Source organism: Paenibacillus sp. Marseille-Q9583 (assembly GCF_976954365.1).
Window position 1 is genome coordinate 1 of sequence record NZ_CDRJTB010000019.1, and the last position, 57,671, is coordinate 57,671.

Annotated in this window: 48 protein-coding genes and 1 other annotated feature (1 of these 49 running past the window's edge); of the genes, 29 read left to right on the forward strand and 19 right to left on the reverse strand. The window is 44.8% G+C overall.

Annotated elements, in window-relative coordinates; genetic code table 11:
- The coding region (locus ACWNM1_RS11335) for a carbohydrate binding domain-containing protein (RefSeq protein ID WP_449601007.1) at positions 1-3,597 on the forward strand (3,597 nt) is incomplete at its 5' end.
- A 63-nt stretch (positions 3,598-3,660) separates the two neighbouring features.
- On the opposite strand, the gene ACWNM1_RS11340 is transcribed toward ACWNM1_RS11335, so the two are convergent.
- A complete protein-coding gene (locus tag ACWNM1_RS11340) occupies positions 3,661-4,221 on the reverse strand; it encodes a GbsR/MarR family transcriptional regulator (RefSeq protein WP_042191677.1) in 561 nt (186 codons plus the stop codon).
- Positions 4,222-4,480: 259 nt separating this feature from the next.
- On the opposite strand from ACWNM1_RS11340, the gene ACWNM1_RS11345 reads away from it, so the two are divergent.
- From ACWNM1_RS11345 to ACWNM1_RS11380, 8 genes are all read left to right on the forward strand, one after another.
- Positions 4,481-5,677: a quaternary amine ABC transporter ATP-binding protein gene (locus ACWNM1_RS11345; protein ID WP_042191675.1), complete on the forward strand. Its 1,197-nt coding sequence runs from the start codon at positions 4,481-4,483 to the stop codon at positions 5,675-5,677.
- Positions 5,677-6,510 carry an ABC transporter permease gene (locus tag ACWNM1_RS11350; protein ID WP_042191673.1) on the forward strand — a complete coding sequence of 278 codons (834 nt, stop codon included), beginning with the start codon at positions 5,677-5,679 and terminating at the stop codon, positions 6,508-6,510. The genes ACWNM1_RS11345 and ACWNM1_RS11350 overlap by 1 nt, the downstream gene beginning before the upstream one ends.
- A 15-nt stretch (positions 6,511-6,525) precedes the next feature.
- Positions 6,526-7,395 carry a glycine betaine ABC transporter substrate-binding protein gene (locus ACWNM1_RS11355; RefSeq protein WP_449601008.1) on the forward strand — a complete coding sequence of 290 codons (870 nt, stop codon included), beginning with the start codon at positions 6,526-6,528 and terminating at the stop codon, positions 7,393-7,395.
- Between the two features lie 264 nt (positions 7,396-7,659).
- Entirely contained in the window at positions 7,660-8,271 is a 612-nt protein-coding gene (locus ACWNM1_RS11360; RefSeq protein WP_449601009.1) for a TVP38/TMEM64 family protein, read from the forward strand.
- A 145-nt stretch (positions 8,272-8,416) separates the two neighbouring features.
- Entirely contained in the window at positions 8,417-9,499 is a 1,083-nt protein-coding gene (gene yunB / locus ACWNM1_RS11365) for a sporulation protein YunB (protein WP_371915736.1), read from the forward strand.
- Between the two features lie 69 nt (positions 9,500-9,568).
- Positions 9,569-11,023, forward strand: coding sequence for a hypothetical protein (locus ACWNM1_RS11370; protein WP_449601010.1), 1,455 nt, complete (start codon positions 9,569-9,571; stop codon positions 11,021-11,023).
- Positions 11,020-12,222, forward strand: coding sequence for a hypothetical protein (locus ACWNM1_RS11375; protein WP_449601011.1), 1,203 nt, complete (start codon positions 11,020-11,022; stop codon positions 12,220-12,222). The genes ACWNM1_RS11370 and ACWNM1_RS11375 overlap by 4 nt, the downstream gene beginning before the upstream one ends.
- Complete coding sequence (locus ACWNM1_RS11380) at positions 12,219-12,950, forward strand: glycosyltransferase (RefSeq protein WP_341051760.1); 732 nt, start codon at positions 12,219-12,221, stop codon at positions 12,948-12,950. The genes ACWNM1_RS11375 and ACWNM1_RS11380 overlap by 4 nt, the downstream gene beginning before the upstream one ends.
- A 25-nt stretch (positions 12,951-12,975) precedes the next feature.
- On the opposite strand, the gene ACWNM1_RS11385 is transcribed toward ACWNM1_RS11380, so the two are convergent.
- The 4 genes from ACWNM1_RS11385 to ACWNM1_RS11400 form a co-directional block, all read right to left on the reverse strand.
- Positions 12,976-14,925: a glycosyltransferase gene (locus ACWNM1_RS11385; protein ID WP_449601012.1), complete on the reverse strand. Its 1,950-nt coding sequence runs from the start codon at positions 14,923-14,925 to the stop codon at positions 12,976-12,978.
- Between the two features lie 14 nt (positions 14,926-14,939).
- On the reverse strand, positions 14,940-16,361 hold the full coding sequence (locus ACWNM1_RS11390; RefSeq protein ID WP_449601013.1) for a tetratricopeptide repeat-containing glycosyltransferase family 2 protein: 1,422 nt from the start codon (positions 16,359-16,361) through the stop codon (positions 14,940-14,942).
- Positions 16,358-18,400, reverse strand: a complete 2,043-nt coding sequence (locus ACWNM1_RS11395; RefSeq protein ID WP_449601014.1) for a glycosyltransferase — start codon at positions 18,398-18,400, stop codon at positions 16,358-16,360. The genes ACWNM1_RS11390 and ACWNM1_RS11395 overlap by 4 nt, the downstream gene beginning before the upstream one ends.
- 153 nt (positions 18,401-18,553) lie before the next feature.
- Complete coding sequence (locus ACWNM1_RS11400) at positions 18,554-20,374, reverse strand: DUF6385 domain-containing protein (RefSeq protein WP_449601015.1); 1,821 nt, start codon at positions 20,372-20,374, stop codon at positions 18,554-18,556.
- A 588-nt stretch (positions 20,375-20,962) separates the two neighbouring features.
- On the opposite strand from ACWNM1_RS11400, the gene ACWNM1_RS11405 reads away from it, so the two are divergent.
- From ACWNM1_RS11405 to ACWNM1_RS11420, 4 genes are all read left to right on the forward strand, one after another.
- Positions 20,963-21,499, forward strand: coding sequence for a hypothetical protein (locus ACWNM1_RS11405; RefSeq protein ID WP_449601016.1), 537 nt, complete (start codon positions 20,963-20,965; stop codon positions 21,497-21,499).
- 17 nt (positions 21,500-21,516) lie between these two features.
- Positions 21,517-22,098 carry a hypothetical protein gene (locus ACWNM1_RS11410; protein ID WP_449601017.1) on the forward strand — a complete coding sequence of 194 codons (582 nt, stop codon included), beginning with the start codon at positions 21,517-21,519 and terminating at the stop codon, positions 22,096-22,098.
- Between the two features lie 151 nt (positions 22,099-22,249).
- Entirely contained in the window at positions 22,250-22,915 is a 666-nt protein-coding gene (locus ACWNM1_RS11415; RefSeq protein WP_449601018.1) for an alpha/beta hydrolase, read from the forward strand.
- Between the two features lie 261 nt (positions 22,916-23,176).
- Positions 23,177-26,146 carry a carbohydrate binding domain-containing protein gene (locus ACWNM1_RS11420; RefSeq protein WP_449601019.1) on the forward strand — a complete coding sequence of 990 codons (2,970 nt, stop codon included), beginning with the start codon at positions 23,177-23,179 and terminating at the stop codon, positions 26,144-26,146.
- Between the two features lie 130 nt (positions 26,147-26,276).
- On the opposite strand, the gene ACWNM1_RS11425 is transcribed toward ACWNM1_RS11420, so the two are convergent.
- A complete protein-coding gene (locus ACWNM1_RS11425) occupies positions 26,277-27,308 on the reverse strand; it encodes a LacI family DNA-binding transcriptional regulator (protein WP_449601020.1) in 1,032 nt (343 codons plus the stop codon).
- A gap of 121 nt (positions 27,309-27,429) precedes the next feature.
- Here ACWNM1_RS11425 and ACWNM1_RS11430 point away from each other — a divergent pair, with 121 nt between their 5' ends.
- A complete protein-coding gene (locus tag ACWNM1_RS11430; RefSeq protein WP_449601021.1) occupies positions 27,430-29,130 on the forward strand; it encodes an alpha amylase N-terminal ig-like domain-containing protein in 1,701 nt (566 codons plus the stop codon).
- A 45-nt stretch (positions 29,131-29,175) separates the two neighbouring features.
- Here ACWNM1_RS11430 and ACWNM1_RS11435 read toward each other — a convergent pair whose 3' ends face one another.
- The gene (locus ACWNM1_RS11435) at positions 29,176-30,234 is read right to left on the reverse strand and encodes a M23 family metallopeptidase (RefSeq protein ID WP_449601062.1); all 1,059 of its coding nucleotides are present in this window, start codon (positions 30,232-30,234) and stop codon (positions 29,176-29,178) included.
- A gap of 294 nt (positions 30,235-30,528) precedes the next feature.
- Between ACWNM1_RS11435 and lipA the strand changes: the two genes are divergently transcribed.
- Together lipA and ACWNM1_RS11445 are read left to right on the forward strand one after the other, a co-directional pair.
- Complete coding sequence (lipA, locus tag ACWNM1_RS11440; RefSeq protein ID WP_341051783.1) at positions 30,529-31,434, forward strand: lipoyl synthase; 906 nt, start codon at positions 30,529-30,531, stop codon at positions 31,432-31,434.
- A 332-nt stretch (positions 31,435-31,766) separates the two neighbouring features.
- Positions 31,767-32,384, forward strand: coding sequence for a YutD family protein (locus ACWNM1_RS11445; protein WP_449601022.1), 618 nt, complete (start codon positions 31,767-31,769; stop codon positions 32,382-32,384).
- Positions 32,385-32,610: 226 nt separating this feature from the next.
- Here ACWNM1_RS11445 and ACWNM1_RS11450 read toward each other — a convergent pair whose 3' ends face one another.
- The 4 genes from ACWNM1_RS11450 to ylbJ form a co-directional block, all read right to left on the reverse strand.
- Positions 32,611-34,050: a S41 family peptidase gene (locus ACWNM1_RS11450; protein ID WP_449601023.1), complete on the reverse strand. Its 1,440-nt coding sequence runs from the start codon at positions 34,048-34,050 to the stop codon at positions 32,611-32,613.
- 20 nt (positions 34,051-34,070) lie between these two features.
- Entirely contained in the window at positions 34,071-35,255 is a 1,185-nt protein-coding gene (locus ACWNM1_RS11455) for a copper amine oxidase N-terminal domain-containing protein (protein ID WP_449601024.1), read from the reverse strand.
- Positions 35,256-35,412: 157 nt separating this feature from the next.
- Positions 35,413-36,216, reverse strand: coding sequence for an NAD kinase (locus ACWNM1_RS11460; RefSeq protein WP_042191633.1), 804 nt, complete (start codon positions 36,214-36,216; stop codon positions 35,413-35,415).
- Positions 36,217-36,292: 76 nt separating this feature from the next.
- On the reverse strand, positions 36,293-37,555 hold the full coding sequence (ylbJ, locus tag ACWNM1_RS11465; protein WP_449601025.1) for a sporulation integral membrane protein YlbJ: 1,263 nt from the start codon (positions 37,553-37,555) through the stop codon (positions 36,293-36,295).
- A gap of 412 nt (positions 37,556-37,967) precedes the next feature.
- On the opposite strand from ylbJ, the gene ACWNM1_RS11470 reads away from it, so the two are divergent.
- On the forward strand, positions 37,968-38,351 hold the full coding sequence (locus ACWNM1_RS11470; protein WP_042191628.1) for a globin domain-containing protein: 384 nt from the start codon (positions 37,968-37,970) through the stop codon (positions 38,349-38,351).
- Positions 38,352-38,387: 36 nt separating this feature from the next.
- The gene (locus ACWNM1_RS11475; RefSeq protein WP_449601026.1) at positions 38,388-39,098 is read left to right on the forward strand and encodes a DUF2225 domain-containing protein; all 711 of its coding nucleotides are present in this window, start codon (positions 38,388-38,390) and stop codon (positions 39,096-39,098) included.
- Between the two features lie 92 nt (positions 39,099-39,190).
- Here the strand turns inward: ACWNM1_RS11475 and ACWNM1_RS11480 are convergent, their stop codons facing one another.
- The gene (locus ACWNM1_RS11480) at positions 39,191-39,421 is read right to left on the reverse strand and encodes a hypothetical protein (RefSeq protein ID WP_042130921.1); all 231 of its coding nucleotides are present in this window, start codon (positions 39,419-39,421) and stop codon (positions 39,191-39,193) included.
- Positions 39,418-39,609 (reverse strand): YycC family protein, encoded by a 192-nt coding sequence (locus ACWNM1_RS11485; RefSeq protein ID WP_042130920.1) that lies wholly within the window; start codon positions 39,607-39,609, stop codon positions 39,418-39,420. Before ACWNM1_RS11485 ends, ACWNM1_RS11480 begins: the two co-directional genes overlap by 4 nt.
- A gap of 119 nt (positions 39,610-39,728) precedes the next feature.
- On the opposite strand from ACWNM1_RS11485, the gene ACWNM1_RS11490 reads away from it, so the two are divergent.
- Both ACWNM1_RS11490 and ACWNM1_RS11495 read left to right on the forward strand, forming a co-directional pair.
- Positions 39,729-41,528 (forward strand): M3 family oligoendopeptidase, encoded by a 1,800-nt coding sequence (locus ACWNM1_RS11490; RefSeq protein ID WP_449601027.1) that lies wholly within the window; start codon positions 39,729-39,731, stop codon positions 41,526-41,528.
- A gap of 426 nt (positions 41,529-41,954) precedes the next feature.
- Entirely contained in the window at positions 41,955-42,365 is a 411-nt protein-coding gene (locus ACWNM1_RS11495; RefSeq protein WP_449601028.1) for an O-methyltransferase, read from the forward strand.
- 138 nt (positions 42,366-42,503) lie between these two features.
- On the opposite strand, the gene ACWNM1_RS11500 is transcribed toward ACWNM1_RS11495, so the two are convergent.
- On the reverse strand, positions 42,504-42,734 hold the full coding sequence (locus ACWNM1_RS11500) for an alpha/beta-type small acid-soluble spore protein (RefSeq protein ID WP_042130917.1): 231 nt from the start codon (positions 42,732-42,734) through the stop codon (positions 42,504-42,506).
- Between the two features lie 202 nt (positions 42,735-42,936).
- Positions 42,937-43,911: an aldose epimerase family protein gene (locus tag ACWNM1_RS11505; RefSeq protein WP_449601029.1), complete on the reverse strand. Its 975-nt coding sequence runs from the start codon at positions 43,909-43,911 to the stop codon at positions 42,937-42,939.
- A 134-nt stretch (positions 43,912-44,045) separates the two neighbouring features.
- Positions 44,046-44,285: a binding site (T-box leader), on the forward strand.
- 61 nt (positions 44,286-44,346) lie between these two features.
- Between ACWNM1_RS11505 and trpS the strand changes: the two genes are divergently transcribed.
- Positions 44,347-45,333: a tryptophan--tRNA ligase gene (gene trpS / locus ACWNM1_RS11510; protein ID WP_449601030.1), complete on the forward strand. Its 987-nt coding sequence runs from the start codon at positions 44,347-44,349 to the stop codon at positions 45,331-45,333.
- Between the two features lies 1 nt (position 45,334).
- Here the strand turns inward: trpS and ACWNM1_RS11515 are convergent, their stop codons facing one another.
- Both ACWNM1_RS11515 and ACWNM1_RS11520 read right to left on the reverse strand, forming a co-directional pair.
- The gene (locus ACWNM1_RS11515) at positions 45,335-45,523 is read right to left on the reverse strand and encodes a hypothetical protein (RefSeq protein WP_042130914.1); all 189 of its coding nucleotides are present in this window, start codon (positions 45,521-45,523) and stop codon (positions 45,335-45,337) included.
- 102 nt (positions 45,524-45,625) lie between these two features.
- Positions 45,626-46,627: a metal-dependent hydrolase gene (locus ACWNM1_RS11520; protein ID WP_449601031.1), complete on the reverse strand. Its 1,002-nt coding sequence runs from the start codon at positions 46,625-46,627 to the stop codon at positions 45,626-45,628.
- 241 nt (positions 46,628-46,868) lie between these two features.
- Between ACWNM1_RS11520 and cyoE the strand changes: the two genes are divergently transcribed.
- Both cyoE and ACWNM1_RS11530 read left to right on the forward strand, forming a co-directional pair.
- Positions 46,869-47,801 carry a heme o synthase gene (gene cyoE, locus ACWNM1_RS11525; RefSeq protein ID WP_449601032.1) on the forward strand — a complete coding sequence of 311 codons (933 nt, stop codon included), beginning with the start codon at positions 46,869-46,871 and terminating at the stop codon, positions 47,799-47,801.
- Positions 47,802-47,818: 17 nt separating this feature from the next.
- Positions 47,819-48,442, forward strand: coding sequence for an SCO family protein (locus ACWNM1_RS11530; protein WP_449601033.1), 624 nt, complete (start codon positions 47,819-47,821; stop codon positions 48,440-48,442).
- A 123-nt stretch (positions 48,443-48,565) separates the two neighbouring features.
- On the opposite strand, the gene ACWNM1_RS11535 is transcribed toward ACWNM1_RS11530, so the two are convergent.
- Positions 48,566-48,913, reverse strand: coding sequence for a DNA primase (locus ACWNM1_RS11535; protein ID WP_042191609.1), 348 nt, complete (start codon positions 48,911-48,913; stop codon positions 48,566-48,568).
- Between the two features lie 131 nt (positions 48,914-49,044).
- Positions 49,045-50,232, reverse strand: coding sequence for an MFS transporter (locus ACWNM1_RS11540; protein ID WP_449601034.1), 1,188 nt, complete (start codon positions 50,230-50,232; stop codon positions 49,045-49,047).
- Positions 50,233-50,502: 270 nt separating this feature from the next.
- Here ACWNM1_RS11540 and ACWNM1_RS11545 point away from each other — a divergent pair, with 270 nt between their 5' ends.
- The 6 genes from ACWNM1_RS11545 to ACWNM1_RS11570 form a co-directional block, all read left to right on the forward strand.
- Complete coding sequence (locus ACWNM1_RS11545; RefSeq protein WP_042191604.1) at positions 50,503-50,940, forward strand: hypothetical protein; 438 nt, start codon at positions 50,503-50,505, stop codon at positions 50,938-50,940.
- 61 nt (positions 50,941-51,001) lie between these two features.
- Entirely contained in the window at positions 51,002-52,147 is a 1,146-nt protein-coding gene (locus ACWNM1_RS11550; protein ID WP_449601035.1) for a transglutaminase domain-containing protein, read from the forward strand.
- A gap of 266 nt (positions 52,148-52,413) precedes the next feature.
- Positions 52,414-54,489 carry a peptidoglycan D,D-transpeptidase FtsI family protein gene (locus ACWNM1_RS11555; RefSeq protein WP_449601036.1) on the forward strand — a complete coding sequence of 692 codons (2,076 nt, stop codon included), beginning with the start codon at positions 52,414-52,416 and terminating at the stop codon, positions 54,487-54,489.
- Positions 54,490-54,515: 26 nt separating this feature from the next.
- Positions 54,516-56,621, forward strand: coding sequence for a peptidoglycan D,D-transpeptidase FtsI family protein (locus tag ACWNM1_RS11560; protein ID WP_449601037.1), 2,106 nt, complete (start codon positions 54,516-54,518; stop codon positions 56,619-56,621).
- 77 nt (positions 56,622-56,698) lie between these two features.
- On the forward strand, positions 56,699-57,454 hold the full coding sequence (locus tag ACWNM1_RS11565) for a Cof-type HAD-IIB family hydrolase (protein ID WP_449601038.1): 756 nt from the start codon (positions 56,699-56,701) through the stop codon (positions 57,452-57,454).
- 36 nt (positions 57,455-57,490) lie between these two features.
- Positions 57,491-57,671, forward strand: partial view of a DUF456 domain-containing protein gene (locus ACWNM1_RS11570; RefSeq protein ID WP_449601039.1) — the 5' end (the start) only. It continues 305 nt past the right edge of the window; only the first 181 of its 486 coding nucleotides appear in the window; it begins with the start codon at positions 57,491-57,493; the stop codon falls past the right edge of the window.

Here is a 57,671-nt window from a genome sequence, read left to right on the forward strand (position 1 = left end):
CCGACACCGACACCGACACCGACACCGACACCGACACCGACACCGACACCGACACCGACACCAACACCAACACCAACACCAACACCAACACCAACACCAACACCAACCAATGATCCATGGACGCTGGTTTGGGGTGATGAATTCAATGAAGGAAGCATTGATCCTACGAAATGGACCTATGACCTTGGAGATGGTTCGCAATTTAACAATCCAGGTTGGGGTAACAACGAGAAGCAATGGTATACAAGTGATGAGAAGAACGCAAAGGTACAGGATGGTAATCTAGTGATTACGGCGCGTAAAGAAGCGGTAAACGGCAAGGAGTACACTTCTTCGCGGCTTAAAACGAAAGGTCTGTTCAGCAAGAAATATGGGAAATTTGAGATTCGGGCTAAAGCGCCTACCGGAAAAGGGTATTGGCCAGCGATTTGGATGCTGCCGGAGAACTATGAGTACGGGAATTGGGCTTCCTCTGGCGAGATTGATATTATGGAAGGCTGGGGCAGCCGTCCTAATACGGTAGCAGGTACCATTCACTATGGTGGCGAATGGCCAAACAATGTATATTCCGGCAAAGAGTATGTATTTCCGAAAGGTACTTCGATTGAACAGTACCATACGTATTCCATTGAATGGGAGCCAGGTGAAATTCGCTGGTATGTAGACGGTAATCTGTTCTTGACTAAAAATGACTGGTACAGCATTAGCAACGGGCAGCCTGCGAATAATGCTTATCCAGCACCATTTAATCAGGAGTTCCACCTGCTGTTAAATTTGGCTGTCGGCGGCAACTTCGATGGTGATCCAACACCAGAGACTGTATTTCCGAAATCGATGCAGGTTGATTATGTCAGAGTTTATGAACTGACAGGCCGTGAGTATCGTGAGCCGGTGCCAGTAACGCTGGATAAGGAACCTTACTTGGAAGGCTCAAAGCTAGCACTTCCTGACGGGAACCTTGTCTATAACAACAACTTCACGGGGCAGGTTGCGGGAGATGATGGAATGGGCATACCGAATACTTCACACTGGGTTTTGTTTAAAGAACCAGGAACTGATGCTACAGTCTCCATTGTACCGATTGGGGGAAAAAATTTCGTAAAGGTAAATATCAGTAATGCTGGAGGCAATGCCTATTCCGTTCAACCTCAAGCGATCGTATCCGTTGCTAAGGGCAGATTCTATAAGCTCAGTTTCGATGCGAAAACAGACATATCTCGTAATATTAGCGTTAAACTAACGGGGGGAGAATCACGTGGCTTTGCAGCTTATTCCCCAGCTCTTAAGGCAGAGCTGACGTCCCAGATGACCCATTACGAAACGATGTTTCAAATGAAAGAGAACTCTGATATTGCAGCACGGATAGAGTTCAACATGGGTACTAATGCTTCACCAGTTTGGTTCGGAAATGTCCGTCTCGAAGAGATAGAAAGTATTCCGTTCGATCATGATGGACCGAAAACACCACTTGGCAGCGGCAATCATCTGTACAATGGCACTTTCGATCTTGGTGAGCCCAATCGGATGAGCTATTGGCACGTAGAAACAGTCAATGGCTCAACGGCCGCCGCTAAAGTAGATGACAAAGGCAAGCTGAATGTGGAAATTGGCGGCAGTGAAAGTGGCGAAGTTCGATTGCTTCAGAAGGGAATTCAGCTTATACAGGGCCAAGATTATGAGCTTACTTTTAATGCTGCAGTATCCTCTGCACGTACTGCCACAGTTCAGCTTCTTGGAAAAGACAGCAGCGTACATGCGCAGCAGTCGGTTAACTTAGCCCAAGGTGCACAAGAAATAAAAGCAGTCTTCACCAACCTTGCAGGTGCAACGGATCATGAGGGACAATTTGTATTACTTCTAAACGGTGCTACCGATACAGTCATCTTGGATAACTTCAAGTTGCTGCGAACGAGCTTTTATTATGATCCATCCCTTGTTTACTATCCGCTGGTGAATGGTGAATTCAACGCTGAATTTCTTGCCTGGGATCGGCTGTTGACGGAGCAGGGCGGACAGAGCACTGCTACAGCTACAGATGGAACAGCGAAGTTTAACATTACGAATACGGGTAGTCAGCCATATTCCGTGATGTTGTTTCAAAATAATTTGAAAGCTGCCAGTGGAATAGATTATGTGCTGGAGTTTGATGCCAGTTCAACCATAGCCCGAAAAATCGGAGTAAACGTTGAAAATGCGTCTTATCAGGCTTCGTTCACGAAAATTGTAGAGATTACACCAACAACTAATCATTACAAATACGAATTCCGTCAAGGCAGTAAGGACACACTATCTCTAAAATTTCTTCTTGGAAAGGTTGAGGGAATTAGTATTCCTCAAAGCCATGATATTATCATCGATAATGTGAAATTTGAAATCAAAAATGCACCGGCCAAACCGCAGGAATTACTAAGTGATAGCAGCAATAACAGAGTTTCGCAGCCGATTGAGCTAACCTTCATAGATCATGAGGATTGGAGAAAGAAAATTGTTGCAGTGAAGGTTAATGGTATAACTCTTGAAACCGAACAATACACCATTGAACCTGGAAAAATCACAATCGATGCAGCAGTATTTCCATCCGAGGGCAGCTATACAATCACTGTAGAGGCTGACCATTACGCAAATGGATCTGTGCTTCAGACGATACTTGCTAACGATAACAATCTAGTCATAAATGGCTCGTTCGGCAGTGGGAAGACTGGCTGGTCTACCTGGTCTGGAGAAGGTGGTATTTCTGCGTTTGATGTGAAGGATGGCGTGGCAGAAATCTTGATTACGTCGGCAGGATGGGAGGCGTGGCATACACAATTTTACCAAGAGGGTATCCCACTGGAAGGCGGAAAAACGTATGAAGTGAGCTTTAAGGCGAAATCAACGGTTCCGCGGCAGATTATCCTAGAATACTCCAAAACTTCTGCAGCCTCAGCTCAAGCTAAATTTGATATTACTGCTGATTGGGCAACTTATGGCGCACAATTTACGGTGTCGAACAGCAATCCGATGCAGCTGAATTATCTGATCGGCAAAACGCTGGGCACTGATCCTACGGCTAACAGTACGCCACATTCGATTTCTTTTGACGATATTGTGGTCCGGGAGGTACAGGGTGGTCCGCCAGTGACACCACCAAGCGGCACGCTGGATAATGGAACCTTTGATGTGGATTCCAAAGGGTGGAGCCAGTATTTTGATGGAACTGGATCTGCTGCAGTAAAAGATGGGGAATTTGCGATAGACCTGACAGGCACAGGGCAAGCTGCCTACAGCGCACAAGTGGATTACGAAAACCTCAAGCTTGTTCAGGGAAAGACGTACACCTTGAAGTTTAAGGCCCGTTCTACGGTAAACCGTAATATTCAGGTAGCTGTGGAGCATAAAGGCTTTGACTACACCAAATATATGGAAGCTGAGCTTGTAGCTCTGACCCAGAATATGAAGGAATTCAGCTACACATTTACCATGAACGGTGCGACAGACGCAGGGGCTCATCTGGTATTTTTACTAGGGCTTATTGATGGAAACAGTACGGAGACGAATAGTGAAATTAGTGCGGGCAGCACGATTTATTTGGATGATGTAACCTTAATCGAAAGTTAAACGAAAAAAAAAACGGCAGTGGTTTCCTTTTTACAGGAGCACTGTCGTTTTTTTGGTTTGGAATTAGGATTCTTCTTTAGGGATAAATTCGAAGATCTTACCATTCTCAAAGGATTCTATTAATTTTAGCAACCAGCGGTAGTAATTAATGGATTCGGTAATCTTCTCTTCATCTGTATTTAAGAGCTGCATAAGTTTACTATCGTCACTATACTCTTTTTTCATATCGTTAATTTCTGCAAGTGATTTCGCTAGTGAGATCATATTTCCTTCGACGGCTTTTCTCCATTTAATAGAGAAGTAATCACTGAAGTTCTGATGCCAGTCAGGCACAGTGGTGAACAGGTCTTTGCGGGTCCCTCTCCCCCAAACTTTATCGATCATTTTCAGATCTAGGAGGGTACGGACTCCCGTACTCATGGACGTTTTGCTCATTCCCATTGTTTTGCTAAGTTCGTCCAGTGTTACTGGACCTTGATTGAAATACATATAACCGTATAAATGCCCAATGGATAAAGTGATGCCGTATAGGTCCATATTTTTACCGATAGAGTCTATCACGCGTTCACGGGCCTTACTAATCTTCTCTATTTGTTCGGGTGTTAACCCTTCTAAATCGTTCATGATGTCCCTCCTGAGGAATAGGTCGATAGACTGCTGCAACCTTATACAATGTATTGTAATCAAATCCCCCTCCATAAGTAAAGAAATCATGAAGAAAGGAATTTGGTGTAAAACAGAGTATTCTATACATAAAGTACGTAAAGTTAAAACTGTACACTAAATTTTATCCGTATATGGTGTTTGCATGAATTTTCAATAGTCCGGTACACTACTATAAGTGAACTAAACCCGGATATATCTTCGGGAGAAGGAGGACGGCATGGCTATTATAGAGGTGAAAAAGCTAACCAAAGTATTCGGTCATGATGCGGGAAAGGCAATTCCATTATTAGAGCAGGGGTGGTCGAAGGAAAAGATCGCCCAGGAATTAAAGTTGACGGTCGGAGTCAACAAAGCCGAATTCAGCATTGAAGAAGGAGAAATATTCGTCATTATGGGATTGTCCGGCAGCGGTAAGTCAACGTTGGTTCGATTGTTGAACCGTTTGATTGAACCTACAGGGGGACAAGTCCTTTTTAAAGGAAAAGACGTCGTGAAAATGAACCCGGAGGAGCTTCGGCAATTTCGACGCAAGAACATCGGCATGGTGTTCCAGAAGTTCGCATTGTTTCCACACCGGACGGTATTGGAGAATGCGGAATACGGACTTGAGGTTCAGGGTGTAGATAAAAAGAAGAGAACTGAACGGGCCATGGAGGCATTGCATCTAGTGGGTCTAAAGGGCTGGGAGAACCATCGCCCGGATCAACTCAGCGGAGGGATGCAGCAGCGTGTAGGACTAGCAAGAGGACTTGCTAATGACCCTGATATTCTGCTCATGGACGAAGCCTTTAGTGCACTGGATCCGCTGATTCGTAAAGATATGCAGCAGGAGCTGCTGGAATTGCAGTCCAGAGTGAAGAAGACAATTGTGTTCATCACTCATGATCTAGACGAAGCCCTGCGGATTGGTGATCGGATTGCGCTGATGAAAGACGGTGTTATCGTGCAGATTGGTACACCGGAAGAGATTCTCATTCAACCTGCCAATAAATATGTAGAGCGTTTCGTGGAGGATGTGGACTTGTCCAAGGTGCTAACTGCAGCTCATGTGATGCGGCAACCGGAAACGGTTAGACCTGAGCGTGGACCTCGTGTAGCACTTCAGTTAATGCGTGATAGCGGTATTTTCAGCCTGTATGTGGTAGACAAAGAAAATAAGCTCCTGGGTGTTATTACAGCTGAAGACGCAGCACAGGCACTAAAAGATAATAAATCTATTCTAGAGGTTACCCGGCGGGAGATTCCTCGTGTATATCCAGAAACACTGCTCAATGATTTCTTTGAACTAATATCTGAGACACATTTGCCTGTAGCCGTCGTAGATGAAGCGGATAAATTAAAGGGCATTGTGATTAAGGGAGCCGTTCTTTCCGCACTCGCGGGTAACGCGGTACCGGAAGGAGAAGGATCTTAATGGACATTCCAAAACTGCCTTTAGGAAAGGCACTCGAGTGGTTGGAAAACTGGCTAACGACGTATTGTGGCCCCTTGTTCGACTTTATCGCTACGATTATCGGTGGGATGGTTTCTGCGATTGAAGGTGCGCTCACGTTCCTGCCTGCATTAGTGCTTATCGTACTTATTGCAGCTTTGTCATATTGGATTGGGAAATGGCGCATGGCTTTATTTGCGGTAATCGGACTGCTCTTAATCGATAATCTCGGATTATGGGGACCTTCGATGCAATCCTTAGCCCTTGTTCTAACCGCCTCGATATTGGCTGTAGTAATCGGCGTACCGATTGGTATTTTGTGTGCGCAGAGAAATGCGGTTAGAAATACAGTTACGCCTATTTTGGACTTTATGCAGACGATGCCGGCATTTGTGTATTTATTGCCAGCGGTATCTTTTTTCTCACTTGGGGTAGTTCCAGGTGTAATTGCATCGATCATCTTTGCGATTCCACCAACAATTCGTTTGACCAATCTCGGTATTCGTCAAGTTTCAGAGGAGCTAGTTGAAGCAGCCGATGCTTTCGGTTCAACACCAACTCAGAAACTGGTTAAATTGCAGCTGCCGATCGCACTGCCAACGATTATGGCAGGCGTCAATCAGACGATTATGTTATCACTCTCAATGGTTGTCATCTCATCTATGATTGGTGCGCAAGGTGTAGGTGCCTATGTATACCGCGCGGTATCGCAGGCTAAGACAGGAGATGGGTTCGAGGCGGGGATTGCTATCGTTATTATAGCTATTCTACTCGACCGTTTAACGCAGAACGCACTAAAACCAAAACAGAGATAGGGGTTTTAAATAGATATGAAGAAAAAAAATATAGGTTTATTCCTGTTAGTGATTATGATGATTACTGTTATTGCCGGATGTTCATCCACTAGTACAGAAAAAGTGAAATTGGCTTATGTGGCATGGGATTCCGAAATTGCGAGTACTTATGTTGTTAAAGAAGTACTTGAAACTAAGCTTGGAGCTACCGTTGAAATGCTGCAGGTAGATGCAGGCCCAATGTGGGCAGGGGTTGCTGATGGTAGTGCGGATGCTATGGTCGCAGCTTGGCTACCAAGCACGCATGCAGCTTATTTAGAGAAGTATGGTTCGAAAATCGAAGATTTAGGTGCTAATTTGAACGGAACTAAAGTTGGTTTAGCGGTTCCAGCGTATATGGATATTAATTCTATTGAAGACTTGAAGAACAGTGACCTGGCAGGTAAATTGAGCAATCGAATTATCGGAATTGAGCCTGGTGCTGGTATTATGACGACGACTGAAAAGGCTATTGCGGAATATGGTCTTAGTGAATATACGCTTCTAGAAAGTTCATCGGCAGCGATGGCTCAGGAGCTGCAAAAAGCCTATGACAACAACGAGCCTATCGTTGTAACGGGTTGGACACCACACTGGATTTTCGCCAATATGGACCTGAAATATCTGGAAGATCCAAAAGGTGTATATGGTGCGGATGAGCAAATCCATACGATGGTTCGTCAAGGTCTGAAAGAAGAGATGCCGAATGTCTATAAGTTCTTGGATCAATTCGAATGGACAGCAGAAGACATGGCGAAAGTAATGGTTGAGGTTCAAGGTGGGAAGTCACCAGAAGAAGCTGCTAAAACTTGGGTAGAAAACAACCCGGATAAAGTGAATGCGTGGATTCAAGGTGTAGAATTGTAAGTAGATAGAATTCTGTGGTATGATGTGAAGAATCAATGGATTACAAAAGTGTAACTTGTACGCTAACCACTGTTCTTTACAAATGCACTTCATAAGCAAAATCATTCAATAAAACACCCCGGAAGGGGTGTTTTTCTTGGGAATATAAGCAAAGTATTCAAAGGAATATCTATACTTTGTATATATTTTAATGCTCACACTTATGCTTTAGCGAAGTAAATCAGGAGGCAGCTGCTGCAAGGAGTCAAGAGAGGAGACTGCTTCATGACAGAGACCATAAATACCTGGATAGATTGGCTGCTGCAAACGCTTGGCCTTAGTGGACCCTCTATTTTATTTGTGACGATTCCATTGGCGCTGTTGCAGAGTATATTAGGATTTTTTCCGTTCGTAATTTTGATTGTCCTCCATGTGTCTGTATTTAACGTTATTGGAGGTATGATAATTAGTTGGCTGGCTTGTAATCTGGGTGGAATACTGATGTACTTCCTTATTCGACGATACCTTTACAATTGGTTTGATCGAAAATGGAGGTCCAAGCTGAAAAGGTATGACAAATGGCAGCGTTACTTGGACCGATATGGAATTTGGACGCTGGTACTTCTACGTACGATTCCCATTATTCCGAACAATGTAATCAATTTTATGTCCGCTGTTTCACCGATAAAAGCATCATCTTTTATTTGGGGAACCGTGCTTGGGAATCTGTCCTACATTTGGCTATTCGGTACGATCGGCTCAAGCTTAATCGTCCCTAGGGAAGAATGGAATGGATATATTACTTGGTATGCCGTGTTTATCGCTATTCTAATCGGTATCTTTATACGGCGGCACTGGGACCATCTACAGGAGGATAAACGGAGAAGAATGCAATAATATTATTTGATCATCAAATGAATGAAGAACGTTTCTTTGGCATTATCTGCCGGAGGGAACGTTCTTCTTTTTTGCCATCTTTCCGAATACCTTAAACTAAGTGGAGGTGGCTTGACCTCTACGTAAGGTAGGAGGGACTATCGCAATGGGGAGATTAAGAAAATGGGGGAACCGAGGGCTAAGATTACCTGATCTAGGTCAGCTTCGGCTGCCAAAAATAAATGGGGGCGGGACGCCGAGGTTCTCTGGAAGGAGCTCCGCGTTCAAGTCAAAACCTAGTAGGGCAGCGGCAAGACCACAGAGTGCACGCTTTGAAGCTAAGCGAAGTAGAAGTCATATGAGATCATCAAGTAGGGCAGAGAGAAAGATGACCGTTTCCGGCGGAAACACGCGTAAGCCAAGAAGCCGGCGCAAATTTTGGTTGATTGCATCCTTGGTATTGATTGTGCTTGTACTACAAGCACTGCGATACGTGGAGCTGCACATGAAGCCACCTATCTTGCATTTAGCGCAAATTCGTGTGAAGCAAATCGCAACAGAGTCGATAAATAAAGCGATCACTTCACAAGTTGCGAACGGAGGAAATGCGGAGGAACTAATTGATTGGAAGACCGATAAGAACGGGAAAATATCAGGCTTTATGTTGAACTATGCGGAGCATATGCGTATTACTTCGCAAGCAGCAGAGGTAATCCAGACCACGTTGCAGGATTTGCATAATCAGACAGAATATATTCCGCTCGGTCAGGCACTAGGTAGTCCTCTCATCGCCTCTTATGGACCTGATATCCCGATCAAGATTGAACCGCAAGGTGCTGTTAAGGTTGAACTCAGCACTCGCCAGCAAAATGCCGGAATTAATATGATTTTAGTTGAGGTCTATATCCATATTGTTACGGAGGTAGCGGTGGTTATTCCTTTTGACATGGAACCCCAAGTAGTGGATACGGAAATTCCAGTGTCATATTTGATGGTCGTCGGAGACGTGCCAATGTATTACTACGATAATCAGGGTCAGCCTGTCGGAGCTAATGGCAGCAGTGCCCCGGGAATTGCTATTCCTGCACCATCTGTAAGTGGAGATAAAAATGGAGTATCAGATCAGAGCAAGGATACCCCTGGGAATAGCCAAGAGGATAGCAATTCATCACCAGCCGCACCCAATTCTTCGAATACAGGCGCAGCTCATACAGAAGAAGGCGGCAAAGGTGTAAATGGAGGGAATTAAGGGATATCGTGCTTAACCGCTCATAGACTATAGGTAGAGTTGCTTTAAATAAATGGAGCGTGAGTCCTAATGTCACATGAATCGCTGAATATGGAACGCTTGGCAGGGAGATATGGTTTCCTTGAACGTGCCGGACTTCTACCCTTGCCTAGTGAAGATGGGATTTCTATTGTAGTTGAGCTTAGCCGTATGGAATGTGCGAGGGTCTGTTTACCCCTGCTGCTGCGTCACTCGGGAGTGGCTGTGCGCATTATTGCTGTTTCAATGACGCCCGATTTCCCCATGGAGGGATTAGCAAGACAGTTCTCGCCAGAGGAACCAGTGCTCTTCCTACCCTATGAGAAGGAGGAGTATATGCCCAACCTAGCTCTGGCCCATATCGAGACCACCTTTGCTGTTCTGCTTGAAGATTCGATTATGGTATCGCCTGGCTGGTTAAGCGAGTTAATGTGGGCTACCTTTGATGATGCTTCCGTTAGAGTCTTAGCTCCGCGTTCTTCTACCGAGAGAGGGGAAGGGAAGAAACGGCTTCACTTTGGTACTCATCATGAATTAGCTGAGCATGTAAGTTACAGTCTTGGGCGGTATCAAGGCGAATGGCGCGAGGTGGAAGTGCTAACCGGATCTTGTCTTCTATTCACTAGGGAATTGATTCAGCGAATTGGCGGCTTTGACTCCTCGCTTCAAGCGCGGCACCTCATGATAGCTGATTGGTGTCTCCGAGCGCGGCAGATTGGAGCGAAACTGGCACTGAGTGAAGCTGTGTATGTTCATGCTATTCAGTCACTGGATAGATACCTGAGAACGAAGGACGAATCCAAACAGACGAATGGCTGGCAGACATACTACAAGAAATGGGCACTTAAAAGCGGGATAGAGAACGAAGGACTTTTAGTACCGCCTACTGAATCCTTAAAATTTCCACAGCCGGTTATACCATTGGGCAGTATACCCTTAGCTTCTCCGTTGGTAACGGCCATAGTGTATTGTGATGAAGCTTGGGATTGTGATGAGCTGAAGGAGCAATGGATAGCTGCACGGGAGCAGCAGAGCTATAAGTATATTCGCTGGATTTGGATCAGAGATACTTTGCTGGACGCTGCTCCTGAGTTTCCAGTTAGCGAACATGATGTAGTGATAACGGTTCATGGTGAGGATGGATGGTTACGGGCGTTAAAGAACGCATCTGCATTATATGAGAGTGAGATCATTCTGTATTTGTCCACTTCTATCCAATATGGGAAACATTATATTGAGCGGGTGGTGAAGGCCATAACCCAAGGCTCCGCTGATCTGATCGTAAGTTTATCGACTGAAATGGAGGAAGCGGGGGTTCATTTACTTGCAGGGGGAGATTCAGCGCTCACGCTACCTCTTGAACGTGTTGCTTACAAAGGAGGGATCGTGCCTGGGATGATTAGCAATAGGAAGTTTACTTCCCGTCAATTGCTGCTTCACCCTGATGCCTCTCTGGTAATAGGCTATATTGGGGATTTGTCCGATTCCAAGGAGGCACACCCATGAAATATTTAATTCTAAGCGGAGGTTCTTGGGAGGACTACGAATATAAAAGATTGCTAGAGCTTCTTCCCGACCGGGAAGGGGTCTGCTTTGCTGGACGAATGACCAATGAGCAGCAGACTAACAATCAGATTAGGGCAGTTGCGGCTGCAGATATTTATTCTTTGAACATGAAGCGATACACGATTCTGGTCTCTTCTCCTTATTGGCTCTCAGAGGTTCTCTCCTTGCAGGCAGCTTATGTAGTGGCTCTGCTAGAACGTTGTCCGGAAGAAGAAAAGAAGTGGTTATGGGATAAATACAGCGGTTTGCTTGGCGCAAAGGCTGACCTTGTAGCCACCCGATCTGAACGGATATATCTAGAGCAGAGCTTACGCAGGGAAGGAGTGCTCTATCTCGGCGGAGATCAGCAGGAATCCTATGGAGCTACCTTTCAGGGAGATCGGCTGTATTTTCTTACGGATTATGAGGTACTGTGGAGGAAGGCCATAGTGAACTTGTGGCAGGATTCAACGATATCACCTGCTGATTGGGTTACTATACAGCTTGAGTTGCGGGCGGACTATTACATTTCCATGTGTGCTAAGCTGCCCAGTCAACCTGTTGTACATTACTTGGCAGCTTCCTATCTGTACTTGTTGGGGGATTCCGTAGCAAACCGCTATCTGGCGCAATCCTTTGAGCTCATGGTGCTGTATGAATATTTAGATTGCCTTCATTCACATTTTCGTTTTTTTTCGGCTATAGAGGGTAAGACTGGGGATTTGGAAACAGCTGTTCAACAATATACGATTACGGCATTTACAGCTGAGGAGAAGCGGGATGCGGAAAGGCTGCGGGGCTGGCTTCAATCCGGGCAGTACGAGCTTGTTCGGGCAGAGCTGTTTCGCTTGAATGAGGATGAAGCTGCGGCAGTACGGATTCTGAGTTCGCTCACTACCTCAGAGGCGAAGATGTTATTGATTCAGAATTATATTCGGACCTTCCAATGGGAGAAAGCGCTAGAGCTTCAGCAAGATTTGGAGGGAAGTGTTGATGGGGTTATAGAAGGCACAATACACTTACTACATGGCAGACGGCATGAGGCTATACGCAGCTTTTTGAATGCGGCAGGGCAAGACAATCAGGCGTGGCCGCTTTTATCAGAGATGGCAGATCTAGAAGAGGCTGTAAAACGATTGAAAAGGGGAGTGGAGGGATGAGTAGTCATAGATGGCCTCTCCGCAAAACAGCAGGTAACCGCTTGACCGCTATGATGCAGGTTCGAAACGAAGCTGGTAGGTATCTGGAGCAGGTGCTTGAAGAACTGAGTGAGTTCGTGGATGATATTGTAGTTGTTGATGATGGAAGTACAGATCATACGGCACAGTTATGTCGTTCGTTTGCGAAGGTTACGAAGCTTGTGACACTGGAGACCTCCTTGTTTAATCGGGAGTGGGAGCTTAGGCAGATGTTATGGGATTTGGCGGTATCTACGAATCCGGATTGGCTCCTGTCTGTAGACGCTGATGAGTTCTATGAAGAGGCAGCTAAACGGGAGATGAGACGGCTGATTGATCAGGATGTATATGACTGGGTATCTTTCCGGCTATTTGATTTCTGGGGTGGCACCACCCATTATCGTGAAGATGAACATTGGAATATCCATACGAAGCATACTCGTACACTTGTCCGATATTTGCCGAATTTTCATTATTTCTTCCCGAAAATGGATCATCATGTTCCTAGGCTGCCGCTTTCCTACTCTGTATTGCCGGGTTTTCTTGCCGAACTGCGGGTGAAACATTATGGATGGGCGGTTCCGCCGGAAGAGCTTCGACTTAAATACTCGCGTTATATGGAGCTTGATCCAGAGGGGCGCTGGGGGAGTCTGGAGCAGTACCAGTCCATTCTAGATGAGCAGCCCCATTTGATCGAATGGAAAGAATAGCTCTGAAATCCGAATCTGCAGTCGGTTAGGTCTGACTGGCAGATCTGACGAGCAGCCCCCATGGGATTTGACCTGTGGAAATCCCATGGGGATAAGCTTTTGCCGCGAGTATGAGTTTGTAGTATGAGAGACCGACTGCAGCGGTAGTTCCCCCGATTCTGCGCAAAGTCATTTCATCTGATTGAGCGATCTTTGGAGTTTCCCCACAGGAGTAAGCTATTGCCACATACAATAGCCATTCGGCGCAGTCCGTCGAAGCATTATAATGAGGGGTTTGACTGAGATAGATGGAACACCACTGTTTCTTTACGGGGATAGGAGCCTCAAGCAATCCATAGTATAAGGGCTGTGGCAGCTTGCACCACTGGAATAAAGAGCCCTCTGATTGTCGATAAAGCGATAATACACTATCCCAAGCACCGACCTGAAGCAGCAATTGCATTGCGTAGCTCAGATCAGGAAGAGCAGGCTTAGTGTCAGAACGACTTGTTAAGATATGATGAATTGTTAGCATCCCCGGTCTGTATGGCGATATGGAGATAAGCCACTTCATGGCTGATTCAGTATCTCCAGCACGGCAAGACAAAGCCCAGAGATAACCGAGTATAGATGAACGTTCGGAAAGAACAGATGGATTATGAAGCAACTGCTCAAGCGGTGCGAGGGTGTGTTCCCCCTCTTGCTGCTGAGTACAAGCAAGGAAAGCCTCCACAATGATTTGAACGGCTAGCGGTAGCTGCAAAGCAAAAGAGAGAGTGAACAGCCATTCATAGTCACGAGCATTGAGCGCCGCGGGCACAAGATAGCCTAAGGTAATTGGTGAGAGAGTGTGGATATGGTAGCGGGTCAATGCGATCAGACTTAACCTCTCTCCAGATAGCAGGCTTAGTGGGACAAGCTGTTTCCACGCATCCGTATAATCTGGTTTGAATTGTATAGCAGCCTCGTAGTGTTTCCGCGCGTTTGGATATAGAAATAACTTCTCGCATACTCTGCCCGCTAGTAGTTCTGTTCGATACGTTCCACTTCCCGAAGAAGATGGATATAGATGTGCTGTATCCCGGCTCTTCAGTGCTTGCTGCAAGAAGTGTCTAGCTTGTCTAAGCTGTCCTTGTTCGAGCAACAAAGCAGCATAACCCTCTAATAAATCAGTGAAATCAGGAAACAATAAGCTCCCCGCATGAAAGACTTCCTCAGATTCCTGCTGCCTGTTACATCGTTGTAAGGCATAGGCAGTCTTTAGATAAATATCGGAGGCATACCCGGATTGGGTTGGAACATCAGCGAGTAATGGAAGAAGTACATCTGCCACTGCATGATATTGTTCCTGTTGATAATGCTCTACCCCTAGTGCATAACGAAGGATTAGATGGTTCGGTTGAAGCTGCAGACCACTATTGATGAGAGCTAAATTGCGCTGGTATTTATTTTTGTGCTGTAGTTCATCCTCTAAATAACCGTAGTGATAAATACGCAATTCAGCGTAAGCAATCTCCCCCGCAGGAAGCTCCCAAATGCTGCTGGCCGTCTCCTCATGAATGATTCCACGAAAGATGATTCTTTTATCGTTTCTGAACAGGCGGCAGACATGATCGGTAACAAAATCCGCTTCAGGGGCGTCACCGATATAGTGGATAATGGGTAGCCAATATCCGTGAATATGCGATGCGTCCAGCAGGTGCTGGAGCTGCTCCCTCCTCCAATGATCTACAGCCTCATCGGCATCAAGTACCAGAATCCAAGGGGAAGTTGCATGCTTCAGACTTAGGTTTCGTGCTTTCGAGAAATCATTCTCCCAAGTCATATCGATGATCTTTGCACCGAACTTAGTTGCTATGTCTATGCTATTATCCTCAGACCCGGTATCCACAATGATGATTTCTGATACGATTCCTTGCACAGAGGACAGGCATTTCTCCAGGTGGTTCGCCTCATTCTTAATGATCATACAAAGTGTGATATCGGGTGTGGTCATAGAAAACGTCCCTCCTATTCTGAAACTTTGGGAAGCGGAAGAGCTAGGCGTACTCTTTTGACCGCTGGTGAATAGGTAGCAGAAGAGGATAATGAAGCAAGCAGACGATCCGCTAACACAATCTGTGAACGCCCCTGCTCAGATGCTTGATTAAATGCCACTTCCATAGAAATGGGCTGCTCTGTGGCATTTATCAGCTGTGCGGCTGCTTCATTACATCCCTCACTCTGTAATAATTCTAGGAGAATCCTGTTCTTAGTCACTGTGTAGTCTGGCAGATGAGCGTGGAACCAACCGTAAATCTCACTCTCGCGACCTGCACATTTCAGGGCTCGCAGTAGCCGGGCAATGACGGGAGTCGGTTCGGGATGAAGCTGTGCGGTTTTGGTGTAACAAGCAATGGCTTCGGTCTCATCACCCATCTCTTCACATAATTGACCCAGCATATAATAGGTTAAATATGAACCGAATCCAGCCTCAGTATGGTAGCCGGGAGGAGCAGCTCCGATGACCAGCGCTTGTAGCAACGCTACTTTGGCTTCTGCAAAGGCACCTAATTGTAAGAGTAGAGCCCCTTTGATATGAGCTAAGTCTGGGTAATCCGGATGTGAGCTAATCCCACGGTCACAAGCTGCAAGCGCCCCAGGGTAATCTTTTAATTCTGCAAGCGAGCGAATTTCGTATTTGTGCAGCAGGTGGATGTAACTTGTATCAGGCGGTGCCTCTTCTAGTGATTGTTGGATATGTTTTAGAGCAGGTTGATACTCCCCCAGACGCATATACTCAACAGCCATATTAAAATGGTGGAAAGGATCTTTAGGATTTAACCTGAGCTGCTCTTTCAGCAGCTCGACATTTCGTTTGATTTTATCTTTCTTGACGACTACCCCTTCTGCGTAACCATAATGATGGATGACTACAGTGGTCAAATGCATCGGTGCCTGGGGTGTAGCTGTTATGATAGCTTCAGCGATCTGTTCGTGAATGATACCGCTAAACCGGTACTTAGTGCGATTACGAAACATCCGAATAATCGGATTGACGGTGATCGTCTGTGAAGCGGGGGTTAGCCCTTTATGATTATGAATGCGTAGGAAAAATGCCTCGTACTCCATATGCTCGGCACATAGCAGTAATTCTCCCTTGCTCTCTTCACTTAATTCCTCATCTCCATCTAGAATAAGAATCCATTGTCCATGGGCCTGCTGGAGACCTGCGTTGCGGGCAGCAGCAAAGTCGCCGCTCCAAGGGTGTTGTATGATTTTGGCCCCGAAGCTTAGGGCAATTTGAACCGTAGCGTCGGTGGATCCAGTATCGACTACAATGATCTCATCGACGACTCCCCGTACGCTTTTTAAACATTGGCTCAAGCTATCTCCTTCGTTCTTAACGATCATGCATAAGGAAATTAGTGGCTTTCTTCTTGAACGGTTCATAGGGATGACCTCTTTTCGCTCTGACGGAAGCTCCACTGAGTGTGCCAAGGTGTACGATTCAGCAAGGTAATGGATTTGCGGATAGCTCCGATATCCTCCTGCAATGGGCCATGAGCATGGGCATCATTTAAACTTTGTAGAGCCTCTTCCATACTCAGCTTCGCTTGCTGAAGATAACAGAGGGATAAGCCGATCCTTGCGGATTCATGCTCAGGCTCTTGTTCCAACGCTTGCTGAAACCATTCACTGGCTTCGGAATAATGCCCTTTGTCAAAGATCATCTCACCAATATTAAAAAGCACGCTTGCATTGGCGATCTTATCACGAACAAGTACAATAAATTCCTCTCCTGCGGCCTGCCAATTCCCTTCTTTATATAATGCTGTGGCAAATTCAGATCGATATGCAGGGAACAGGTTCACTAAAGTATGACTAAGTGTGAGCTGATGCAGTTTTACGGATTGCCCGATGAGGTCGGAAAGGAATGAGGAATATATGTGATCTGCCTCTATTTCTACCGAACATGCCACTTGTTGGCGTTGGGATCGCTCAATGAATTCCAGTCCAGAACGAAGTTCATCTGATGTATGGTTGAGCAGGTCCTTTTTAAATTCTCCATATCGTTCCCATTGGCAAATGGCCCAAAGAGTATACCACTGCTTTTGATACTCTAAACCAAGGTGATCTTGGGAAGCTAGTAAGGTCATCTGCCCAATAGCTGTACCTGCGTCTTCTAGCTTGCCGGTGATGATGAGTGATGAGATGATTCTATATGCAGTATCCAATTCCAATGGAAAAATATCCCGGGATAAGGTAGCTATGGTCTCATAAGCATTTATCTCATATAAACTGTCAATGATCGCGGATCTACTGATTGAGGTAGTTGGGGGAACGAGTTGGATCAGTAAAGTGGCGATTTCCTCATCGGGTACAGCTAAGCGTTGAAAAGCAGCAGCAATCCCCTGCAAGGCGGGCGTATATAAAGAATGGTGTTGAAGTGTACGATGAAAAAATCTCGCAGCATCCTCAAGAAGACCAAGCCGCTGTGAGATTAAACCCATCCGGTATAGGGGGCGAAAGGTACTCATTCCTTGTTCACATACATATTTTCCGCTAAGTACCTCATGCTCAGGAATGGACTCTGCATGTTGATAAGCTAATAGCGCACGTTCCAAAATGCCTTGGCTCTCTAAAGATTGCCCTAACAAAAAATGCAAATCAGGGTAGTCGCCATAACGTTCCAGTTCAATCATCAGCAAGGGGTCAACCGCATTCGTTTTTCCTTGAGTAAGATAAATTTTACAGAGATCCCTAATCATCGTAGGACGATAGGAGGCTTCGAGTGCTACATGGTGGAGGGCTTGACGAAGCAACGTCTCAGCTTCCAGAAGACGACCGTCCTGACAGAAGTTTACTGCCAAATTATAGGAGTGAAAAGGATCATCCGGATATTCGGTTAAAGCGAGGTGCAGCAGGTGTCTATTTCGATTGATTTTATCTTTTCGTGTCATGATTTCAGGTAAATATCCAAAGTGTATAATCTCAAGTTGACTGTGCTCAATCACCGAGAGGTTATGTTTGCTAAGGATTGAAGTGTCAATTCCCTCATGAATTCTTCCGCTATATTGATAACCCTGTCCATTTCGGAATAAGCGGACTGCACTGTGTTTTACCTTATCTTCAGGTCGTTCGCCAACCCAATTATCAATGTTTACAGTAAAAGCCTGAGCTTGTGTGTTCTGCAGAAGGCTGCGGAGTTCTGTAAGTGGGGTCTGCAAGCACTCATCGGCATCAAGGATAAGAATCCAATTTGTTGAGGCATGAACGAGCCCTTCATTACGAGCTGCCGCGAAATCGTCTGACCATTCCCGTTGGAAGACTCTAGCCCCGTGCGCTTCGGCAATAGCTATGGATTCGTCGGTAGAGCCCGTATCGATCATCACAATTTCGTCAGCACCAGCTACGCTTGCGAGACAGTGAGGCAGGAGATCAGCTTCATCTTTTACGATGAGGTGGACGCCAAGCGTAATATTATTCATGGTTGTTCCTCCTAGAAAAGCATTATGTGTTTGTTGCACATATGTATAGCTGCTGACACAAGCATAAACGCCTTCGGCGTCCTTATAGTTAAAGAAAAAGCACATGGATATCCATGTACTCTTTCTTGTTACAACATATGATGGTCATCTGGATTACGTGCCCTGAGCATTGAAACTTACATTTATCGTAGATGCAGAGCCTGAATTCGCTGATTGATAGGATAGGCGGGTATATTTCAGGAATCTGGCTGGTACTATGACATCGATAGAGCCTGCTGCTAAAGGATTATCTCCCGTAGTATCGACGAAATAGTTCGTTCCATCAGCACTGATTTCTACACGTGTGTTGACTGGATTTGCCCCAGTATTATTAATGAAGAAGGAATACGTTCCCAGTACGCTCGTAGTAACGGCCGGTAGAGGTGTATAGGTGTTAGCGGTCGCAATGCCTGTGGTCGTCTGTTCAATAAAGCTGCGTTGGGAAATAGAGGTCACACTACTTAGTGTACCGGCAGTAATTGTAGCTCCGAGTACACTGGTGATAGTTCCGTTTAGGATGTTGGTGACCGTACCTGCGGAAGACAGAGTACCCGCTGTGATTGTGGCACCGAGTACGCTGGTAATGGTGCCGTCAAGGATGTTGGTAACTGTGCCCGCGGAAGATAAAGTACCCGCAGTAATCGTAGCACCAAGCACGCTGGTGATAGTACCGTTTAAGATGTTAGTAACTGTTCCGGCGGAAGACAAAGTACCGGCAGTGATCGTGGCGCCGAGTACGCTGGTGATGGTACCGTTTAAGATGTTAGTAACTGTTCCGGCGGAAGACAAAGTACCCGCAGTAATCGTAGCACCAAGCACGCTGGTGATAGTACCCGCAGTGATCGTAGCGCCGAGCACGCTAGTAATAGTGCCATCCAGGATGTTGGTAACTGTTCCTGCGGAAGACAAGGTACCGGCAGTGATCGTAGCACCAAGCACGCTAGTAATGGTGCCATCCAGGATATTGGTAACTGTTCCAGCGGAAGACAAGGTACCGGCAGTGATCGTAGCACCAAGCACGCTAGTAATGGTGCCATCCAGGATATTGGTAACTGTACCTGCGGAAGACAAAGTACCGGCAGTAATGGTAGCGCCGAGTACGCTAGTGATGGTACCGTTTAAGATGTTAGTGACTGTTCCTGCGGAAGACAAAGTACCGGAAGTGATCGTGGCGCCAAGTACGCTGGAAATGGTGCCGTCAAGGATGTTAGTAATAGTACCTGCTGAGGACAAAGTACCCGCGGTAATGGTAGCGCCGAGCACGCTGGAAATGGTGCCGTCAAGGATGTTAGTAATAGTACCTGCTGAGGACAAAGTACCGGCAGTAATGGTAGCGCCGAGTACGCTAGTGATGGTACCGTTTAAGATGTTAGTAACTGTTCCTGCGGAAGACAACGTACCCGCTGTTATGGTTGCCCCAAGCACACTAGTGATTGTACCGGCAGTGATCGTAGCACCAAGCACGCTAGTAATGGTGCCATCGAGGATGTTGGTTATGGTACCTGCAGAAGACAAAGTACCGGCAGTAATCGTAGCGCCGAGCACGCTAGTAATGGTGCCATCGAGGATGTTGGTTATGGTACCTGCAGAAGACAAAGTACCGGCAGTGATTGTAGCGCCGAGAACGCTGGTGATGGTACCGTTAAGGATGTTTGTAACTGTTCCAGCGGAAGACAAAGTACCTGCGGTGATCGTAGCGCCGAGCACGCTAGTAATGGTGCCATCGAGGATGTTGGTTATGGTACCTGCGGAAGACAAAGTACCCGCTGTGATCGTAGCACCAAGCACGCTGGAAATCGTTCCATCTAGTATAATCGTCGTTAGATTTCCGCTTGGATCTGTAGTGAGAGGATGATCAATTAGCGAAGCATCCCGGCCGAATATAAGCGTTCGTAGATTATCAGGATTCGCTTGAAAAGAGCTATAGTTAGGCAAAGTTCCTCGTCCCTTCCTTATAAATGATCAAGTTATACCTTAAGACTGGGCTTGGACGTATACACATTCTTGCCTAAACCCTTTAAATGTTGCCTGGAGGTGGGGATTCGACTGCACTTTAAGAATCGACTCAGTACTAGCACTCTCATTTCTTTTGGAGCAACATCTCTTCTGAGTCTATAAAACAATCAAAACTATTCGGGTAGATCTTCAGCGGACACTAATAAGTTGATCTCCCTGATGCTTAACTGCATAAGAGATTATCGTTTTAGCTCCGCTTTTTTGTTTTATGTTGCTGTGCTTTTTAAGCTCCAGGCCGTTAAGGATTTCATTCATTTCCTAAGGGCTTTCTGGAACTCAACCCATAAAAAGGCCCAAACCGTCGTTTGAGCCTTAAGCCTAAATAAACCGCAGTCCAATAAGCCGCAAACCGATAGGGACAATCCTTAGCCATTCGAATGGTGTGATATTAATATATGGTGGGAAATAGGGGGTGATTGGGCAGAAAAGCAATATACGCACATTCCCACAACCTGTTACTGAGAGTGGCATAAAATAGAATAAGCTTAAGTACGGGGAGGATAATTCATGCCGAACGACTCAGTCTTCAATCAGAGTAGCCAGCCACTTTTTACAGAACAAGTCAACACGTATGTAGCACCTGGTATAGATTCAGCTCCTGAAGGGGGAGCAGCAAAGGCGGGGCTATTGTTTGGAATCCCGTTTACTTCTACGGTAACGACGGCTGCGCCGTTAGTTATTCAGATTAGTAATCCGGGAGGCAGCGGACGTACCTTGTATGTATCCCGTGTTACTGCCAGCTCAGCGACAGCGGCTGTTACTTTATCACTACTTCGGAACGCTACGGTCACCGGGACCACCGTCACACCGATTAATTATAATTTTGGGAGTGCGTTAACTAGTGTTATGACTGCTAGAACCTCAACTGCTGCGCCAACTGGAAGTCCGGCCACTCTAGTATCTCTATTGCTGGCGGTTGGTCCGGTCATTGTTGATTTTACAGGACAAATTGTTGTTCCTCCCGGAAATTCCATCACTACCTCCATAACGATTGCATCGGGGTCTTCAGCGGCGACAGCATCTATCAGCTGGTGGGAATATTAGAGACAGGGGGGATAGATATGCCTAATCAATTTGTATTTAACGACAACGATCAACCTCTTTTTGTGGATATGGTGAATACCTTCCAATCTCCAGATATCAGTGCGCCGCCTGAAATAAGCGCTTCGCAAGCCGCAGTCTTGTATTCAACTAACACGTCCGCGTCTAGTTTGGTCGTACTTAGTCTTATTTCCGCAATCACTTCTATCCGAATTAGTAATGCTGTGGGCAGCGGAAAAACAGTATATATCTCACGTATAATCGGTAGTATCGGCGGCTCCTCTCTGCTATCTGCAATGTCGGGTAGCTTTACAATTGTAAAAGGAGGGACGGTAACTTCACCAGCAACCTTAACGCCAACGAATAATAATTTGGGCAGCTCGGCGACGAGTGCGATGACCGTTCAGTCTTCCACAGCAGCCATTAGCGGGGGAACGACGCTTTTCAATTATCAATTGGCACCGGGGGCTTTCACACAGAACTTTACGGGCAGCATCATTGTCCCGCCTGGGACTGCTATTTGTGCTAACGTAACCTCATCCAGCTCCGCTGTAGGTTTAACGATTACCTCAGCATTGGGTCTTCTTTGGTGGGAACAATAGCGTTCTTGCTGCGAACCATTCACAGAGCTGAACCTTGACATCACTTAGGTTGAGGTTTTACATAAAAGGATGGAATGTATAGAAAATAAAGGGGATTGGCATTATACAATAAAGTTGCATGTCAGATTGGAATGTGAAAAGAGGGACAATTATGGAAAGTTGTTTATTTATTCATGGCTTTACCGGAGGTGAGCATGAGATCTCTCCCTTGTCCCAGTTTATGGAGCAGCATAATTACCGTTCCAGAACGTTTACCCTGAAAGGGCATGGGGGGAGCAGGAATGATTTATTGCATTCGGATCGACATGATTGGCAACAGAGTGCTGAAGATGAATTGACAGAGCTGTTAAAGACGGATGAAGGTGTTCATCTGATCGGCTTTTCTACCGGTGCCCTTATTGCTTCACATCTTTCTGTACGGTATAAACCCTGGATCAAATCCCTTACTTTATTGTCCACTCCCGTATTTCCGCTGAATCCCGTGGAGATTCTTAAGACTCTTGGGAGCTTTTCCATGCTAAAAACGTATATTAATAAATTCACTTCAACGCCCCCAAGGGCGACAAGAGAGTTTCAACGATTGGTCCGGGAGAGTTTTTCAATCTATCCGCATATTGAGACTCCAACCTTGATCGTGCAGGGTAAGCGAGATCATCTGGTGAAGACTCGAAGCGCTGACTTCCTGCAGCATACGATTCCTACAGCCCAAAAACAGGTGATAATGGTGGATAACAGTGGTCATATGGTTTGTCATTGTGAAGATAAGGATCGGATTATGAATGAAGTATTGCATTTTATTCAGGGTGTAGGAAGCTAAGCATATAGGTGAATAATGAACCCAAAGAGCCCCCAATAAGGAGGCTCTTTTTCTTGGGAATTTTATTTTTTATAGCTTGACAACGCATTCACAATCATGGTAATTTTTAGTTGGGAAACCGGTTTCCCTAAAATTATTTATTTTTTGTGTTAAAGACGTTAAAAACATTAGAGACATCACTGGGTGGGCTTGGTTTTTAATCAAGGAAGTAGGTTTTAGAGTGTTATGAATACGCTTTAATAAGAGAGGGAGATGCACGCAATGAAACGTAGGTTATGGTATGTACCCGTTCTAATTACATCTATTCTTCTTTCTACCGTGATTAATTTGTTTGTCTTAACACCGCAAAAAGCTGAAGCGGCAAGCATCGGCACGATCAATGAGAACGACACTATTTATCAGATTATGGTTGACCGATTTAATGATGGAGATACTTCCAACAATGCTACTGGTGCGGCAATTCGCTATGGAGAAAACTCTGAGGAAGATTTCCGTTATATGAAAGGCGGAGACTGGCAGGGGATTATCGATAAGCTATCATATATTAAAAATATGGGCTATACCGCGATTTGGATTTCCCCAGTGGCTGAGCCACAAATGACTAACCGGGATAACAATGGTACCGGTAAAAATACAGCCTATCACGGATACAACGTTAAGAACCCTAACGCTGCCAATCCATACTTCGGAACGAAGGAGAAGCTGAAGGAGCTTGTGGATTCCGCACATGCGCTTGGCATCAAAGTAGTGATTGACGTTGTGCCAAACCACGTCGGTGATTATATGCTAGGTTCCCAAGCCTATTATGATATCCCATCATTGCAGCCAGTGGCTCCATTCAATAATCCAGCATGGTACCACCATAATGGAGATATTAACTGGTCTCTAGCGGATGGAAGATATGATCAGTGGGCGCAGGATTACTTAGAGAATCATGATTTGGGCGGGCTGGATGACATTGATTTCGATGTTCCTGCGGCTAAGCAGGCGATATTCGATTCGATCAAAGGCTGGTTTGATTATACAGGCGCTGACGGTGCGCGTGTGGATGCTGCCAAGCTGATGAAGCCAACAGATATTGGTGAACTACAAAATTATCTGGGCGTTAATACATTTGGCGAGAATTTCGATGGAAATGCTGAATTTGTCTCACGTTGGGTCGGAAACAATAAGGAATGGGGCATGCTCGATTTCCCAATGTTCTTCTCCGTACTTAACAGCTTTGCTTATGGGCAGTCTTTTGAGTCCAATATCAAAAGCACCTTGGCACAGGATTCCTACTACAACGGGAATGCCAATCACATGGTTACCTTTATCGACAATCATGACCGCAACCGTTTTCTAACGGAAGCCGGGGGAAGCGTAGATAAGCTGCAGAACGCTTTAACCTTTATTTTTACAGTTCGTGGAACACCGGTTGTCTTCCAAGGAACAGAGCAGAACAAAGGCAATGGCAACAGTCAGATCATGACAGGCGGTATTGCGGATACTTGGAACCGTTGGTCTATGGTGAAGCGGGATGCAAGCGGAAACGTGATTGAGAACTATTTTAATGAAAATGCCAGCACCTACAAGCACGTAGCCAAACTTAATGAGATTCGTAAAAATAACCCAGCATTACGTACAGGTACTCAACGTGAAATGTGGGCTGCACAGAACTTATATGCCTTCTCACGTCGTATCGACACTGGAACTAATCAAGGTCAAGAAGCTATCTCTGTATTTAGTAATCAATCTAATGGTTCGCAAACGGTAACCATCCCGCTGCGCGCCGAGAGTAGTTTGACTGCAGGAACAGTTTTGTATAATCAGCTGAATACTGCAGATACAGTGACTGTACAATCAGGCGGAGTAACTGGGAAGCAAATTACTGTAACTGTAGGTGTGAATTCAGCAAAAATCTATGCGAAACAACAACAACCATCAGAAACAGTTCCTCCAACTACTCCGACTAATGTAACGGCAACTGTTCAGAATGCATCTAGCGCTTTGATCAGCTGGACGGCTTCTACCGACAACGTAGGCGTAACTGGATATGAAGTTTATCGTAATGGTGTCAAGGTAGGCACAACGGCGACTACTTCCTATACGGACAATGGTTTATCCGCTAGCACTACCTATAACTACACGGTAAAAGCATTTGATGCCGCAGGCAATCTATCTCTTCTTAGTGCGATTGCGTCTATTACAACACCAGCAGGGAACAGTGTCACGATTTACTATAAGCAAGGTTATACCTCGCCTTATATTCATTATCGCCCAGTAGGAGGTACATGGACGACATCTCCGGGTGTGGCTATACCTGTATCTGATGTAGCCGGATACAACAAAATAACGATTAATATCGGTTCCGCCAGCCAGCTTGAAGCATGCTTTAACAACGGCAGTGGCACATGGGACAGTAACGGGGGGAGCAACTATCTATTCGGTACTGGAACCTGGACCTATACGCCAACAGGAAGTATTACATCGGGTGGACCAGTGACACCAACGCCAACACCAACAGTAACACCGACACCAACACCAACAGTAACACCGACACCAACACCAACGGTAACCCCGACACCAACGCCGACAGTAACCCCAACACCAACACCAACGGTAACCCCAACACCAACGACTACACCGACTGGCAACACTGCAACGATCTATTATAAGAATACGGCTTATAGCAGCTCTTACATTCATTACAAGCTGGATGGGGCGACAGTCTGGACGACGGCTCCTGGTGAACAGCTTCAAGCTTCTTCTTTCCCAGGATATAAGTCGATTACAATTCAGCTGGGCACTGCATCCGGACTGACCGCAGCCTTTAATAATGGCAGTGGTACATGGGATAACAACGGCAGCAGTAATTACCATTTTGATGCTGGAACCTGGAGCCTGGTGAACGGAAGTATCAGTGCAGGGGAACCTCAAGCAGACAGTGTAACGTTTCGTGTAAATGTTCCAGCGTCTACTCCGGCGAGCGGACCTGTGTATCTTACCGGAACCTTCAACAGCTGGAATGCAGCGGATCCTGCCTATCAACTAACTAAAGGTAGTGATGGAGTGTATTCCATCACACTGAGCTTACCAGCAGGAACAGCGGTGCAATATAAAGTTACGCGGGGCGCTTGGACTAATGTGGAGGTAAACTCGAACGGATCGGACATTTCCAATCGAACGCTTACTCCAGCAGGCGGCGCACAAACAGTGAACCTGACCGTGCAGCGTTGGAAAGATCTATAAGTTACTATAAGAGTGGATCAAAATACCTTTCACATGCCAAGGAGCGGCCCCCCGTGTGGGGCCGCTCCTTGGTAAGTAGTACGAAGCTTTTTCATTTCATTGCAAAAGATACAATAGAAAAGCAGTCCAATTATGAAGTTGCTCCAAAGAATTTAGCTCTCATTGTGGATTCACGAGGAATTAGTTCTGGCTCAAGTAGCAAATGCTTGTGGGGCGCATCATTGCCACGAATGCGCTCCATCAGCAGCTGCCCTGAAGATACACCCAGCTTGAACGTATCGATATTAAGCGAAGTTAAAGGAGGTGTTGTATAACGGGACAGAGGATATTCATCGAAAGCGGCGATGCCAAGTTCAGATGGAACAACAATTCCGAGTGCTTTTGCGGCTTGAAGCACCCCAAAGGCTACATAACTGTTCATACACACTACAGAGTCTGGCCGTTCTTCACGCTGCAAAAGCTCAATTGCAGCATGATAGCTATCATGTTCATCAGCCTTGCAGTTAATGATCCATTGCTGATGAACGGTAAGATTCGCCTGCTGTAATGCGCTTAAGTATCCACCTAGGCGATGTGTATAAATTTTTTCCTGCTGCTGCCCGCCTATGAAGGCTATCTTTGAATAACCTTGTTCGATGAGATGCTCGGTCAGCATGTTGCCGCCTGCTTCATTATCGAAATCAATCCAGCTTCCGGGGGTCATAATCTCTCCAATGGAGATGTAAGGAAACTCCAGTTGATTCAGTTCTTCAGATAGCTCTTCAGTCAGCACGGAGTTGTTGGCAATAATACCGTCGACACGTTTGCTAAACACAAGCCTATTTAGAAAATGGCCTTCTGGACTACTATGTTGCACATTGGAAATGGTCAGCTCGTATTTTAAAGGTGCAATTACGCTCTCAATTCCACCAATAATGTTGTAGAAGAATTGGTTAAGAAACTCACTTTCTTTAGACATATCGACCAGTAAGCCAATATTGCAGCTGCTTTGTCTAGCTAACCCAGTAGCAATACTGCTTGGCGTGTAGTTCATTTGCTTCATAATCTCGCGAACCTTTTGTTTCGTTTCCTGCGATATTTTTGGGGAATCATTTAGTACTTTAGATACAGTAGATTTAGCCACATTGGCTGCTTTAGCAATATCAGAAATCGTTACTTTCATCGTCGTCCCTCATAACTTGAAAACGGTATTTGTAACCATAATAACACAAATTTAGCAGTCTCTCTAATGATGTATGAACAGATAGATAGAACGATAAAAGTATAGAAGGAGTCCATAAGTTATGCCTCAATCATGGTTTGTATATCATACAAGTGAAGATCCATTTGCCTATCCTGTAGGTACAGGGACCCTGAAGCTCAGATTATTTACACAAGCTGGACAGCAATTATCCTGTACCGTAATCCACTCGGATCGTTATGATTCTCCGGGGCAAGAAGTTCCTTTGCAGATGGAGCGGATTGGGTCGGCCGGTATTTATGAGATTCATGAAGCAATTATTCAGACCAGCACCAGAAGAAGCAGATATCTATTCCATATCGCGAATGCTGCGGGGCAGTATATCTGGTATGGAGAGAGGGGCGCTTCAGAGAATCGGGAGCGTGCAGGTTCTTTTCAATATGCATATCTTCACCATTCTGAGGCTTTGAAGTTACCGTTATGGAGCCAGGATGCGGTGACCTATCAAATTTATCCTAGCAGCTACAATGGTGGAACACTAAAAGGCATTACGGACAAAATACCTTATCTGCAGCAGCTTGGTGTGAACACAATTTACATGACGCCTGTATTTGAGTCTCCTTCCGAGCATAAATATAACACCTCCGATTATTATAAGATTGACCCTGCATTTGGAGATGTAGATGGATTGAAGATGCTAGTCAGTGAGGCACATCGTCATGGAATTAAGGTCATTTTGGATGCCGTGTTTAATCATTCGGGAGATCAATTCTTTGCTTTTAAAGATGTGATGGAAAAAGGCGAGCAGTCTCCATATAAAGATTGGTTCTTTATTCGTTCTTTTCCCGTAACACAGACGCCTACCCCGAATTATGAGACATTCGCTAAAGCTGAAGCGCATATGCCTAAGCTGAATATGGATCATCCGGAGACGGCAGATTATATGATAGAGGTTGCTAAGTATTGGATTCGTGAGACAGCGATCGACGGCTGGCGTCTTGATGTAGCGAATGAGGTCAACCCGGCTTTTTGGTCCCGGTTTCGGCAAGAGCTCAAGTCTGAATTTCCTGAAATTCTACTCATTGGAGAGATAATGCATGCTTCTGGGCCTTGGCTTAGAGGGGATCAATTCGATGGTGGCATGAATTATGTGCTTCGGGATGCCGTGCTGGAATTCTTTGCAGAGCAGTCAACAGGGCCAGATCGCTTTATGGAGCAAATACTCCATCAGGAGGCGTTGTATAATGACCAGGCGAATTCGGCTATGTTTCAATTGATTGGCAGTCATGATACGTTGCGTTTTCTTACAGCGTGTAAGGAGGGGGGACGTGGCTGGGACCGCGGGAGTACGGCAATACAGCGCATGAGGTTGGCAGTTTTTTTTCAGATGACTTATATCGGTATTCCGATGATCTATTATGGGGATGAGGTTGGGATGGAAGGAGCTACGGACCCTCACTGCAGAAAAGCTATGGTATGGCAAGAACAAGCTCAAAATACAGCGCTGCTGAAGTGGTATCAAGAGCTGATTTTCCTAAGAAAAAGCTGTGATATTCTACGAAAAGGTAAGTTTCGTCCTTGGTTCACGGATGAAGTCCGTAATGTCTTCAGTTATACACGGGGAATGGATCAAGAGAAGATAGGTTTAATTATCAATAATTCTCCGAACGCGTACGATCTTGAGCTTAATGTATATCGTTCGGATAAGAATTTGCTTACTGATTTACTGTCAGGAGCTACTTTTAAAAATAATAACAAGCTTATAGTGAGCATTGAACCGTTTGGATGTTTAATGTTGTACTAAAATAGTATAAGGCCCCTCTTCAAAGAAGGGGCCTTATTGTTGTTCTTAATTTGTAGCACTTTTTTTATTTTTGTTCTTTAAGTCTCTATACTCCTGATTCTCCCATTGTTTTAGCAACGGAAAAGGGTCAAAAGCCCATTCAGTAATCCCTCGGTCACGGTAGATGCCAAAATGTAGATGTGGTGGGAATTTCCCTTGTGTTCCTGGATTTCCGTAACCTGAGCTGCCAACCCAACCAATGATTTCACCTGGTGAGACGATATCTCCACGCGAAATGGATTTGTTATACCCGGATAAATGGGCGTAATAATGGTAACGGTTCTCGATATCGCGAATTCCAATTCTCCAGCCACCGTAGCGGTTCCAGCCTTTAGTTTCCACTAAGCCAAAGCAGGTGCTGCGTACCGGCATGCCTTGCGGTGCAAAGAGGTCAGTCCCTTCGTGAATACGTGCCCCACCCCAGCTTCTGCCGGTTCCCCAAGTGCTACGATAAGAATAAGAATTACTTAAAGGAAGTGGAAAAGCATTACCTGATAGGTCAAGCCGCCCAAAATGTTCATATAGCTTGGCGAACTGAGCTATGCGCTGAGAGGCACGACCATTGTGATAATACTCCCAAATGCCAATGCTGAAATCATTAGCTGAATCACCATATTTCTGCAAGTGTCTAGCCATACTATATAGAACATCAGCATCATTCTCTGGATCGGCGATTCCATCTCCTGATCCATCACGGCCGAAGCCGTTAAAGAAAGTGATGGATTCAGGAGAAGTATCCTCCTGATCCGGGTTAAGTGGACCGGACCATACGGGTGCTGGAATCATGATTCCAGTAAGACGGTTGGTGACGGGTTTGTCTGAGGAACCTTTTTTGGCGATGGTGCGTTCATATTGATCAATTGCTGCGAATCTAAACCAAGGGATTCCAGTGGCTGCACTCAGTTGATCATAAATCCCCCTACGGGCAGACCATATGGATTCTTTGCTAGCATTAACAGAATTGCCGCTGCTTTCCACCGGTTGGACTGTAGCCTGTACTGCAGCTGCTGGAACGGGAAGGCCTAAACCACCCCAAAGGATAGCGGCCGCGGACAGACATAACATAGTTCTCCGGTTATTAGTATTCTTAAATAGGGCCAGCAAGATAACAGCCTCCTTTTGTCCGGGCGTAGAATTGAATGTAGGCACTTCGGATGAAGCTTTTATTATAGATTGAAGCAAAAGGCTACTTTTTATCCGTTCTTGTCTAAAGGTACCAGTAAATTCTTCGCCGGAATCGAAGTTGAGATGCCCTGCATATTTCACAAAAACAGGCAATTGTAAAGCGCACATGGTATAATATGAGGCAGCATCTTTCATCTGCAGCATCACATTCAGGAGGAAGCGGGGTTTATTATTTTGACGAATAAAACAGCAAAGCAGCCTAAGCCGGATTGGATTAGAATCAAGCTAACTACCGGTGATAACTATCAGGAAATCAAGAGCATGATGCGTTCTAAAACTTTACATACCGTATGTGAAGAAGCTAGGTGTCCGAATATTTATGAATGCTGGGCAAATCGAACGGCTACCTTTATGATTCTTGGTGATATATGTACTCGCGCATGCCGTTTCTGCGCTGTGAATACAGGGTTGCCGACAGAGTTGGACCTGCAGGAGCCTGAACGTGTAGCAGAAGCTGCAGAGGGAATGAACCTTCGCCATTGCGTGGTGACCAGTGTGGCCCGTGATGATCTTGCGGATGGTGGCGCCCAGATTTTTGCTGAGACGGTAGCAGCAATTCGTAAACGCCTTCCGTTATGTAGTGTTGAAGTATTGATTCCAGATTTCCTGGGAGAACGGAATAGTCTAGAGATTGTTATGAACAGTAATCCGGACATTCTTAACCATAATATTGAGACGGTGGAACGGATGTCAGACCGCGTACGGGCTAAAGCGAAGTATCGCCGTTCGATGGAACTCCTGCGCAGAGCCAAGGAAATGAAGCCGGATATTCCTACCAAATCAAGCATTATGCTTGGAGTCGGTGAAGAGTGGGATGAGATTTTACAAGCAATGGATGATTTACGAGCCGTAAATTGTGATATATTGACTTTAGGACAATACTTGCAGCCTTCTCCAAAGCATTTAAATGTGGAGAAATATTATCCACCAGAGGAATTTGCGCTGCTTAAGGAAGAGGGATTGAAGCGTGGCTTTAGCCATGTGGAATCAGCCCCGCTTGTTCGCAGCTCTTATCGTGCGCATGAGCAGGTGAAATCTGCCGCTCAAGCTCGTGAGGAGCGCGCGGTTTCTTCTAGCTAATTTTTCGGAAATAGTGACATTGTCTCAAACAGGTATTGTTAAGGAGAGGGTTGAAGGAGCGATAGCGATCTGAAACACTCAACCCTTAGGTTACACATAAAAACCGTTGATTTGAGTCATGGAGAGAAATGTTGGAGCTGTAGGAGCATTAGCGCCCGCCTTTGTCCCCGGATTTCCACCGCGATGAGCGGTTATAATCCAGAAATCTGGGGACAACAGCGGCCGAAAGCCCAATATTTCTCAGAAATGACGGCATAATCAACGTAAAGACCCCCAAAGAAAGGCAGGCGACAAAAGGTTTGATCGTTATAGGCGGAAAAGGCTACGAACTAATGTTAGATCATAAGGATGGTTGGAATCCGGAGGCGTTTCGCGGAAGATATAGCGAAGTGCTGGAAAGATACGACTACATTATTGGTGACTGGGGTTACAGTCAGCTGCGTTTGAAAGGTTTTTATCGGGACAACCACCCAAAAGTGAATCGGGATACAGCGATTTCTGGCATGGTCGATTATATTAATGAATATTGCAATTTTGGCTGCGCATATTTTGTGTTGCATAAGTTAAAAGAGGTACCACAAGAAGGTTTGTTCAAGGATATTCTGATCAAAGAAATACCAGAGCCGAGTGAGGAAGAAGATTCGGAGCTGGAAGCTGAAGATAATGATGGAGCGGCTATAGATAAAGAGCTCTCCTCTAAAGAAACATCAGCTAAGCAAGGTTCGAATTCATCTGCTGCATTTAAAGAGATGACTTCTGCTAAGGATAGACCTTTGAGAGAACATCAAAGCCGAAATCACCGGGGTAAAGATTCGCAAGGGAAGAAATCCAAAAAGGAATTTCAAAGCAGACCACCACAAGGTCAATCCCAAAAAAACCAAAACACACAAAAGCCTCAAAATAATCAAAACACACAAAACACGCAAAACATAGAAAATCCACAATCTTAACGATGAAAGCTGACCATAAGTAGAGTCCCTCTACGAATGAGACAGCTTTTTTCTAAATATAAGAATGTATATGTTTCACGCTATACATTCTCCTTATATTTCTCGCAAAAACGCTTTTCGTCCATTTGGGACGCCGAAGGCGTTTTTGCTTGTCTGAAATAGACATGTACAAATAATAAAGGCAGCAAACCTCCATCTCTGGAGAATTGCTGCCATTTCTTATGGATTATTTTATAGATAATTTCAATTGCTTCTGTGTAGCATTGTAACTCCATACGAGTGCCGGAAACTTCTTCTTAAAGGCATTTAATTCAATGTAGGTCTCACCATTCTGAGATAGCGCCTCTTTGGAGGAAAGCATAAAGCCGGTAGATGTGCCTGTTCCGCTCTTTACGATGATCTTCTTGTTCTTGGCATCCCAGGTGATCTCGCCCTCGACAAGCGCAGCCAGCACCAGCGATGAAGCATAAGTTTTATCGCCCTGCTTCACAAGCCCAACATTACCAGCAAAAGGAACCCCGTTGATATTTAAGATATGATGATCTCCGGTGAGTTCTAAAGTCTTCATTCCAGCAATCTGCAGGGCAGTAATCAACTGTGCAGTTTTCCCTTTTACCTCAATATCCGGTGCGAGACCGATGTGATTAAAGTCTTCTTTTTTAGGTGTTAGATATTTCTGCGTGGTCAATTTCAGCATGTCACCATTAGACACTGGAAGTAGGCTTTGAATACGCGCTTTGCCGTAAGAACGAGTGCCTACAACAGTAGCCAGCTTGTTGTCGCGCAGGGCGCCCGTAAGAGCTTCTGACGCACTTGCAGTGTATTCGTTGGTTAGAATTACGACGGGCACACCGATTTTGCTGCCACTAGTAATCGTTACAGGAGTTAACGCGCCACTTTGATCAGAGGTATACATCATGATGCCTTTATCCATAAAACTAGAGGCAATGTTGTATGCCGAATCCATGTAGCCACCCAAGTTATCACGTAAATCAAGCACCATGGATTTCATTCCCGCTGCACGCATCTTCTTTAGCATAGCGGCGAATTCTTCATCAGAATTCTGTGTGAAACCACTTAGCGAAATATAGGCAATCTTCGGACCAATGAGGGTTCCAAAAACGGAAGTCGAGTTCAATTCATTTCGGGTGACAACATAAGATTTTGTGACACCATTTCTGAGGATCAGCAGGGTGACTTTAGTGCCTGCGGCTCCACTTAGTTCCGAATCATCCGTTTCGTCAACAGGTATTCCGTTGATTTTGAGAATCGTATCGCCGCGTTTCAAGCCTGCCTTTTCAGCAGGAGAACCTGGAGAGATTTCTTCGATGTAGAGCTCTGTTGGCGTATATTGAAGTTTAACACCGATGCCAACGTATTCGAGATCAACCGCATGTTCAAATTGCGCCGCTTCCTCGGAATTAAAATATTGGCTGTACGGATCATCCAGTGTGTTCACCATGCCGTCAATTGCTCCGCGAATCAAAATATCTTTATCTACGTCTGAAAGATTATAGTTCTCCAATAGCTTCATTACTTCATTAATAAGATCACTGTTGTCTGTGGAAGCTTTAGTGGCATCTGCAGCGGAAGCCAGTGGAGCAAATGTAATAGATAAAGCTAGACAGCTGGTTAACAGCGCACTTATTATTTTTTTTGATTTCATGGAATCAAACACCCTTTTTATTAGGATTTCACAAGTTTATTGTAGACGCTATATGTGTCATCGATTGTCCATACACCAGTATCCGACTTGGATAGAATATAGATAAGGCCCTGCTCATAAGTCTCCTCTTCACTAGCTTCCTTGTCTTTGCTTTCTACATATATAGCAGCTTCTTTGGCACTGTAATAATAAATATTTGAAATGCCTGGAGTATAGGTAATATCGTACGAAGCAAAGAAATCATCCAAATCTGCCTTGAGAGAGGAATCATATTCTTCTCCATATGAAGTCATCGTGGAAAGAACTGCTGTAGGATTCTGTTCGTTCATTGCTTGATAATATTTGTTGACAGTACCTTTGATGGCATCCGCATCGTTTTGAGGGATGTTGGCTGCTGGTTTTATACCTTGTTCACGAGTAAGGAGAACGGTCGAGCTTTGGGATTCCACGGATGAAATCTTCCAGCTTCCGTTCTTGCGGACCAGGGTATATACGTATTCATTCTCTGTATCTGGAGTATAAGCCCCACCTATTCTACGTGAACTTTCAAGCGTATACACAGTGGCTTCGTCAGCTGTAATGTCGAGGATTTCCAAGCTATCAATAGTATTCTTTATGTCAAAAGCTTTAAAAGATTCATTGAGTTCGGCCACTGATTCCGCGTAAGAGTACTCCGAATCCATAAGGGAGTAGAAGCTAGTCGCTTTTTCTTCATTGAAATATTGATTAGACAAACGTATTAATGCTGTAATGGCTGCTTCGTCCTTACCTTTGGAGACAGGAGTAGTAATTTGTACACTTCTACTGGTAGAATTCCAGACAGCTGTGCCCCCGGTTGCCTCTGCGATAAAACGCAAAGGAATGTATGTAGTGCCGGCTGAGGAAACTGGTGCAGTGGTTAGTTTTTTAACGGTTCCGTTAACAGTAGCGCGGTTACTGCCAATTTTGAGGGTAATCGCAAGATTTGAACTTTTTCCTGTTACCGTTCCAGTTTTGGCATCCCAGAGAACTTGAAGTCCAAGCTTCTCAAAGACAACCCGGAAAGGTACAAGTACAGAATTGTTCGCTAAGTATGGGGATCCAGCGGTGAAGGAAACCTTACTTCCGTTAATATAAACATCAATTGGTTTCGATGCTGCAAAAGCCGGGACCGCAAGTATGAGGGCCAGTAGACTTATGCTTAAGAGGGATAAAAATCTTTTCAACAGTACTCTCTCCTTTTATGTAACTCTTTGTAAAATAGCCTCATTATACCATTTGGCTTCTCTCTCAGTCTATCAGTTGGTGTTAGTTTTGTCACACAAAAAAGCCGGAGAAATGGATATCTCCAGCCACTGAAAATCGTTGGATTGAAGGTTAATCTTAAACCAGAAAAGCTTCACGAACACGGTTCCAGAACGGAAAAGGACGGTATCTGGCGAAACTGACCTTCTTGTCCGATACTTGGCAGCGTACTGAAATCAGATCATCTACTGGGATATTGTTATGATCTATCGTGAGTAGTAAGCGCTGATCCTTACATGAAAGAATATCGCAATGGTGATGCTTCGGCAGTAGTAATGGCGACCCCATTGTTCGAAATACGCGGTTGTTAATTGAGGCGATTTCGGCAATCTGCAGCGCTTCTATAGATGGGTGAACCATGGCTCCCCCAAGGCTTTTGTTATAGGCCGTGCTACCAGAAGGAGTAGAAATACAAAGTCCATCACCCCGGAACATTTCGAAGGTAACATCATTGATGTCAACTTGAATCATTATAGTTCCATCTACCCCTTTAAGGGTGAATTCATTTAGGGCAATGTGGGACGAAGAACCGGATTTCTTGTGAATTTCCAGCTCAAGTAACGGATATTTCACGATACGAGGTTTTTGAGGCTCAGAATCCTCGGTTCCGCACATGTAGTCGATTAAGGTGGGAAGCTCTTCCGCTTGCCAGTCCGCATAGAAGCCTAAGTGTCCTGTGTGCACACCTACGAAGGCTAGATTGGGGATTTGATCGATAAAGGTATGAAAAGCGTGCAGCATTGTGCCGTCTCCGCCAATAGAGATGACGATTTCGGGAGACTCGGCATCAAGTTGCAGGTCCCGCTCCGCCGCCAGCTTGTGAAACTGCTCGGCAAGTTTGATTGATAGTTCATCACCGCGGTCCAGAACATAATATCTCAAGATGTACAGGCTCCTTTTGTATAATTCAGTCATACACCGATCATAATCAATCTTGACCCGGAACACAATATGTTAATCAACTTCGCCGTACCCATCGAATCATTGTCATGAATACAGGGATAAGCAGTGAGACTAGAATTGCAGCAGTTAATAATAGGCTTAGCAGGGCGAGGCTTGCTGTGATCCCTGAGGCAGAAGGAGTAAAGGCAGCTGAGGCTGGTAATGATACCCATGCGGTAGACAGTCCTGTGTTCATCACAGGATTCCAGAGCAGCAAGACCAATCCTGATGCGAGTATGGCGTGAATTAGCCGTGCAGTCAAAAATGGCAGATACCGCAGCCCGGTACCGTTCAGAATACTTGCCACCTGGGCATGTACAGATAATCCGCCCCAGGAGAGAATGAAGGCAGCTGCCGCTACCTTGAACTGAAGCGGGATGGAAGCTGCGGCTTCACCTGCTGAACGGGCACCGATTGTCACCTCAAAGAATCCGCTAATGAGAGCCTGAGCTAGTTCTGGAGGACCACCTACAAGGGACACAAGATGTCCGGTCATGTTAAAAAGGGAGGATAGGATACCGGCACGGGCTAGCAGTTCCATTAGCACATTGAAGAATACAACCAAACCGCCTACGACAATAATAAGCTTTAGCGAGGACTGGATTGCTCCCTTTAATAGCTCCCCAAAGCTCCGCCCATCTTTGCGCCGAGCCTCCTCCATGGCAAGAAGTGCTGCATGGATTCTTCCAAAACCTTTTTTGGCTGGAACAGAGGGGGTAGTAGAACTGGTTATGGTTGGGTCTTGGGAAGGGGAACTCTGTTCTTTGCGTCCATGGAACGACATTAGCAAGCCAACAATCAAACCGCTCCCATAGTGGGCGAGGGCTAGGATGAGCCCCAACGATGCGTCTCGAAAGAAACCAACGGATACTGCACCTAACAGAAAGATTGGGTCAGAGGAGGTTGTGAAAGCGACTAATCGTTCGCCCTCTACTCTGCTAATCAGATTCTGTTCCCGCAGCTTAGCGGTTAATTTAGCGCCAACAGGATATCCTGATACATATCCCATTGCAGCGACAAACCCGCCGCTACCTGGTATACCAAAAAGAGGGCGCATCAATGGATCGAGCAGTGCACCCAAGAGATGAACGATCCCTAGGCCTAGCATGATTTCGGATATGACGAAGAATGGAAATAGAGAGGGGAATAACACATCCCACCAGATGGCCAGGCCTCGTAAGGCTGCGCCAAGGGATGCCTCCGGATGAAGCAACATCAGCAGCATACAGCCCGCCAATGTTAATCCCAGCAGTGGGCCGCCAATCTTTTTAAAAGTCATAATTAACGCCTCCTGATCTATGGTTAGATGTATGCGAAAAGAAGGACAAACAGCACAAAAAAAATAAAGGAAGCGGTTACATAAATCGGTGCTTTTTCGCTTGAAATATGATATTATGTAAATAAGAAATGCACCCTCTGTTACAAGAATAAATGGGATGGAGTGATGGCGATGAGCGTTGTAGCCGGAGTTCTCGTTTGTGCTTTTGTATATGTGATCCGGGTCTCTCTCGTCCCTGCAGGTGATGAAGAATTTCGGACCTACTGACAATAACCTCCAGGCGCTAAACTATAGTTTAGCGTCTTTTTTCTGCCGTTTAGGGGCACTTTCGACGGATATCCGAGCCGTGCTTTTTTTTGGTATAATAAAGTAAGAAACGTTTCATTAATATGGAAGAGAGCTGGTAACCTCAATGAATCCAAATGAGAGTATATATGAAAACCTAGGAGGAGCTGAGGCGCTACATCGATTGGTGGAAGTGTTCTATGCCAAAGTGCAGCTTCATCCGCAGCTGGGTCCATTATTTCCAGAAGACATTTCTCCTGTTCTGGAGAAGCAGTATCAATTCCTGACACAGTTTTTTGGCGGTGGCCCATTGTATTCAGAACTGCATGGACATCCCATGATGAGAGCAAGGCATATGCATATTCCCATTACTCCAGAACGTGCTGAAGAATGGTTGCAGTGTATGAAAGAGGCGCTTGAGGAGACCGGCGTAGAAGAGCCGCTACGTTCGTTCGTGCTTAGCCGCCTTGCAGGTCCCGCACATCATTTTGTTAACATGCCCCAGGAATAATAAGGGACAGGTTGATCCTGAAAGGAATGAGAGTACTTGCCAGACTTAATACCCCTATATTCTATTAAGGTCAAATGTTGCAATTGTGAACATGAATTTTCAACCTCTCGCGTACGCCCTAGCCTAAAAAAGGCTATCCGCCGCGATGCTGATTTTTGCGCATATTACAAAAACGAGAATCCGGATTATTATGTTGTACGTGTCTGCCCGAGTTGTGGGTTTGCCTCTACAGAAAATTCAGCGGACAAGCTGACGGATCTACAGCGAAAAACATTTAATGAACAGGTAGGAAAACGATGGAAGAGCCGTGACTTTGGGGATAAACGAAGCTGGGAAACTGCACTTGAGACCTATAAACTGGCACTTTTATGCGCTCAAAGTATTAACGATAAGGATCGAATTATTGCAAGTCTGCTTCATCACATTGCCTGGTTGTATCGATATCAAGGGAATACGGAACAGGAACAACGCTTTTTGCGCTATTCATTAGCTGAATATGTGAAGGTATACGAAAAAGACGGAATAGCTGGCAATGATGCCCGGCTCATGTATCTTATCGGCGAACTTAACCGGCGCATCGGCGAGTTCTCTGCAGCTGTAATGTGGTTCTCCCGCCTGATTAATGATCAGAAGATTATGGATGCTGCGATGATTCGAGCTGCCAGGGAGCAGTGGGTTGTGCTAAGAGAGCAAATGCGCGGCGAAGCTGTAGATATTGATGCCGATGGATTACCTTCAGGTTCTTAAAGCTTTACGAACAACAAAAGGCGCAGAAGAGAGTAATGCTCTCGTCTGCGCTTTATAAAAATGGTAAGATTGGGATTTAGATGACCTTCTATTTATCGGACTGCCCGATCGAATAGGAGGTAATCTCCGTCGTTATCTACAACTGTGGGACTGGCGCTGCAACATGGGAAGACAAGTAGTTTTTTCTTGCCGTCACGAACGATTTGCAATTCTTTTGGCTTCATAGGGAGAAGAACATTCTCCGAGTTGCAGAAAGGGCAATACTGCACATACATATCGCCTAAAATAATGTCATAAGGCCAGGTATGACTAAAAGGAATCATTGTGAATCCTTCCCAGAAGGAGACTCTTCATTTCCATCCTCAGCTTGCGGTGAATTCTGCTTTTTGGATAGCTCAGCTATTTTTTGTAGCAAAATATGTTGGGGCATATGCATCAAGTGTTCCAGTGGAACGCCTAGTTGCTTGGATAACGTTATGGCTGTTTCCGGTGAAATTTGTAGTGGCTTCATATGGATGCCCTCCTAAAGTTTATCGGCTATGAATGTTCCGGTATCGTTTATTCACTTTACCATGGTGTTAAGTCAATTACAAAGAAAACCAAATGAGAGCAAAGGAATGGTGAGAAGACATGAAACAACCATTATCACTGACTTGGGAACTTGATTCTATATTTCCTGGAGGATCGTCCTCTACTGAGTTAGAAAGCTTTTTAAAGAAACTTGAGCAAGATATTGCAGCCTTACAGGGTCTGGTGAAGAATGCTGTAGCTCCAACGGATGTTGAGTCTACAAAGGCGCAGGATGAGGTTATAGAACTGCTCCAGAGCTGTTCAGGAAGACTTGTGGAGGTCTCTTCCTTCGCAGACTGTCTGGGCGCTCAGAATCAAATGGACAAGGGTGCGGTAAGACTGGCAGCTCGAGTGACAAGTATGCGTGCCGGATTCGAAGGCATTAGCTCACAATTCAGTAACGTGCTTCGTCAGACTACAGACAAGGTATGGGCAGAGTGGATGGCACGTCCGGAGATTGCTCCATTAACGTTCGTGCTGAGCGAGAGCCGTGACTTGGCCCGTGAGAAGATGAGCCCAGAGTTGGAAAGCTTAGCGCTTGAACTAGCCGTTGATGGATATCATGGATGGAGCGGGCACTATGATACGATTGTAAGCTCGATTAAGATCCCATTTGAGGATGAAGAAGGAACAAAGCTGCTCTCCGCAGGTCAAGCTTTTAACAAGCTGGATGATCCAGATCCGAAAGTACGTCAATCCATGTTCCATAAATGGGAAGAAGCATGGACCGAAGCAGCAGATAACTGTGCGGATACCTTGAATCACTTAGCAGGCTTCCGTCTGAAGCTCTATAAAGGAAGAGGTTGGGAAGATATTCTGAAAGATCCGCTGAGCATCAATCGCATGTCACAAGATACTTTGAATGCGATGTGGGACGTGATTACGAATAGCAAGCCTGCACTCGTGACCTATCTTCAGCGTAAAGCTAAGCTGCTTGGACTGGATGCTCTTTCCTGGGTAGATGTCGAAGCGCCAGTGGGTAAGTCTTCAGGTAAAATCCCATATGATCAGGCCGCTAAAGATATCGTTACCCAGTTCCGCAAATTTAGTCCGAAGATGGCAGAGTTTGCAGAGCGTGCTTTTGATAATAACTGGATTGAGGTTGAGGATCGTCCGGGAAAACGTCCTGGAGGTTTCTGTACATCCTTCCCTGAGAGTAAGGAATCGCGAATTTTCATGACTTATAGCGGTACAACTTCCAATGTTTCAACCTTGGCACATGAGCTGGGGCATGCTTATCATTCTTACTTGCTGGATGATCAACCTGTATTTAATCAGAACTACGCTATGAACGTTGCAGAGACTGCTTCAACCTTCGCAGAGGTCATTGTGTCTGACGCTCAGGTTAAAGCAGCTAGCAATGCTGAAGAGAAGCTGGCGCTGCTTGAAACGAAGATTCAGAACAGCGTTGCTTTCTTTATGAACATTCACGCTCGGTTCTTGTTCGAGACTCGTTTTTATGAGAAACGTAAGGAAGGCCTTGTAAATGCTGAGGAGCTGTCTGAATTGATGGTGGAAGCACAGAAGGAAGCCTTCTGTGGGGTGCTTTCAGAATACCATCCTCATTTCTGGGCTTCTAAACTGCATTTTTATATCACAGATGTGCCGTTCTATAACTTCCCTTACACCGTTGGCTACATGTTCAGCACAGGCTTGTATCGACTGGCTCTGCAAGAAGGAGCGTCCTTTGCAGACAAATACGATAGCTTGTTGCAAGATACTGGTGTGATGACTTTAGAGGATTTGGTACTTAAGCATCTGGGTGTGGATCTTACGAAGCCGGACTTCTGGCAAGGCGCTACAGATCTGATTGTAGCTGACATTAATGAGTTCTTGGAGATGACGGAGCAATTAGTTTGAAAAAGTCTAAACTAAGACAAATTTAGCGGTAGAATAAACAACGATTTTTCAGCATGAACACGCAAAAGCCCCTGATAGAGGGGCTTTTTTTAATGATAAAATGTCGAAAAATCACGATTTATAAAAAGAAATATGCGATTAATCTATGGATTTCGCGCATCTATAGGGATAATAACCCAATTTTGCCGAATAATGTTGTTTGCCATTTGTTAGTAACCTATAATGAGTCTTAAGCCTTATATAAGGCACGCTAGAGTACCACTTGGCTGAACTCACGAAAATAAGCAAGCGCTTACGAAGTCAGTTCTGCGAAGTGCACTCAAATCAAGCTATGCTCACAAAACGAAGTGAATGCTTTCGAAGCAAGTTTTGTACGAAGTGAATTCGAATGAAGCAATGCTCACAAAACTTTTAGGAGGAAAAGTAATGCTTAAGATGGAACAACTATCATTAGCCAGACAGATGGATATGGTGTTTAAGGAGCTGCAGGAAGAATTATCGGGATTAACTTCTGGTACGGTTTTTGTGCAAATACGAAATAACATGATCGGAAAATTCGGGATACGACATAATCCTCTTTCTGGGCGAAGCGGGGGATTCACTGATGCAAAAGAAGGGATGACAAATGGACAACAGTCTTCTTTTCGACTAATGGCGCTGGAAAGTCTGAAATACAAGCGGCGTTGGACGCATGGTGAGATTTCTTATGAATTCGCCATTAGACAGGGAATGGTGATTGTAGATGCTACATTGGAGTCCAATTATAATATGGCGAATCTAATGATTCGATCGCCTCGTAATGCCTTTGCTGAAAGTTCCGAACAGTTTTTGGGTTAAGCGTTGTTTACATAAAATTTCAATAATTGTGAAAATCAAAAAACCTCCCACAGCTTCAGAAAGAAGTGTGAGAGGGCTCAAAAGCTACTCGGCTATAGGCTTTATACCTAGCCGGATAAAACACTTAAGATAACGTTGTTACTGACGACCAGACAGTTGTTGTTCTGCCAGTTGTACTAGACGTTTAGTGATGTAACCGCCCAGAGAACCAGTTTCGCGAGAAGTGTAGTTCCCGTAATAACCGTCAGCTGGGATCGTTACTCCAAGCTCCTGTGCTGCTTCATATTTCAACTGTTGCAATGCCGCAGTTGCTTGAGGAACGACCAGGTTATTGGAACGGCTGCTACGACCTTGACCTGCTTGACCCATGTGTGTCACCTCCTTCGCCCGTTGTGAAGATAGTATGAGCGCTAAGAGGTTAATTCATGCATCACTTCGAAAGGTTTTAAGGATGGTAATTATTAGTGAAATAAAAGTGAGGATAGAAATCGTTTATTGCTAGGAATTACACAAAAAAATCGGTCTTCCCTTACGTAATCGCAAGGCAAGACCGATATAATGTATATCTGCTTTAAATCTCAGGATAGATCATTTCCAGCACGGTGGATAGATTCTGACTCTGACCGGGTTCTACCGTTAAAAGACCTGTGAAGGAAGCATCCTCGGATACATTCGGTGCATTCGCGAGCCAAGTATAGGGCTCAATACACAGAAATTGATCCGCCGGTCCTTTGGTATATAGCACCCAGTGACGGAATAGGTTCTCGTCAGCAGTATAACGAAGGCCATAACCATCATCACGTAATAATAAGGCTTCTACAGGCTGTTTTTCTCCAATACGCAGAGCAGTATCAAAATTAGTTCCCTGCATGTTCATTCCGGTGTTCAAGGCTTCCAGATCACCAAGTGGAATCAAGTTGCCGCTAGGGAGCAATTCATCGTTCAGTTCATAAATACTATTTACTGGGAGCTTAAGATTCCAGCGCTCAGGTTCTCCATCAATCATAAACCAGGTGTGATAACCGATCCCAAAAGGAATTCGATGATCTCCAAGATTTGTAACCTTTAAAGTTTGGGTAAATCGGGCTTCCTGAAGCCTAAACGTCATTTCGAATTTAAGTGGGATAGGGAATTGCTCCATCCAGTGTGGATCATCTTCCGTTCGGAATTCAGTAGTGACCACGCAACCATCCTCATCTTCTTCAATATCGCTGACACACCAGGCCTGAGTTCGGTGTAGACCATGAATATGATTGTCATTAGCGGTATTCTGGTCAAATTGATAACTTGTACCCTCGAATTGAAATTGGCCCTTACGAATTCTTCCGGGTGGAATTAATAGCGGCATGCCAAAATGGTAAGGTTTTTGCATAAAGAAAGCTTGATCGCTTTCATCAGGCCGCCGTAGAATTTCCCGTTGTTTCTTGACATCAAACAATGAAATCACGTTATTTCCTAGTCGCGGCAAAAGCGTGACTTCCAGTTCACGGCTGTGCAAAATATAAGTATCATAACCGCCCCACTGCCCTTTGGTCACCTGTTTCATGAGATATGCTCCTTTATCGTAACTGTAATCGAATAGAACATGGATAACCTTATCATAACAGATTTATACGATAGTGGTTAAGTGATTTGACAACTTCTCTTTATGGTTCTATGATGAAGGCATTAATTCATGATGATAATGTGATGACGGGGACAAGTAGGCAGGTATTGCACCTTCAGAAAGCCGGTGGTTGATGCGAACCGGTAGGACAAACCTGATGAATGGACCCCTGAGCGCCGAGCTTGAACGGGAGCGAGATGCCCTAGTAGACCGGCCGGATCTTCCCCGTTAACGGAAGACTAAGGCTGTTTTTTCCTTGTCCAAACAAGATTAAGCAGCGAATAAGGGTGGCACCACGGTCTCACGTCCCTTGCGGATGAGGCTTTTTTTGCGTTCTCGGAAACTTAGAAATGACATCAAACGGAGGTCTATATTATGAAAAAAGTAATGTCAGGCATTCAGCCGAGCGGTTCACTTACACTGGGGAACTACATTGGAGCACTGAAAAATTTTGTGAAGCTGCAAGATGATCATCAATGTTTCTTTATGGTTGTCGATATGCATGCAATCACTGTAGCACAAGATCCTGCGGCACTGCGTGAGCAGTCAGAGTCCGTAGCAGCCCTCTTTATTGCAGCAGGAATTGATCCTGTACGTTCTAATGTCTATATGCAGTCGCATGTGCCACAACACGCTGAACTGGGCTGGATCATGACGACACTTACAGCAATGGGCGAGCTGGAGCGTATGACCCAATTTAAAGATAAATCATCAGGTAAAGATTCTGTTGGCGCTGGTTTATTCGTCTATCCTTCCTTGATGGCAGCAGATATTCTTGTTTATAATGCGGATCTTGTGCCAGTTGGAGAAGATCAAAAACAACATTTGGAGCTGACTCGTGATTTAGCTGGTCGCTTCAATAATCGTTTTGGCGAATTCTTTACCATTCCGGAGCCGTACATTCCAGAGGTGGGTGCACGTATTATGTCTCTGGATGATGGCACCAAAAAAATGAGCAAGAGCAGTCCTAACGCAGGCAGCTACATTGCTCTGTTAGATTCACCGGACGTAATCCGTAAAAAAATCAGCCGTGCAACGACTGATTCAGGACGTGAAGTAATTTTTGATCCAGCTAATAAGCCAGAGATCAGTAATTTGATGAGTATTTATTCCGAATGTTCTGGAATGACACTGGGGCAAATTGCCGATCGTTATGAAGGGCAAATGTATGGCGGTTTTAAGAAAGATCTTGCTGAAGTGGTTGTAGCTACGCTTGAGCCATTACAACAAAGATATAATGAAATTCGTAGCTCGGGTGCGATCACAGATATTCTTGCAGAAGGTGCTGATCGTGCGCGCATTGTTGCAACAGAGACGCTGAATGGAGTTAAAGAGCGAATGGGATTTCTGCCAGCTCGTTAATCTAATCAGCGCTTAGGCTTTCCTGTTTGCGTCTGATCTTGGCCTTGAGGATAAATCCCCAGCCAATATTCATGACACAGAGAAATCCGAGCAGAAGTGCCAACCAAAAGCTATAACTGATCGCGATTGAAGCGGCAGTAAGAATAAGAATAGAAGAACAAGCGAACCAAAGTGAAAGTCCTTTACCCATGAAGAGAGCCTTCCTTTCTGCTAAAATGAATCCCGGAGTATGATAATAATACTCCGGGATTTTTTGTGATTATAGAATAGATCTCTGCGTAAGTCTACAGTTTCATCGTAAAGAACCAGGGTCAATGGAAAATCGTTTGTCGAGCTTCTCGCTGCTAAGCCATCCTACATAAGTATTTAAAGGTCGATATTGATTGTCCATCACTAATACAGCCACAAATGGGTATTGTTTGCGATGTAAATAACGTACGTCCCCCCAGCGCACCATATATCCTGAAGGAAGTTCCTCGACTTCGGCTACTGCATAAGAGGTGAAGTATAGAAAGGACTGAATATCAGGGTGCGACTTGGATATCTCCACAGCGGGATGATTCGAGCATACAGCATGTTTGAACCATTCCAGTCGATTATTGACTAGCTGCCCAACATTATAACTACCATCTTTTTTCACTTTTACTACGTTCCAGCGCTTTAGTGAAATTGTAGGGATTACAATATAACGTTCGCCGGCACTATGATGTAAATCCTTAAGCTTAATATTACGCGTGAGACGTGCGTGAACGACGGTTCTCCAAATATAATAAAGAATAGTACAGGCATACAGCGTAATAAATAAAGGTTGCGGTGGAACGATACCGGTGATCCAGAGAAGGATGGCTGCGATATGGCTACCAAATATAAATGGATCAAAAATGTGGATGATGTTCCATGCAATCCATTTCTCCGTGAATGGACGTGCAGCCTGAGTGCCATAGGTATTAAATAGATCAGAAAATACGTGCACACCTACACCAATGAAGCTCCAAAGCGCAATATGGCTTAGAGCTTGTAAATCAGTAAAACCAAATAAGGGCCCTAACACGAAGGAAATCAGGGCGGGCCACAGAATTAGAAAGGGTAGGGAATGTGTGATTCCCCGGTGATTTCGAATATACATTGCATTGTCCTTCAGTCGTAGCGCAGTATCAGCATCAGGAGCCTGAGAGGCGAGCACTGTTGCCAGCATAACAGCCCCGGCCAGTTTCGGATCAGAAGCAACGATGGGATCAACGAAGGAAAGCCCAGCTAAGCCTAGGCCCATAACTAAATGTGTAGCAGTATCCATTGGTCAGTTCTCCTTTGTTGTTCGGAAGTTCTCTATTTAATAATTACCCAAATACAGCTCTGGTTATTAAGGGGATTGAAAGAAATACAAAATAAATATTGTCACGTAATTGTCGAATTCATGAACTTACTGTTCCATGACTGTCAAAGTCTTCACGGGTTTGTTATGATAAAGTTAACAGCGAAGTTAAAAAACTTCGATTAGAACGTTACATGTTCGTTTAGAAGGAGGATCATTAGGTGTGGACAATCATATAACATTTCAAGCTTCTTCCGACTCTGCAGCCATGTCTGCAAAATCGCCACCGGAAGGTGCTAGCTGGCGTGATTTCATTGCAGTAACAAAACCCGGTATTATCCGATCTAACCTTATTGCAGCCTTTGCGGGATATTGGCTGGCCTCGGGTTGGGATGTTCATTACGGCAGATTAGTTCTAACGCTGCTCGGTACAATGCTGGTTATGGCTTCGGCCTGTGTTTTTAATAACTATTTCGACCGGGATCTGGACATGAAGATGGAAAGAACCCGTGAACGGGGACTTCCTACAGGACGACTGAAACCAAACACTGTATTATTATACGCCATTGGGCTTGGTATTGCAGGTTTGATCGTGCTGTTTGCTTTTTCAGGTATGCTTGCCGGTCTGTTTGGAATTGTTGGCATGTTCGTTTACGTAGTAGTATACACGCTTTGGTTGAAGCGCACATCAACATGGAGCACCTCCGTAGGTGCGATTTCTGGAGCAATGCCCCCGGTAATTGGTTATGTTGCGGTTTCAGGAACGGTTGATCTAGGCGCTTGGCTGATCTTTGCCATGTTGTTTCTATGGCAACCCCCTCACTTCTGGGCGTTGGGCATTAGACGTAAAGAAGAATATAGAGCGGCAGGATTTCCATTACTACCTGTAGTTAAAGGAACACGACGTACGAAATTTCAGATGATTCCTTATGTAGCCCTTTTGCTGCCTATTCCAGTGTTAATGTACGCCTATGATTACGCAGGCATATTTTTTCTAGTCATTTCATCAGCGTTGTCCTTGGCTTGGTTAGTATTGACCTTGATGGGCTTTAAGGCTAAAGATGATGAAATCTGGGCGAAGAAGAATTTCCTCTTCTCCATTAACTACCTGACAGTTAGTTTGATCGTACTTGTATTGAATACGATTCACGGTTAAGAAGAGGGAGGGTATACGTGTCCGTGCAAACCTTTAAGCGTTATAAATGGACTTGGCTTCTGCTAATACTTGCTTTGATTATGGCTGGTTATCTGGCATTTAACTCTTTGAATTTAGGAAAAGAAAAATTGCCAGTAATCGGAGAAGTGCAGGACTTTTCTCTTGAAAATGTGAATGGAGACCAGGTTACTCTGGCTGATACACAAGGTAAAGCACGGCTGGTATACTTCTTTTTTACACAGTGTCCGGATGTATGTCCTATAACTACGTTTTTGTTATCTCAGACACAGAAGATTCTGGTCGAGGATGGCAGTTTTGGTAAAGATACGGGGTTTGTCTCTATCTCTTTTGATCCGAAGAATGATACTCCAGAAGCTATTAAGGCTTTTGCAGACCGGTTTCAGGCGAATTATGATGGATGGTATTTCTTGCGGGGGGATCAGGAAGAAGTTCGTAAGTTAGCGACGGATTCTTTTAAAGTACTAATCGCAGGGAATTCCAAAGAAAATTTCGTACATGCCAATCGTATAGCGTTAGTTGACCGAGACAATCAACTTCGTGCATTGTATGACGCAGGAGATACGGAGAACGTAACTCCTGAATTTCTTGCCGATCAGCTGACGGAATTGGCTCGGGAATAGAACATAAACATTAAAAACGCCTTTTTCGAATCCCTCTTTATTGAGCGGATAACGAAAAGGGCGTTTTTTAAATATACGATAGTATAAGTTTCATGCTATACATTATCCTTATGCTTGTTTCAGCTAAAATGGAAGTGGTTCAGGGTAGACGATGAAATCTTCCAATCCGGCTTTTTCGAGCTGAGTGATGTTGTATTCATCAGGCGTACCTTCCACACCAGCATATCCGCGACGAGTATAAATATGATCGGCATCAGGGAAGGCATCCCGGAGCACGCTGCGTATTTTTTTGCCAGAGCTATCGTTATCCAAATAAAGGTATACTTCTCCATCTCCTACTTGTTGCCGGAGGGATTCTAATTTTAGTGTATTTAATGTACCAAAGGTACATAGGATTTCTACTTCCGGTACCAGCACGCGGCGTAATCTGCTGCGATCGTTCTTACCTTCGACAATAATCGTTATGGACATTAGCTGACAATCACCTCCGGGAATGGGTCCAAGCTTCAGGCTCATTATAGTTTACCGAAGGATCGTCATTTTTAACAACTGTTTCTGCAAGAAAGTCTTCATTCCCCGGGAAATGTCGTAAAAGCAAAGAATCATGCGGCTCGCCCGTTCCATTTGGAAGTGAGGTTCGATAGTTTACCAGTGTTTTTAGGTGGAAGAAGAAGCAATGCTACCATTAGTAGTAGAAAGGCTATGAAGTAAGGAGAAACGAAGGACCTTAGCTGTCCAGCAGCCACGGGCCCAGCGAATGCACCAAGTGACATGGCTATCGACTGCATGGAGAAAGTCCGGCCCATTCGCCCAGGGCCACCGAGACTAATAAAGAGTGATGCCATTGCAGGAAACAACACTCCTTTGGCTGCGCCGAGCATAAAAAGAATCGCAGCAGTCGGAATCCTGTGAAATGAGGCGAGTGCAAAGAAGCTGATGGCCATTCCCAGTAATGCCGCTGCTATTCTTCCCCCCGGAGAAAGACGGTTCAGAAAGAGCATGCTGAGCGTTACCAAAGCACCTAAACTGAGGAGTGACAGTAGTATACCAGTGGAAAGAATACTGTTGCTCCCTGTTTGAGATAGTGGGAGCTCGAAAAAGAGAACGCCTTGTGAACAGGAAACGAAAAAAGGTAAAAGGTAATACCGTTTGGATACCAGATCATCATCTTTCGTTGGTATAGAAGGTTTATCTGGAACTTTTAATGCTGATTGCGCTGAGCTTAGCGGCTTTAATATCTGTCTCGAAGGTGCAGGTACACTAAAAAAAGCCATGATTCCTGTTGCAATAAGGAGCCATCCAAGTGTGGTGAAGGTGCCAGAGTATCCGGCTTTTGCTACGATAAAAGCTCCTGCAGCAGGCGATACAACTGAAGCTAACGTATGAACGATACCATGTCCGGACATATATTTACCCTGCTCTGTGGCATCCGATGACAAAGAAGCGAGTAACGTCATACAGGCTGGAGAGAGGAAAGCGAGCACGAATCCACTTGCTGCTCTTAGCATTAGCAGATGCCATGGAAGCTGTACATGAGCTTGCAGCAGTAGGATAGCTCCCGCTGCGACAAGGCTGAAGACGATGTAGCGGCGGGAGCCATTACGATCGACTAGTACGCCTGCAAGCAGATTGCCGGGAAGGTGGGTCAACGAGTACATGCCCATCATCCAGCCAATAAAGGTGGGTCCCGCACCAAGAGAGATGGCAAAGGGCGTAAGGACGGGATACTGAGCATGTAAATCGAAGAACGCCAAAAAGAGAAATAAGTATAGCCACAGCGCAGTTTTCACAGGGAAACACCTCCGAGAGCCACCTACAGCACAAGTGAATGCAGGACGGCGTAATAATGAAGAACCAATTCTTAAGCACTACTTGTACTTTACGTGGGACAGAGAGGGCTTATACCGCTTTTTTAATTCCGCTAGTAGGTATACCTTTTACGGAGGGTGGAACCATGAATTATGATGGGTATTCATGTATAATAATTAATATTGGCGTTATGTCTATGGGAAGAGAGAATCCTTGGGACGAAACTAGGCGATAGGGGTGTTGTGAGATTGATGGATCCAGAGGTATGGTCACAGTTTATAAGGGAAAATTGGCTAGTTATTGTAATTGCGCTTGTCCTGCTGTTTGCGGTTGTTAATTTGGTTAAAACCGTTCTTAAATGGGCGATTGTCATTGTGATCGTTGTAGGTTTGTTCATCTATAGTGGTGTTACAATGGACCAAATTGGTAACGCTGTGAATAAGGTGGCAGATGGAACGGTAAGCACGCTAAAGAAGGAAGCGCAAGAGGTTATGCTTAAAGAAGCGCAGGATGCGAAATACACTTCAAATGGAGACGGGACCTTTACGATTACAACTCCGAATATTGAAGTGAAGGGCGCAGCGGGTGAAGATAAAGTAGAGGTTACTTTCCGTGGTGTTAGTCTTGGAAAGTGGAGTGTTACAGATACGACAAAAACATTTATCGAGGAAGCCCGAAAACATCAATAACAGGCTTGGACTCAAAAATATAACAAGCGAGCAAGTACGCGACTGAGAGGAGAGAGCGGATATGATAAACGGATGGATGACTAGTGTGAGTGATGCTAATATCATCTCCATCGCCCTCCTGCTGGTTGTAGTCTTCTCTCTATTGCAAGGATGGAGCAGAGGTTTCTCAAGCGCTACCGGAAGATTATTTGGGCTGCTGGGAACAGGATTATTTACTATAGCATCTTTGGTATTAGCTATCCCAGCTGCGGCCTACCTCAATCCCTATGTAGAGACTTGGGCATCTGGGATTAGTCTTCCTGATACGAAGCTTACACAGTGGCAGCAAATTTATTATACGGCGGTGTCAGTGTTATCAGAATCACCGCTAGTTCGATTTCTATTGTTACTCCTGATTTCTTATCTGTTAATTCGTATGCTCCTAGGATTGTTATCCATGTTGCTTCCTTTTCCACAATTGCGGCGTACTAAGAAGTTTAAAGACAGAAAGATTACGCAGGTAAGCCGTATGGGAGGAGCAATGGTTGGATTAATTATCGGCTTAATGCGTAGTCTGGTAATTGTTCTTGCTCTTTTCATCTGTGTTGGATTAAATCCGGAGAGTGGATTTAGTCGTTATGTGGAGTCCTCTCCAATCTATAGTCAGAGTGCAGCTGCTGTATTTGAACCTATTGTTGGTGAGACTGTGCAGAAGAAACTTCCAATTCTGACGAAGACCGTTGCAGCAGAGATGAATGATATCCTTCGTAGAAAATATGAGGTTATCGATCATGAAATTCCTCAGGATATTATAGGAGCAGCAGAAGACATTGTTGGACAAGCGCAAGATGAAGAGAAAAAAGCGAGACTTCTCTATGAATGGGTAGGTACACGCGTGACTTACGATTATGCTAAGGCTGATAATTATTTGCAAAATAGGGTCTGGCATGAACAGACACCACAGGATACATTCGACACTCGGCAAGGGGTGTGTATAGACTATGCCCGACTGTACGCTGTGATGGCTCGTTCACAGGGCTTGCAGGTACGGGTTGTAACAGGTCAGGGTTATGATGGGCGTGGCGGTTATGGTGCACATGCTTGGAATGAAGTATATATAAGTGATCGGCAAGCTTGGATTCCGCTGGATCCGACTTGGGCTAGCAGTGGAGATTGGTTCAATCCGAAGGATTTTGATGAAACGCATATTAGGGAGAACGCCCTCTGAGTGAGGGCGCTGAACTCCTGGGGTGTGGTACAATAAACTCAAGTAACGTCAGTTCTAACTTAAATGCGAGGGCATGCTCACAATAAGCAGCTAAGAACTCACCTTCATCATAAGAGTAATGTCGCAGGCAAAGGGTTGTCAGACATTTTTTTAAAATATAAGAAAGTATAAGCACTATACTTTATGTCTTATATTTCTCGCTTAAACACTTACCTTCCTTATAAGGATGGTCAAGACGTTTATGCTTGTAGAAGGGGAGAAAGCTGGTGAGTTTGTTTGGGAAGCAGCTCCCGCCTAAGGACGGGATATCTTCAAGAAATTCTGTAGGCTTGAGACTGAATATTTTTTTCTTTGGCACTTTTTTTATTTTTTGTATTATTATCGTACGTCTTGCAGGTTTACAGTTTACTGAGGGAGCTCTGTTGAGTGAAGAAGAAACGAGCCGGGAAACGAAAATTGTTCCGCTCGCAGCGATGCGTGGGATTATTTTTGCTGCCGAAGGAGAGCAGATTGCCTATTCAACACCTACGGAGTCGCTTTACCTTACATTAACTAAAGATTATACAGCTAGAACGACAGATAAAGTAACGGGTGAGACCTCACTTACGGAGAAGGCGAAGTACAACTCCGATATTCTTGCAGCAAGGCTTGCAGCTGATTTTGCTAAATATGGAGATCCGAATGCACCAAAGCTGACGCAGCAAGATATCTTGGATTCATTAGATTTAGATTTCAAAAAGTATTTAGGTTATGTGCCGCGACGGATCAAGACTGGATTAATTCCAGAGGAAATAGCCTATTTCATGGAGCATAAAGACAATTATCCGGGGCTAACGATCGTGGAGGAGAGCGTTCGTCACTACGATAAAGATACGGTAGCGGTGCAGACAGTCGGCTTTGGAAAGCCGTTTAAATCGACTGAAGATATAGCGATGTATAAGAATGTCCGTAGTGAAATGAAAAAAGATTCTCCCCCTGGACTTATGTATAAAGCAGAAGAATATGTAGGGTTTGACGGTCTGGAAATGCAGTATCAACGAGAGCTACGAGGAGAAAATGGTTATCAGGTCATTTCGGTGACACCTCAGAATATGGCTGAGAAGGTTGAACAGAACGTTGCTCCTGTAAAAGGTAATAATATTTGGATGACCATTAATAAGAAGATTCAGATGAAGACAGAGCAGGCCATATTGGATCAGATTAAATGGCTGCATACTAATTCTGTTCAAGGTAAGACGCATCCAGATGCTTTAACCGGATACGCCGTAGCAATGGAAGTGGAGACTGGAAATATTGTTGCCATGGCAAGCATGCCGGATTACGATTCAAATATATGGACCAAAGACTCCTTACCAACATCTGTCTGGAATAAAATTATGAATAATCATCTAAACGGTACGATTACTTCAAATTCATCGGGTAGATCAGGTCATGATTTTAGTTCACTTGTGTTTATGGGATCTACGATCAAACCATTAAGTGTGTTAATTGGTTTAAATGAAGGTTTTTTTAATACCTCAACAACCTATTCAGATGTGGGCATTACTTATTTCGGTAAGGATAATAAATCATCCGTAAGAAATTCATCAGGTCACGTATATGGTCCACTAGATCCAGCTAAAGCCATTAGAGAATCTTCTAACGTATTTATGATTGATATGGTGGGTAAACAGCTTTACAAGAAATATCCGGGGGATAAAGGCATAGAGGTCTGGGACAAATATATGAAAAAATTCGGGCTGGGTGTATCAACGAAAAGTGGTCTCCCAGGTGAATCACCGGGCCAGATTAACTATACTGATCTTAAGGCCGCAGGCAGCTCGCAGGCCGCACTTATCTATGCTTCTTTTGGCCAACAGGGCAGTTATACTACATTGCAGCTTGCCCAGTATGCTTCTACTCTTGCTAATGAAGGGGTGCGTGTTAAGCCTCAACTTGTTAGTAAGATCACGGATACACAAGGTAAGTTGGTTAAGGAATTTAAAAGAGAAGTGCTTAATACAGTAACGTTTGACAAATCCTACTGGAAAGAGATCAAACAGGGGATGAGCAGTAAAGTTAGTGCTTTTGATGATTTTCCTTATGATTTTGCACGTAAGACAGGCACCTCTGAAAAAACAGATAGAAAAAATATAAACCGCGATAATGGGGTATTTATTGCCTTTGCTCCGCGAGAAAATCCGAAGCTGGCCGTAGCGGTTGTTATACCAGAAGGGGGCTTTGGCTCCAACAGCGCTGCTCCGGTGGCTCGTAAAATTTTTGACGCCTATGATTGGGAGTATGGGCTCGATGGTGTGCCGAAAAAGAATGTTGCTCCTGCGTCAGACCCCGTTCAAAAATAATTAGAGAAAAAGGAGAGAAATAAACTGTGAGTTTTTTTCGTAAGCAGGCCTCACCTCCAGATGAGACCAACAGTAAAAGTTCCATAGGCCTGCGACTCAACGTGTTTTTCTTTAGCACGTTTGTTATATTTTGCGTAATTATTATACGCCTGGCTGTGTTGCAATTCGTGGAAGGACCAACTTTAACTGAAGTGGAGACAAGCAGAGATACCAAAAATGTACCCCTTGCATCCATGAGAGGTGTAATTTATGCTGCTGAAGGTGAGAAGTTAGCGTACTCTACACCGGTTCAATCGCTGTATATTACGCTCAATAAGGAGTATACCGCTAAGCAAACAGATAAAATTACCGGTAAAACTACCCTAACTCCAGAAGCTAAAGCCAAGTCAGATGCATTGGCAGCCAAGCTGGTAGCTGATTTCAATAAATATGGTGATCCAAAAGCTGAGAAGATGACAGAAGAAGATGTTATTGACACACTGGATTTATATTTCCGGAAATCACTTGGCTTTATGGCACGGCGAATTAAGGCGGACCTGACTACTCAGGAAGTAGCCTATTTTATGGAACATAAGGGAGAATATCCAGGCCTTGAAATTGTCGAAGAAAGCATTCGTCATTACGATAAAGATACGGTTGCCGTACAGACGATAGGTTATATCAAGCCTTTTAAATCAGCAAACAGCCTTAATATTTATAAGAATATCTTAAATGCTATGAAGAACAATCCGGAGCCAGGACTAACTTACAAGGACGACGAATTTGTCGGATTTGACGGCCTGGAGCTGCAGTATCAGAGAGAGCTTCGGGGACAAAACGGCTATCAGGAAATCTCCGTCAATCCACAGAACATGGCAGAGAAAGTTGAACGTGTAGTCCCTCCTGTCAAAGGCAATGACGTCTGGACAACTATTAATAAGAACATTCAGATGAAGACAGAGCAGGCGATTATGGATCAGATTAAGTGGTTGCATTCCAATACTGTACAGGGTAAAACGCATCCTAATGCTTTAACTGGTTACGCTGTAGCGATGGAAGTCGATACGGGGAATATCGTCAGTATGGCGAGCATGCCGGACTACGATACGAATATATGGACATCAGGCTCCTTGTCCACAGATGTCTGGAACAGTATCATGGACAACTATCAGAACGGTACCATTAATCCGATTTCTTCAGGAACGTCAGGGAATGGACTAAGGTCTGTACTGCTTCTAGGTTCGACGATTAAACCTTTGAGCGTACTCGTGGGTCTGAATGAAGGTCTCTTTACAACCTCAACCTACTATCCCGATAGAGGTTTCGCGACTTTTGGTAAAGCAGGTCATGAAACCAAGGTAAGAAACTCTGGAGGACACGTATACGGTTCTATGGATCCAGCAAGAGCGATTGAGAAATCCTCGAATGCGTTCATGGTGGATATGATCGGTAAACGATTGTATGACAAATACAAAAGCAAAGGCGTAGATATCTGGGATAAGTATATGAAAGAGTTTGGACTTGGTGTATCCACGGGAAGTGGTCTGCCAAATGAATTCTTAGGACAGATTAACTATACCAATATAGAGGCTGCGGGTAGTGCCCAAGCGGCACTTGTATATGCTTCTTTCGGCCAACAAGGTAGTTATACGGTGTTGCAGCTTGCCCAATACGTAGCTACACTTGCTAATGAAGGACAGCGGATCAAACCTCAGCTAGTTAGCAAGATTACAGATGCTGACGGAAAAGTAGTTAAGGAGTTCGGTCGTGAGGTAATAGATGAAGTAACAGCCTTCGATAAATCCTACTGGAAAGAAATTCAACAGGGTATGCGAAGTGAAGTTAGTGCTTTTTCTGATTTCCCTTATGATTTTGCTCGTAAGACGGGAACATCTCAACAAGTGGCAAAGGGTCAAATTCGCGATAACGGTGTATTTATTGCTTATGCCCCACGAAATAACCCTAAGCTGGCAGTAGCCGTAGTTATTCCAGAAGGAGGCTTTGGTTCCCAGAGTGCCGCGCCGGTCGCACGTAAAATTTTTGATGCTTATGATTGGGAATATGGACTTGATGGCGTTCCGAAGAAGAGTCTACAGTCAGGTAATAATACAAATGATCCTGCGAATGAAGGAACGACTACAGGTACTCAGTAACTTTGACTCTAAGGTGAATAATGATTAAAAAATAAACAGCTGCTCTATTGAGAGCATAAAAGAATGGAGGGGTGGCAATGACTGCCAAATACCGCCTGCTTGCTTTGGATATGGATGGAACCCTACTGAACGATGAACAGATTATTACACCTACAACGGTGAAATGGCTTCAAAAGGCGGTCGACGCAGGCGTTCATGTCTGTCTGTCGACAGGCCGAGCCTTTACAAGTGCATTTCCATATGCTGAGCAGCTTGGACTAGAAACACCTATGATTACTGTGAACGGTAGTGAGATATGGCGAGCACCACATGAAATTTATCGGCGATCATTGATGGATCCTATGCTGGTACAACAAATGTATGAACTTGCTAAAGAAGATGACATCTGGTTCTGGGCCTATTCTACGGAAAAAGTCCACAAACAGGATAACTGGGATGGGGATGTAACGGGCAGAGAATGGCTTAAATTCGGTTATCACACCGAAGATGATGAGCTTCGTCATAAGCTGCTGCTTCGTCTTCAAGATATGGGTGGATTGGAAATTACGAACTCCTCTCCACATAACCTGGAGATTAACCCTCTAGGAGTGAATAAAGCAGCCGGAATCATGGAAGTCTGTAAGCTGCTAGGACTAGACATGTCCCAAGTTATAGCGGTTGGTGACAGCCTCAATGACCTTGCAGCGATTCAGCAGTCAGGGCTTGGGGTTGCCATGGGCAACGCTCAGGAAACGGTAAAAGAAGAGGCTGACGTTGTGGTGGCTTCTAATAATAATGATGGAATTGCAGAAGTCATTCAAAAATATATTTTTAATGGAGCTATTGCGAAGTGAATCCATAGAGCATATTTGCTATTAGGAGGTTAAGTTTTGACGATCCTGGGTTGGATTCTTATTATTACTTTATTTGCCGTAGGGCTAGCGGGGGCTGTGTACCCTATACTGCCGGGTGCGCTTGCGATTTACCTTGCCTTTTTCGTATATGGCTGGTTCTTTTCTTTCGAGCCTTTTGGTGTCTGGTTCTGGATCATTCAAACGCTGATCGTTGCAG

What these genes read in the sequence shown, in the direction of transcription:
- ACWNM1_RS11405 (WP_449601016.1), top strand. Translation starts at nt 20,963, where the DNA reads ATGCCGAACGACTCAGTCTTCAATCAGAGTAGCCAGCCACTTTTTACA.
- ACWNM1_RS11350 (WP_042191673.1), top strand. Translation starts at nt 5,677, where the DNA reads ATGGACATTCCAAAACTGCCTTTAGGAAAGGCACTCGAGTGGTTGGAA.
- ACWNM1_RS11370 (WP_449601010.1), top strand. Translation starts at nt 9,569, where the DNA reads ATGTCACATGAATCGCTGAATATGGAACGCTTGGCAGGGAGATATGGT.
- ACWNM1_RS11410 (WP_449601017.1), top strand. Translation starts at nt 21,517, where the DNA reads ATGCCTAATCAATTTGTATTTAACGACAACGATCAACCTCTTTTTGTG.
- ACWNM1_RS11490 (WP_449601027.1), top strand. Translation starts at nt 39,729, where the DNA reads ATGAAACAACCATTATCACTGACTTGGGAACTTGATTCTATATTTCCT.
- ACWNM1_RS11395 (WP_449601014.1), bottom strand. Translation starts at nt 18,400, where the DNA reads ATGAATAATATTACGCTTGGCGTCCACCTCATCGTAAAAGATGAAGCT.
- ACWNM1_RS11375 (WP_449601011.1), top strand. Translation starts at nt 11,020, where the DNA reads ATGAAATATTTAATTCTAAGCGGAGGTTCTTGGGAGGACTACGAATAT.
- ACWNM1_RS11345 (WP_042191675.1), top strand. Translation starts at nt 4,481, where the DNA reads ATGGCTATTATAGAGGTGAAAAAGCTAACCAAAGTATTCGGTCATGAT.
- ACWNM1_RS11420 (WP_449601019.1), top strand. Translation starts at nt 23,177, where the DNA reads ATGAAACGTAGGTTATGGTATGTACCCGTTCTAATTACATCTATTCTT.
- ACWNM1_RS11435 (WP_449601062.1), bottom strand. Translation starts at nt 30,234, where the DNA reads ATGTTATGTCTGTCCGCGGCCGCTATCCTTTGGGGTGGTTTAGGCCTT.
- ylbJ (WP_449601025.1), bottom strand. Translation starts at nt 37,555, where the DNA reads ATGACTTTTAAAAAGATTGGCGGCCCACTGCTGGGATTAACATTGGCG.
- ACWNM1_RS11495 (WP_449601028.1), top strand. Translation starts at nt 41,955, where the DNA reads ATGCTTAAGATGGAACAACTATCATTAGCCAGACAGATGGATATGGTG.
- ACWNM1_RS11550 (WP_449601035.1), top strand. Translation starts at nt 51,002, where the DNA reads ATGATAAACGGATGGATGACTAGTGTGAGTGATGCTAATATCATCTCC.
- ACWNM1_RS11390 (WP_449601013.1), bottom strand. Translation starts at nt 16,361, where the DNA reads ATGAACCGTTCAAGAAGAAAGCCACTAATTTCCTTATGCATGATCGTT.
- ACWNM1_RS11545 (WP_042191604.1), top strand. Translation starts at nt 50,503, where the DNA reads ATGGATCCAGAGGTATGGTCACAGTTTATAAGGGAAAATTGGCTAGTT.
- ACWNM1_RS11445 (WP_449601022.1), top strand. Translation starts at nt 31,767, where the DNA reads ATGTTAGATCATAAGGATGGTTGGAATCCGGAGGCGTTTCGCGGAAGA.
- ACWNM1_RS11360 (WP_449601009.1), top strand. Translation starts at nt 7,660, where the DNA reads ATGACAGAGACCATAAATACCTGGATAGATTGGCTGCTGCAAACGCTT.
- ACWNM1_RS11340 (WP_042191677.1), bottom strand. Translation starts at nt 4,221, where the DNA reads ATGAACGATTTAGAAGGGTTAACACCCGAACAAATAGAGAAGATTAGT.
- ACWNM1_RS11385 (WP_449601012.1), bottom strand. Translation starts at nt 14,925, where the DNA reads ATGACCACACCCGATATCACACTTTGTATGATCATTAAGAATGAGGCG.
- ACWNM1_RS11500 (WP_042130917.1), bottom strand. Translation starts at nt 42,734, where the DNA reads ATGGGTCAAGCAGGTCAAGGTCGTAGCAGCCGTTCCAATAACCTGGTC.
- ACWNM1_RS11485 (WP_042130920.1), bottom strand. Translation starts at nt 39,609, where the DNA reads ATGAAGCCACTACAAATTTCACCGGAAACAGCCATAACGTTATCCAAG.
- ACWNM1_RS11355 (WP_449601008.1), top strand. Translation starts at nt 6,526, where the DNA reads ATGAAGAAAAAAAATATAGGTTTATTCCTGTTAGTGATTATGATGATT.
- ACWNM1_RS11415 (WP_449601018.1), top strand. Translation starts at nt 22,250, where the DNA reads ATGGAAAGTTGTTTATTTATTCATGGCTTTACCGGAGGTGAGCATGAG.
- ACWNM1_RS11430 (WP_449601021.1), top strand. Translation starts at nt 27,430, where the DNA reads ATGCCTCAATCATGGTTTGTATATCATACAAGTGAAGATCCATTTGCC.
- trpS (WP_449601030.1), top strand. Translation starts at nt 44,347, where the DNA reads ATGAAAAAAGTAATGTCAGGCATTCAGCCGAGCGGTTCACTTACACTG.
- ACWNM1_RS11535 (WP_042191609.1), bottom strand. Translation starts at nt 48,913, where the DNA reads ATGTCCATAACGATTATTGTCGAAGGTAAGAACGATCGCAGCAGATTA.
- ACWNM1_RS11520 (WP_449601031.1), bottom strand. Translation starts at nt 46,627, where the DNA reads ATGGATACTGCTACACATTTAGTTATGGGCCTAGGCTTAGCTGGGCTT.
- ACWNM1_RS11505 (WP_449601029.1), bottom strand. Translation starts at nt 43,911, where the DNA reads ATGAAACAGGTGACCAAAGGGCAGTGGGGCGGTTATGATACTTATATT.
- ACWNM1_RS11480 (WP_042130921.1), bottom strand. Translation starts at nt 39,421, where the DNA reads ATGATTCCTTTTAGTCATACCTGGCCTTATGACATTATTTTAGGCGAT.
- ACWNM1_RS11565 (WP_449601038.1), top strand. Translation starts at nt 56,699, where the DNA reads ATGACTGCCAAATACCGCCTGCTTGCTTTGGATATGGATGGAACCCTA.
- ACWNM1_RS11380 (WP_341051760.1), top strand. Translation starts at nt 12,219, where the DNA reads ATGAGTAGTCATAGATGGCCTCTCCGCAAAACAGCAGGTAACCGCTTG.
- ACWNM1_RS11470 (WP_042191628.1), top strand. Translation starts at nt 37,968, where the DNA reads ATGAATCCAAATGAGAGTATATATGAAAACCTAGGAGGAGCTGAGGCG.
- ACWNM1_RS11450 (WP_449601023.1), bottom strand. Translation starts at nt 34,050, where the DNA reads ATGAAATCAAAAAAAATAATAAGTGCGCTGTTAACCAGCTGTCTAGCT.
- yunB (WP_371915736.1), top strand. Translation starts at nt 8,417, where the DNA reads ATGGGGAGATTAAGAAAATGGGGGAACCGAGGGCTAAGATTACCTGAT.
- ACWNM1_RS11425 (WP_449601020.1), bottom strand. Translation starts at nt 27,308, where the DNA reads ATGAAAGTAACGATTTCTGATATTGCTAAAGCAGCCAATGTGGCTAAA.
- ACWNM1_RS11515 (WP_042130914.1), bottom strand. Translation starts at nt 45,523, where the DNA reads ATGGGTAAAGGACTTTCACTTTGGTTCGCTTGTTCTTCTATTCTTATT.